Annotated in this window: 57 protein-coding genes and 2 riboswitches (1 of these 59 running past the window's edge); of the genes, 29 read left to right on the top strand and 28 right to left on the bottom strand. The window is 65.2% G+C overall.

Translation table 11 applies throughout. The features are described from left to right. Nucleotides 1-951, bottom strand: the 5' portion of a protein-coding gene (gene gcvT / locus QMF22_RS12845) for a glycine cleavage system aminomethyltransferase GcvT (protein ID WP_283454205.1). It extends 201 nt beyond the left edge of the window; 951 of the gene's 1,152 nt are visible here — the first part of the coding sequence; it begins with the start codon at nucleotides 949-951; its stop codon lies beyond the left edge, outside the window. Between the two features lie 71 nt (nucleotides 952-1,022). Then, a riboswitch (glycine riboswitch) is annotated at nucleotides 1,023-1,120 on the bottom strand. A 1-nt stretch (nucleotide 1,121) separates the two neighbouring features. Beyond that, nucleotides 1,122-1,217: riboswitch (glycine riboswitch) on the bottom strand. A 31-nt stretch (nucleotides 1,218-1,248) separates the two neighbouring features. Beyond that, nucleotides 1,249-1,875 carry a DNA-3-methyladenine glycosylase I gene (locus QMF22_RS12840; protein WP_283454203.1) on the bottom strand — a complete coding sequence of 209 codons (627 nt, stop codon included), beginning with the start codon at nucleotides 1,873-1,875 and terminating at the stop codon, nucleotides 1,249-1,251. A 68-nt stretch (nucleotides 1,876-1,943) separates the two neighbouring features. Between QMF22_RS12840 and QMF22_RS12835 the strand changes: the two genes are divergently transcribed. Beyond that, nucleotides 1,944-2,921, top strand: a complete 978-nt coding sequence (locus QMF22_RS12835) for an ABC transporter ATP-binding protein (protein ID WP_283454201.1) — start codon at nucleotides 1,944-1,946, stop codon at nucleotides 2,919-2,921. Next, nucleotides 2,918-3,751, top strand: a complete 834-nt coding sequence (locus QMF22_RS12830) for an efflux permease Rv1217c-related protein (protein WP_349357094.1) — start codon at nucleotides 2,918-2,920, stop codon at nucleotides 3,749-3,751. The genes QMF22_RS12835 and QMF22_RS12830 overlap by 4 nt, the downstream gene beginning before the upstream one ends. Nucleotide 3,752: 1 nt before the next feature. Here QMF22_RS12830 and QMF22_RS12825 read toward each other — a convergent pair whose 3' ends face one another. Next, the gene (locus tag QMF22_RS12825) at nucleotides 3,753-4,460 is read right to left on the bottom strand and encodes an LON peptidase substrate-binding domain-containing protein (RefSeq protein ID WP_283454198.1); all 708 of its coding nucleotides are present in this window, start codon (nucleotides 4,458-4,460) and stop codon (nucleotides 3,753-3,755) included. A 50-nt stretch (nucleotides 4,461-4,510) separates the two neighbouring features. On the opposite strand from QMF22_RS12825, the gene QMF22_RS12820 reads away from it, so the two are divergent. Continuing rightward, the gene (locus tag QMF22_RS12820; protein WP_283454196.1) at nucleotides 4,511-4,912 is read left to right on the top strand and encodes a LysR family transcriptional regulator; all 402 of its coding nucleotides are present in this window, start codon (nucleotides 4,511-4,513) and stop codon (nucleotides 4,910-4,912) included. A 128-nt stretch (nucleotides 4,913-5,040) separates the two neighbouring features. Here the strand turns inward: QMF22_RS12820 and QMF22_RS12815 are convergent, their stop codons facing one another. The 4 genes from QMF22_RS12815 to QMF22_RS12805 all read right to left on the bottom strand — a co-directional run bounded on the left by QMF22_RS12815 (nucleotide 5,041) and on the right by QMF22_RS12805 (nucleotide 8,293). Next, nucleotides 5,041-5,874, bottom strand: coding sequence for a bacteriorhodopsin-like (locus QMF22_RS12815; protein WP_283454194.1), 834 nt, complete (start codon nucleotides 5,872-5,874; stop codon nucleotides 5,041-5,043). Nucleotides 5,875-6,067: 193 nt separating this feature from the next. Then, on the bottom strand, nucleotides 6,068-7,732 hold the full coding sequence (locus QMF22_RS12810) for an ABC-F family ATP-binding cassette domain-containing protein (RefSeq protein WP_283454192.1): 1,665 nt from the start codon (nucleotides 7,730-7,732) through the stop codon (nucleotides 6,068-6,070). Nucleotides 7,733-7,781: 49 nt separating this feature from the next. After that, entirely contained in the window at nucleotides 7,782-7,898 is a 117-nt protein-coding gene (locus tag QMF22_RS17525; RefSeq protein ID WP_502846954.1) for a DUF8730 family Cys-rich protein, read from the bottom strand. 32 nt (nucleotides 7,899-7,930) lie between these two features. Beyond that, nucleotides 7,931-8,293, bottom strand: a complete 363-nt coding sequence (locus tag QMF22_RS12805) for a rhodanese-like domain-containing protein (RefSeq protein WP_283454190.1) — start codon at nucleotides 8,291-8,293, stop codon at nucleotides 7,931-7,933. Nucleotides 8,294-8,462: 169 nt separating this feature from the next. On the opposite strand from QMF22_RS12805, the gene QMF22_RS12800 reads away from it, so the two are divergent. Next, the gene (locus QMF22_RS12800) at nucleotides 8,463-9,740 is read left to right on the top strand and encodes an MFS transporter (RefSeq protein WP_283454188.1); all 1,278 of its coding nucleotides are present in this window, start codon (nucleotides 8,463-8,465) and stop codon (nucleotides 9,738-9,740) included. Here QMF22_RS12800 and QMF22_RS12795 read toward each other — a convergent pair. Then, complete coding sequence (locus QMF22_RS12795) at nucleotides 9,727-11,571, bottom strand: sigma-54-dependent Fis family transcriptional regulator (RefSeq protein ID WP_283454186.1); 1,845 nt, start codon at nucleotides 11,569-11,571, stop codon at nucleotides 9,727-9,729. The two genes, QMF22_RS12800 and QMF22_RS12795, sit on opposite strands and share 14 nt — an antisense overlap. A gap of 168 nt (nucleotides 11,572-11,739) precedes the next feature. Between QMF22_RS12795 and QMF22_RS12790 the strand changes: the two genes are divergently transcribed. The 5 genes from QMF22_RS12790 (at nucleotide 11,740) to QMF22_RS12770 (ending at nucleotide 19,482) form a co-directional block, all read left to right on the top strand. Then, on the top strand, nucleotides 11,740-13,596 hold the full coding sequence (locus tag QMF22_RS12790; protein ID WP_283454184.1) for a hydantoinase/oxoprolinase family protein: 1,857 nt from the start codon (nucleotides 11,740-11,742) through the stop codon (nucleotides 13,594-13,596). Nucleotides 13,597-13,642: 46 nt separating this feature from the next. Next, nucleotides 13,643-14,086 (top strand): acetone carboxylase subunit gamma, encoded by a 444-nt coding sequence (locus QMF22_RS12785; protein WP_283454182.1) that lies wholly within the window; start codon nucleotides 13,643-13,645, stop codon nucleotides 14,084-14,086. A gap of 2 nt (nucleotides 14,087-14,088) precedes the next feature. Further along, nucleotides 14,089-16,215 (top strand): hydantoinase/oxoprolinase family protein, encoded by a 2,127-nt coding sequence (locus tag QMF22_RS12780; protein WP_283454180.1) that lies wholly within the window; start codon nucleotides 14,089-14,091, stop codon nucleotides 16,213-16,215. A 43-nt stretch (nucleotides 16,216-16,258) separates the two neighbouring features. Further along, complete coding sequence (locus tag QMF22_RS12775; protein WP_283454178.1) at nucleotides 16,259-18,595, top strand: hydantoinase B/oxoprolinase family protein; 2,337 nt, start codon at nucleotides 16,259-16,261, stop codon at nucleotides 18,593-18,595. A gap of 89 nt (nucleotides 18,596-18,684) precedes the next feature. Next, a complete protein-coding gene (locus QMF22_RS12770) occupies nucleotides 18,685-19,482 on the top strand; it encodes a hypothetical protein (protein WP_283454176.1) in 798 nt (265 codons plus the stop codon). A gap of 54 nt (nucleotides 19,483-19,536) precedes the next feature. Here QMF22_RS12770 and QMF22_RS12765 read toward each other — a convergent pair whose 3' ends face one another. The 7 genes from QMF22_RS12765 to ychF form a co-directional block, all read right to left on the bottom strand. Further along, complete coding sequence (locus QMF22_RS12765) at nucleotides 19,537-20,256, bottom strand: DUF2461 domain-containing protein (protein ID WP_283454173.1); 720 nt, start codon at nucleotides 20,254-20,256, stop codon at nucleotides 19,537-19,539. 9 nt (nucleotides 20,257-20,265) lie between these two features. Continuing rightward, nucleotides 20,266-20,835, bottom strand: coding sequence for an HhH-GPD-type base excision DNA repair protein (locus tag QMF22_RS12760; RefSeq protein ID WP_283454171.1), 570 nt, complete (start codon nucleotides 20,833-20,835; stop codon nucleotides 20,266-20,268). Between the two features lie 65 nt (nucleotides 20,836-20,900). After that, nucleotides 20,901-21,377 (bottom strand): DoxX family protein, encoded by a 477-nt coding sequence (locus QMF22_RS12755; RefSeq protein WP_283454169.1) that lies wholly within the window; start codon nucleotides 21,375-21,377, stop codon nucleotides 20,901-20,903. 52 nt (nucleotides 21,378-21,429) lie between these two features. After that, nucleotides 21,430-22,104, bottom strand: a complete 675-nt coding sequence (locus QMF22_RS12750) for an SDR family NAD(P)-dependent oxidoreductase (RefSeq protein WP_283454167.1) — start codon at nucleotides 22,102-22,104, stop codon at nucleotides 21,430-21,432. A gap of 576 nt (nucleotides 22,105-22,680) precedes the next feature. Next, a complete protein-coding gene (locus QMF22_RS12745; protein WP_283454164.1) occupies nucleotides 22,681-23,001 on the bottom strand; it encodes a HigA family addiction module antitoxin in 321 nt (106 codons plus the stop codon). Continuing rightward, a complete protein-coding gene (locus tag QMF22_RS12740; protein ID WP_283454162.1) occupies nucleotides 22,976-23,257 on the bottom strand; it encodes a type II toxin-antitoxin system RelE/ParE family toxin in 282 nt (93 codons plus the stop codon). The genes QMF22_RS12745 and QMF22_RS12740 overlap by 26 nt, the downstream gene beginning before the upstream one ends. Nucleotides 23,258-23,290: 33 nt before the next feature. Further along, nucleotides 23,291-24,364: a redox-regulated ATPase YchF gene (ychF, locus tag QMF22_RS12735; RefSeq protein ID WP_283454158.1), complete on the bottom strand. Its 1,074-nt coding sequence runs from the start codon at nucleotides 24,362-24,364 to the stop codon at nucleotides 23,291-23,293. Nucleotides 24,365-24,427: 63 nt separating this feature from the next. On the opposite strand from ychF, the gene QMF22_RS12730 reads away from it, so the two are divergent. Together QMF22_RS12730 and QMF22_RS12725 are read left to right on the top strand one after the other, a co-directional pair. Then, the gene (locus QMF22_RS12730) at nucleotides 24,428-25,042 is read left to right on the top strand and encodes an exonuclease domain-containing protein (RefSeq protein WP_283454156.1); all 615 of its coding nucleotides are present in this window, start codon (nucleotides 24,428-24,430) and stop codon (nucleotides 25,040-25,042) included. 74 nt (nucleotides 25,043-25,116) lie between these two features. After that, the gene (locus QMF22_RS12725; RefSeq protein ID WP_283454154.1) at nucleotides 25,117-26,604 is read left to right on the top strand and encodes a DNA recombination protein RmuC; all 1,488 of its coding nucleotides are present in this window, start codon (nucleotides 25,117-25,119) and stop codon (nucleotides 26,602-26,604) included. Nucleotides 26,605-26,741: 137 nt separating this feature from the next. Here QMF22_RS12725 and glpX read toward each other — a convergent pair whose 3' ends face one another. After that, nucleotides 26,742-27,674 (bottom strand): class II fructose-bisphosphatase, encoded by a 933-nt coding sequence (glpX, locus tag QMF22_RS12720; protein ID WP_283454666.1) that lies wholly within the window; start codon nucleotides 27,672-27,674, stop codon nucleotides 26,742-26,744. A 209-nt stretch (nucleotides 27,675-27,883) separates the two neighbouring features. On the opposite strand from glpX, the gene fbaA reads away from it, so the two are divergent. Then, on the top strand, nucleotides 27,884-28,909 hold the full coding sequence (gene fbaA / locus QMF22_RS12715) for a class II fructose-bisphosphate aldolase (RefSeq protein WP_283454152.1): 1,026 nt from the start codon (nucleotides 27,884-27,886) through the stop codon (nucleotides 28,907-28,909). Nucleotides 28,910-28,913: 4 nt separating this feature from the next. Next, nucleotides 28,914-29,489, top strand: a complete 576-nt coding sequence (locus QMF22_RS12710) for a DUF6264 family protein (protein WP_283454150.1) — start codon at nucleotides 28,914-28,916, stop codon at nucleotides 29,487-29,489. 61 nt (nucleotides 29,490-29,550) lie between these two features. On the opposite strand, the gene QMF22_RS12705 is transcribed toward QMF22_RS12710, so the two are convergent. Further along, nucleotides 29,551-30,588 carry a 4-hydroxy-3-methylbut-2-enyl diphosphate reductase gene (locus tag QMF22_RS12705; protein ID WP_283454664.1) on the bottom strand — a complete coding sequence of 346 codons (1,038 nt, stop codon included), beginning with the start codon at nucleotides 30,586-30,588 and terminating at the stop codon, nucleotides 29,551-29,553. A 147-nt stretch (nucleotides 30,589-30,735) separates the two neighbouring features. On the opposite strand from QMF22_RS12705, the gene xseA reads away from it, so the two are divergent. The 5 genes from xseA to QMF22_RS12680 all read left to right on the top strand — a co-directional run bounded on the left by xseA (nucleotide 30,736) and on the right by QMF22_RS12680 (nucleotide 35,000). Beyond that, a complete protein-coding gene (gene xseA / locus QMF22_RS12700) occupies nucleotides 30,736-31,953 on the top strand; it encodes an exodeoxyribonuclease VII large subunit (RefSeq protein WP_283454148.1) in 1,218 nt (405 codons plus the stop codon). A gap of 5 nt (nucleotides 31,954-31,958) precedes the next feature. Then, nucleotides 31,959-32,213, top strand: coding sequence for an exodeoxyribonuclease VII small subunit (locus QMF22_RS12695; RefSeq protein WP_283454146.1), 255 nt, complete (start codon nucleotides 31,959-31,961; stop codon nucleotides 32,211-32,213). Next, the gene (locus QMF22_RS12690) at nucleotides 32,210-32,863 is read left to right on the top strand and encodes a DUF4245 domain-containing protein (RefSeq protein WP_283454144.1); all 654 of its coding nucleotides are present in this window, start codon (nucleotides 32,210-32,212) and stop codon (nucleotides 32,861-32,863) included. The genes QMF22_RS12695 and QMF22_RS12690 overlap by 4 nt, the downstream gene beginning before the upstream one ends. After that, nucleotides 32,860-33,510 carry a carbonic anhydrase gene (locus tag QMF22_RS12685; protein WP_283454142.1) on the top strand — a complete coding sequence of 217 codons (651 nt, stop codon included), beginning with the start codon at nucleotides 32,860-32,862 and terminating at the stop codon, nucleotides 33,508-33,510. Before QMF22_RS12690 ends, QMF22_RS12685 begins: the two co-directional genes overlap by 4 nt. A gap of 65 nt (nucleotides 33,511-33,575) precedes the next feature. Continuing rightward, entirely contained in the window at nucleotides 33,576-35,000 is a 1,425-nt protein-coding gene (locus QMF22_RS12680; protein WP_283454140.1) for a class II fumarate hydratase, read from the top strand. Nucleotides 35,001-35,054: 54 nt separating this feature from the next. Here QMF22_RS12680 and phoH2 read toward each other — a convergent pair whose 3' ends face one another. The 3 genes from phoH2 to QMF22_RS12665 form a co-directional block, all read right to left on the bottom strand. Next, nucleotides 35,055-36,365: an RNA 5'-3' helicase PhoH2 gene (gene phoH2 / locus QMF22_RS12675; RefSeq protein ID WP_283454662.1), complete on the bottom strand. Its 1,311-nt coding sequence runs from the start codon at nucleotides 36,363-36,365 to the stop codon at nucleotides 35,055-35,057. A 286-nt stretch (nucleotides 36,366-36,651) separates the two neighbouring features. After that, complete coding sequence (locus QMF22_RS12670; RefSeq protein WP_283454139.1) at nucleotides 36,652-37,773, bottom strand: aminotransferase class V-fold PLP-dependent enzyme; 1,122 nt, start codon at nucleotides 37,771-37,773, stop codon at nucleotides 36,652-36,654. A 61-nt stretch (nucleotides 37,774-37,834) separates the two neighbouring features. Then, nucleotides 37,835-38,620, bottom strand: coding sequence for an isoprenyl transferase (locus QMF22_RS12665; RefSeq protein WP_283454137.1), 786 nt, complete (start codon nucleotides 38,618-38,620; stop codon nucleotides 37,835-37,837). A gap of 69 nt (nucleotides 38,621-38,689) precedes the next feature. Between QMF22_RS12665 and trhA the strand changes: the two genes are divergently transcribed. Next, nucleotides 38,690-39,391 (top strand): PAQR family membrane homeostasis protein TrhA, encoded by a 702-nt coding sequence (gene trhA / locus QMF22_RS12660; protein WP_283454135.1) that lies wholly within the window; start codon nucleotides 38,690-38,692, stop codon nucleotides 39,389-39,391. Between the two features lie 13 nt (nucleotides 39,392-39,404). On the opposite strand, the gene QMF22_RS12655 is transcribed toward trhA, so the two are convergent. Beyond that, nucleotides 39,405-39,668, bottom strand: a complete 264-nt coding sequence (locus QMF22_RS12655) for a hypothetical protein (RefSeq protein ID WP_283454133.1) — start codon at nucleotides 39,666-39,668, stop codon at nucleotides 39,405-39,407. Further along, a complete protein-coding gene (gene mca / locus QMF22_RS12650) occupies nucleotides 39,665-40,513 on the bottom strand; it encodes a mycothiol conjugate amidase Mca (protein WP_283454131.1) in 849 nt (282 codons plus the stop codon). Before mca ends, QMF22_RS12655 begins: the two co-directional genes overlap by 4 nt. A gap of 88 nt (nucleotides 40,514-40,601) precedes the next feature. On the opposite strand from mca, the gene QMF22_RS12645 reads away from it, so the two are divergent. Continuing rightward, the gene (locus QMF22_RS12645; protein WP_283454129.1) at nucleotides 40,602-41,102 is read left to right on the top strand and encodes a DUF4307 domain-containing protein; all 501 of its coding nucleotides are present in this window, start codon (nucleotides 40,602-40,604) and stop codon (nucleotides 41,100-41,102) included. A gap of 105 nt (nucleotides 41,103-41,207) precedes the next feature. Continuing rightward, nucleotides 41,208-41,699 (top strand): transcription elongation factor GreA, encoded by a 492-nt coding sequence (gene greA, locus QMF22_RS12640; protein WP_283454127.1) that lies wholly within the window; start codon nucleotides 41,208-41,210, stop codon nucleotides 41,697-41,699. A 122-nt stretch (nucleotides 41,700-41,821) separates the two neighbouring features. Here the strand turns inward: greA and ilvA are convergent, their stop codons facing one another. Further along, nucleotides 41,822-43,057 (bottom strand): threonine ammonia-lyase, encoded by a 1,236-nt coding sequence (gene ilvA, locus QMF22_RS12635; RefSeq protein WP_283454125.1) that lies wholly within the window; start codon nucleotides 43,055-43,057, stop codon nucleotides 41,822-41,824. Nucleotides 43,058-43,060: 3 nt separating this feature from the next. Continuing rightward, nucleotides 43,061-44,485, bottom strand: coding sequence for an AI-2E family transporter (locus QMF22_RS12630; protein WP_283454123.1), 1,425 nt, complete (start codon nucleotides 44,483-44,485; stop codon nucleotides 43,061-43,063). Nucleotides 44,486-44,600: 115 nt separating this feature from the next. Between QMF22_RS12630 and QMF22_RS12625 the strand changes: the two genes are divergently transcribed. After that, the gene (locus QMF22_RS12625; protein WP_283454121.1) at nucleotides 44,601-45,821 is read left to right on the top strand and encodes a winged helix-turn-helix domain-containing protein; all 1,221 of its coding nucleotides are present in this window, start codon (nucleotides 44,601-44,603) and stop codon (nucleotides 45,819-45,821) included. A 236-nt stretch (nucleotides 45,822-46,057) separates the two neighbouring features. On the opposite strand, the gene QMF22_RS12620 is transcribed toward QMF22_RS12625, so the two are convergent. The 3 genes from QMF22_RS12620 to QMF22_RS12610 form a co-directional block, all read right to left on the bottom strand. Then, on the bottom strand, nucleotides 46,058-46,942 hold the full coding sequence (locus tag QMF22_RS12620; protein ID WP_283454119.1) for a M48 family metalloprotease: 885 nt from the start codon (nucleotides 46,940-46,942) through the stop codon (nucleotides 46,058-46,060). Between the two features lie 11 nt (nucleotides 46,943-46,953). Then, on the bottom strand, nucleotides 46,954-47,520 hold the full coding sequence (locus tag QMF22_RS12615; protein ID WP_092108227.1) for a LemA family protein: 567 nt from the start codon (nucleotides 47,518-47,520) through the stop codon (nucleotides 46,954-46,956). 187 nt (nucleotides 47,521-47,707) lie between these two features. Beyond that, entirely contained in the window at nucleotides 47,708-48,292 is a 585-nt protein-coding gene (locus QMF22_RS12610) for an SOUL family heme-binding protein (RefSeq protein ID WP_283454116.1), read from the bottom strand. Between the two features lie 119 nt (nucleotides 48,293-48,411). Between QMF22_RS12610 and QMF22_RS12605 the strand changes: the two genes are divergently transcribed. Then, entirely contained in the window at nucleotides 48,412-49,164 is a 753-nt protein-coding gene (locus QMF22_RS12605; RefSeq protein ID WP_283454114.1) for an ABC transporter ATP-binding protein, read from the top strand. After that, nucleotides 49,161-49,895, top strand: coding sequence for an ABC transporter permease (locus QMF22_RS12600; RefSeq protein WP_283454112.1), 735 nt, complete (start codon nucleotides 49,161-49,163; stop codon nucleotides 49,893-49,895). Before QMF22_RS12605 ends, QMF22_RS12600 begins: the two co-directional genes overlap by 4 nt. Nucleotides 49,896-50,051: 156 nt before the next feature. Here the strand turns inward: QMF22_RS12600 and QMF22_RS12595 are convergent, their stop codons facing one another. After that, nucleotides 50,052-51,518: a glycoside hydrolase family 1 protein gene (locus QMF22_RS12595; RefSeq protein ID WP_283454110.1), complete on the bottom strand. Its 1,467-nt coding sequence runs from the start codon at nucleotides 51,516-51,518 to the stop codon at nucleotides 50,052-50,054. 186 nt (nucleotides 51,519-51,704) lie between these two features. On the opposite strand from QMF22_RS12595, the gene QMF22_RS12590 reads away from it, so the two are divergent. The 5 genes from QMF22_RS12590 to QMF22_RS17400 all read left to right on the top strand — a co-directional run. Next, nucleotides 51,705-54,011 carry a hypothetical protein gene (locus QMF22_RS12590; RefSeq protein ID WP_283454108.1) on the top strand — a complete coding sequence of 769 codons (2,307 nt, stop codon included), beginning with the start codon at nucleotides 51,705-51,707 and terminating at the stop codon, nucleotides 54,009-54,011. 26 nt (nucleotides 54,012-54,037) lie between these two features. Then, entirely contained in the window at nucleotides 54,038-54,964 is a 927-nt protein-coding gene (locus QMF22_RS12585) for a Ppx/GppA phosphatase family protein (protein WP_283454107.1), read from the top strand. Between the two features lie 35 nt (nucleotides 54,965-54,999). Next, nucleotides 55,000-55,551, top strand: coding sequence for a dihydrofolate reductase family protein (locus QMF22_RS12580; RefSeq protein ID WP_283454106.1), 552 nt, complete (start codon nucleotides 55,000-55,002; stop codon nucleotides 55,549-55,551). A gap of 12 nt (nucleotides 55,552-55,563) precedes the next feature. After that, a complete protein-coding gene (locus tag QMF22_RS12575) occupies nucleotides 55,564-55,974 on the top strand; it encodes a RidA family protein (protein WP_283454105.1) in 411 nt (136 codons plus the stop codon). A gap of 418 nt (nucleotides 55,975-56,392) precedes the next feature. Continuing rightward, on the top strand, nucleotides 56,393-56,504 hold a 112-nt coding region (locus tag QMF22_RS17400), incomplete at its 3' end, for a hypothetical protein (protein ID WP_349357100.1).

Below are 56,504 nucleotides of genomic sequence, written 5' to 3'. Positions count from 1 at the left end.
CTCATAGTCGGCGCGTCCGGCGCGTTTGCCGGCGGCAATCAGACCGACCAAAACGGATGCCCCCGCCGCCGGCCCCGCAACGCTGGCGGCCCGGCCCACGAAGTCGCCTTCCTTGTTCACATTGACGACGCGGCCGAGGCCGGCCTGGGCCGGGAAAGTGGTGAGAGTCAGTTCATGGCCGTACAGCGGCATTCCGGCTTCGAGCCGGAGCGTGTCGCGGCTGGCCAGCCCGGCCGGAACGAGTCCCTTGTCGGCGCCGGCGACGACCAGCGCGTCCCACAATTCGCGGGCATGATCGGCCGCGAGGTAGAGCTCGAAGCCGTCCTCGCCGGTGTAACCGGTGCGGGCGACCAGCAGCGGGTGGCCGCGGAAGAAGGCATCCGTGATGCGGTAATACTTCATGAACAGCAGATCGGTGCCGAGATCGGTGACGCCCTCGGTCGCGTCCAGAATGGCGAGAGCGTTCGGGCCCTGCACTGCTATGAGCGCGTAGTCATCGCTCTGGTCGACCACGGTCACGTCGAAGTCGGCGGCGCGGGCCGCCAGCGCGTCGAAAGCGGCGAACCGGTTGCCGGCGTTGGCCACGACGAGAAACTTCGCATCATCCAGCCGGTAGACGACGAGGTCGTCGATGATGCCGCCGGTTTCATTGAGCAGCAGGCTGTATTTGGCCTGCCACAGTTCGATGACCGACAGCTTGCCGGCCAGCGCGTAGTCGAGGTAGGCGGCGGCATCCGGTCCGTCGACCAGGATTTCGGCCATGTGCGACAGGTCGAACAGTCCGGCCTGATTGCGCACGGCGTGGTGCTCGGCGAGATCACTCGAATAGCGCACCGGCATCTGCCAGCCGGCGAAGTCGGTGAAGCTGGCGCCGGCATCGACGTGCGCCTGGTGCAGGGGCGAGAACCGCTCGATATTGGAGTCGGGGGTGCTGGAATCGACCGAGGTCATGAGTTCTCCGGGTGACAGGGCCGAGAGCCGGCCGCAGCGGTGTTCGCGGCTCGATTGAACCGCATGGGAACTCCCCCTCTGTCGCTCGTGCCTGAGAGCTTCGCCAGCGCGGGCGCTGACTTTCACCGTGGGCGAGACCGGCAAGCGCCCGGTCTTCTTTTCAGAGTGGCCAGTTCGATGCGGTACGAGTACCTGAGAGATTGTCGGGGAGGATTGCTCCTTCGGTGTTCGTACGCGCTCGCGCCGAACTCTCCCGCATCGACCATTCGGCCCGATATTCAGTTGGTAGCGCCCAGCCTAGCCCCACACCCCGCTGCTGCCGCGACGGTGGCTGTCCAGCAGGTGGGTGTCGATCATGCCGATCGCTTCCATCAGCGCGTACATCGTGGTGGGGCCCACGAAGATGAAGCCGACCTTTTTGAGGGCCTTCGACAGGGCAGCGGATGCCTCGGAGCTGGTCGGCACGTCGGCCTGCGTTCGCGGCCGCGGAGTTTCTTTGGGCTGGAACCCCCAGACGAAGTCGACCAGTCCGCCCTGCTCGCGCAGCGCGACCGTGGCCTGCGCGTTGGTGATCGTGGCGCGAACCTTCAGGCGGTTGCGCACGATCTTCTCGTCGCTCAGCAGCCGGGCAACGTCATCTTCGCCGAACGCGGCAATGCGATCGGGGTCGAAGTCGGCGAAGGCCGCACGGAACCCGGGGCGCTTCCGCAGAATGATGGCCCAGGACAGCCCGGACTGAAATGCTTCCAGGCTGATCCGCTCAAAGAGTGCGTGCTCGGTGCGCACCGGAACGCCCCACTCGGTGTCGTAGTAGTCGCGCAGCATCGGGTCGACCGAGGCCCAGGCTGGCCGCTTGAGGCCGTCGGTGCCGATGATCGCGCCGGAAACGGGGCGTGGGGCGTCCGCTGGTGAAGTTTCGCTCATCTGAACCATTAGACACTGATCGGCTCCCGGTCGAGGACTAAAATCGCGTTCAGAGCCAAGGAGCCATGATGAGTCACGGTGCACTCGATCCATCCTCAGGTGTTCGCGGCGCAACTGCACCGGGCGCGGCCATCGACGTGGTCGATCTGGTGAAGCAATTCGGCCACAATCGGGCGCTGAACGGGGTGACCTTCCGGGTGCCGCGCGGCACGGTGTTCGGGGTGATCGGGCCCAACGGTGCGGGCAAGACCACGATCATGCGGGCGCTGCTCGACATCATCCGGCCGACATCTGGCCAGGCCACTGTGCTGGGAACGGACTCGCGCAACGCCGGGCCCGACCTTCGGCGACGCATCGGCTATCTGCCGGGCGAGCTGATCCTGGATGGGCGTACGAGCGGGCGCCGCCTGCTGCAGCACTACGCGGATATCTCGGGTCCGGTCGCTGCCGGCCACGTGCACGAACTCGCAGAACGGTTGAAACTCGACCTCGACCGGCCGGTGCGCAAACTGTCGAAGGGCAACAAACAGAAGCTCGGCATCGTGCAGGCGTTCATGCACCAGCCCGAACTACTCGTGCTCGACGAACCAACGAGCGGCCTCGACCCGCTCATGCAACAGGAATTCCTTCGACTCGTGCGCGAAGCTCATGACCGCGGCCAGACCGTCTTTCTCTCCTCGCACGTGATCAGCGAAATTCAGCAAGCGGCCGACCAGGTCGCCATTCTGCGCGACGGTCGCATCGTCACAATCAACAGTGTCGACGAGTTGCGGGCCACGGCCATCCGGCACCTGCGCCTGGTGGCCAGCGGCATTCGCCCCACCGATCTGGCCGCCCTGCTCGGCGGTTTGGACGGCGTCACCACTCTCGATTGCACCTTGACGCCAACCGGCGACACCGAAGCCGTCGCCACCTTGAGCGGCGATATCGCGCCGTTCGTGCAGGCGATATCGACCCTGCACCTGCGCGACCTCGTGCTCGAGGAACCCGATCTGGAGGAATCCGTGTTAAAGCTTTACTCGGCGCCTGCTGCGGTGACCCAGTGAGCATCGTGCAGGACCGCCCGATGAACGTGCGCCGGGCGCCGCTGCCACTGTTCGGCAAGGTACTCACCGACTCCTGGCGGGGCCTGCTGGGCTGGGGCGCCGGTCTGGCTGCGGCCGCCTTTCTCTACCTACCGCTCTTTCCCAGCATTAGCGGGGCGTCGGGCATGCGGGCGCTCATCGGCCAGTTGCCACCTGAACTGGTGAAGACGCTCAATTACGATCAGATCGGAACCGGCGCCGGGTACACCCAGGCGACCCTGTTCGGCCTGCTCGGATTTCTGCTGGTGAGCATCGCGGCGACCAGCTGGGGCGCTGGCGCTCTCGGCGGCGACGAGGAATCCGGGCGGCTCGAGCTCACCCTGGCACACGGCGTCACCCGGGTGCAGGTGGCCGTAGCCAGGTTCTGCGCCATCGCGGCGAAGATCCTCGCCCTGTCTGCGTTGTTGTTCGTGGTGGTGTTCCTGCTCAACGATTCGTCAAAGCTCGAGATCGAGGCGGGAAACCTGCTGGGTATGTGTCTCTTGTTCGGCGGGGTGACTCTGCTGACGGCATCCGCTGCCCTGCTCGGCGGAGCGCTGACCGGGCGGCGCATCGGCGGTATCGCCGCCGGTGCCGCAGTGGCGGTGCTCGGCTACGTCTTCAATGCGCTCGGCAACCAGAGCGCGAGCCTGGAGTGGCTGCATAACCTCAGTCCCTATTACTGGGCCTTCGGCACCAGCCCGCTGAGTTCCGGGGCGAACGTCACGACGATCGTCGTCTTCTATGCGATCTCGCTCGTGCTGGCGGCATTCGCCGCGGTCGTCCTGCGCCAACGCGACATCGGGGTGTGAATCACCAGGCCAGGGACTCGGCCGCCGCCTCGGTCAACTCGATAATGCTGTCGAGCAAGCCGGCCATGCTGTCGGAGCGCAGCAGCGCGATCTGGTCGAGCGGTCCGACCGGGGCGATCGCGGCGAGCTGCCAGGCGGCCGCGGTGGGGTCGTGCGAGAGTTCCACGTCGGGCGACCATTCCTGGTCGCTGAATTCGCTTGCCAGCGACAGAGTGCGGCGCACGAGTTGTTCGGCCTGTTCGCGCCGCGGTAACAGGGCATCGTCCCATTCCAGGTCGGGCAGCTCACGCACCGTGGCAAGCGGATGCGGGTCCTCCGGCATCCATTTGGTCACCTCGATCCTGCGCTCACCCTGCACGACCAGGCCGAGGTAGCCTTCCGGCGCCTCCAGCTGGGTGACGCGGGCGACGGTACCGATACTGAACCGGCGTTCGCCGCCGCCGACCTCCTGGCCGCGTTCGATCAGCACAACGCCGAACTCGGCTGGCGGGGCATCGAGTACGCGCGCGAGCATGACGAGGTAGCGTTCCTCGAACACCCGCAGTTGCAGCGGCATGTAGGGAAATAGCACGGATCCGAGCGGGAACATCGGCAGGGTCGTCATGTTTCCAGCGAACCACGTCGGCGGCGCCGCGCCAAGCCCCCGGGCCGTGTTCGCGGTGACGAATCGCCGGGTATTGGCATCCGTGATTCCGCGGGGTGCGGACATCAGTGGGGCAGCGGTGAGTTCGGCCGGTTTCGGCGCGTAGCCTTGAAGGGATGCGCGCAACCCGCGCAACCGACGAGAGGCTTCACGTGGACATCACCCTGCTGGCACATTTCGTGGCGGCCGCTGAGGCATCCGATTTCGCCCGTGCCGCGCAAGCGCTCGATGTCTCCCGCGATACCCTCAGCGCCTCGGTAAAACGGGTCGAGGCCGAACTCGGTTACGCGCTGTTTGATCGTACCGCCGAGAGCACGACCCTCACCGAGATCGGCCTCGCCTTTCTGGACGACGCGCGGCTCGAGCTGGCCAGGGCGGCCGGTCGCGGCGGGCAGTCCGGCGGCGGCTCAGGCGGTTCTGGTGGTGGCGGCGGCAAGGCCAAGGCCAACAAGGGCAGGGGCCGCGCCCCCGCGGTTAAGGGCCAGCCAAAGCTCGGCAAAAAGCGCCAGTCTCGCTGACCAGAGACCTCGCCTTTATGCCGAACAGCTCGGCACACCGGCCCACCACGTCAGCCAGCAGATTAGACGGAAAAAGGGGACCCGCACGAACGGAAGATCGATCGTGCGGGTCCCTAGACGGCGGCCGGCTACTTGCGGACCCCAGCAGGTTTGAGACTGTTTGCCTCTTCCAGAGATAGCTCGGTGTCAGCGAAGGTCTGGTCGTCCGCGAAGGACTTCATGCGCGCGATCCGGAAGATGATCAACGCATACAGACACTTCGCCATAATGTCGGCGACCGAATAACCGATTTGCAGCCCAACCCAGGCATCAGCGCCATCGATACCGAGGCCGGGCAGCAGATAAGCGATCGGGTAGACCCCCCAGGTGGCCAGCAAGAGCAGCCGTAGCAGCGAGATGGTCTTGCGCACGGAGGCGGGCTGTCTGTCGAGCGACCTGGTCAGTTCCACGAAGAGCACGTAGAGAATGTAGGCGAATGGAATCGAAGACAGCAGGCCGAAAATACCCCTGGTGAGGTTTTCCGAGGCCATCTCACCCGGGTAGCCCAGCGCGATCATCAGGGCGGCAGCCGGAATGAGACGGGTGAGCAGGCTGCTCTGCACCTTTCGAGCAAGGGCCAGCACAGCGACGAGCTCCAGCAGAAGCAGCGGCACCGTGAGCAACCAGTCGACGTAGCGGTAACCCTCATTGAACGATGCTCCGGCGACCTGAACATAGTCGCCACGGCCGCCGACAGCCTCAGTCACGAAAGCTTCAGTGAACGAGTTGAAGATGCGGAAATAGTGGTACGCCGCGATTCCACAGACGATGGCCGCGACGGTCAGCGCCTGACGATAACGCGGCAGTACGCGCGGCAGGCTGATAACGAGAAAAACTGATGTGAACAGCTGGGATGCGATGACGAGCGAGAACACGTTGTAGATGGTGTCGTACTGGATTTGGGTGAGGGAATCAGGAATCACAGGGGCCTTCGATGTTAGAGAGGATCGCTGGTCTTACGGGCACGAGCCGAGTTAGGTAACTTGGTTAGGTACATTCGTCAACATACTCCGAAACGGAGCCTTCGAACCGATTATTCGGTTCGGATTTGTTGCTAAAGTCACCCCTGTTCGGGGGATACAGGATGGGTGGCATCGCCTCGCGATGAGGTTCGACTCAGACCTCAGTGACCTGCCCGGCCTCGACCTGCCAGTGCCGGTCGGTGTGCACCTTGGCGAGCATGCGCCGATCATGGGTGACCAGCAGCAGAGTGCCCTCGTAAGAATCGAGCGCCTGTTCCAGTTGCTCGATGGCGGCGAGGTCGAGGTGGTTCGTCGGTTCGTCGAGCACCAGCAGGTTCACGCCGCGCGCCTGCAGCAGGGCGAGACCTGCCCGGGTGCGCTCCCCCGGCGACAGCTCGTCGACCGGGCGGTTCACGTGGTCGGCCTTCAGTCCGAATTTTGCCAACAGGGTGCGCACTTCGGCGGGCGAGAGCTCGGGCACGAGCAACTCGAAGCTCTCAGCGAGCGGCCGCGACCCGGCCAATAGCACCCGGGCTTGGTCGATTTCGCCGATTGAGACGCTGGGGCCAAGGTGAGCGCTGCCGGCATCCGCTTTTTGGCGGCCGAGCAGGGCCCGCAGCAGCGTCGATTTGCCGGCACCGTTCGGGCCGGTGATGCCGATTCGTTCGCCGCCGTTGATCTGCAGCGACAGCGGGCCGAGCACGAAGTCGCCTTGGTGAAACGCGGCGTTGCTCAGGGTGGCCACGACCGCGCTCGAACGTGGGGCTGAACCGATCGTGAACTCGAGCTGCCACTCCTTGCGGGGCTCCTCGACCTCATCGAGGCGCGCGATGCGGCTCTCCATCTGGCGCACCTTCTGCGCCTGCTTCTCGCTCGATTCGACCGAGGCCTTGCGGCGGATCTTGTCGTTGTCCGGTGCCTTCTTGATGGCGTTGCGCACGCCTTGGCTCGACCATTCCCGCTGGGTTCTGGCACGGCCCACGAGGTCGGCTTTCTTGGCGGCGAACTCGTCGTAGTTCTCCCTGTTGTGCCGTCGCGCAGTCTCGCGTTCCTCGAGGTAGGCGTCGTAGCCGCCGCCGAACACCCGGTTCGCGCCCTGGGCCAGGTCGAGTTCGAGCACCCGGGTGACACTGCGGGCGAGAAATTCGCGGTCGTGGCTGACCAGCACGACGCCGCCGCGCAGTCCCGTGACAAAGGCTTCGAGGCGTTCGAGGCCGTCGAGGTCGAGGTCGTTCGTGGGCTCGTCGAGCAGCACGATATCGAAACGCGAGAGCAGCAGCGCTGCCAGACCAACGCGGGCAGCCTGGCCGCCGGAGAGCGCTGTCATCATGCTGTCGGCGGTGACCGCCGTACCGAGCGCGAGACCGAGGTCGGCCAGCACGATCGGCAGTCGCTCGTCGAGATCGGCGGCGCCGCTGGCCAGCCAGCGGTCGAGCGCGGTTGAATAGACGTCGGCCGGGTCGAGTCCGTCGGCCCGCGGTTGGGTATCTCCGAGAGCGGATGCCGCGGCATCCATTTCGCGGGTCGCCTCGGCGCAGCCGGTGCGCCGATTGAGGTAGCCGGCGATCGTCTCGCCGGGAACGCGTTCGTGTTCCTGCGGGAGCGCGCCAACAAAGGCATCCGCCGGGCTCAGGGTGATGGTGCCGGCCTGCGGCCGACCGAGCCCGGCCAGCAGGTTCAGCAGGGTGGACTTGCCCGCGCCGTTGGCGCCGACCACGCCGATGACGTCGCCGGGGGCGACGGTGAGGTCGAGCGATTCAAAGAGGGTACGGTGCGCGTAGCCGCCAGCCAGGCCCTTGGCCACGAGTGTTCCGGTCATTACTCCATAGTCTCATTGACCGCAGGTGCTCAGCGCGTCGGGCACGTTGCTAGCGGCAGGTGCACTGCTCGCTGGCCGGAATTCCGGCCATGACCTCGTCGACGTGCTGGCCGCAGCGAGTCCAGCCGATTTTCGAACAGTTTTCGCAGCGAATAGGACTGCACATGGGGTCTCCTCGGGTGTTGATGGGTAGTGGGACTATTGGACGATGGCCAGACCAGTGGATGCTGCGGCGTCGGAGATTCCGTGGGCGTCGGTCAGGCCGGTGAAGCCGAGGACGGTCATGCGGGTGATGGCGGCGGCCGACCGGTTTCCGGAGGCGCAATAGACGACGTAGGCACCGTCCATCGGCAGTGCGGAGATGTCGGCGTCGAAGGTGGTCGACTGCACGTCGACGTTGATTGCGCCGTGGAGGTGACCGGCTGCGTATTCACTCGGGGTGCGCACGTCAACGATGACGGTGCCCGCGGCGAGAGCGATCGGTTCGGCCGATGCCGAACAGGCCGCCAGACCGAGCACGAGCGTTACGGCAACGGCCAGGGCGGCGAGAGTCTTCTTCATGAGCTGCTTTCGATGGGTGGTGCGACTTGAGCCGGACTTGTTTTTACCCTATGGGGTATACTGCACAGATACAAGCTAAGTGACGCGCGCTGCTCGATAGAGTGAACCGCACGTGCACCACACGAACGGCCCGCCGAGGCGCAACCAGGGGCACCAGGGGAACCAGACGATGACACACGACACGACACCCGTCGAACCGACGGCGCTACCGCACGCTCCGGCTGGGCACAGCGCACTTCAGAAGCGCGTCGTGCGGGTGCTCATCGCCGGCCAGATCCTCGGCGGAATCGGCATGGGTGCGACCCTGTCGCTGGGCGCACTGCTGGCCGCCCAACTGTCGGGATCAAGTGCCTGGTCCGGTATGGCCGCCACCATGAGCACCCTCGGCGCGGCGATCGTGGCCGTGCCGCTTGCCCGGCTCGCGCAGGCCCGCGGACGTCGCGTGTCGCTCGCCACCGGCTCCCTCATGGCGGGCGCCGGCGCGGTGCTCGCGATCACCTCGGTGTCCGTCGATGTCTTCCCGCTGTTGCTTCTCGCGCTCATGTTGCTCGGCGCCGGTTCGGCCACCAACCTGCAGGCGCGCTTCGCCGCCACCGACCTCGCCACGACACGTTTTCGGGCCCGCGACCTGTCGGTCGTGGTCTGGTCGACGATGATCGGTGCCGTGCTCGGCCCCAATCTGTTCGGACCGGGCGAAGCGCTCGGCGCCGCCGTCGGGCTTCCGGCCATGACCGGAGCGTTCGCGTTCTCCTTCGCCGCCACTGTCGCCGCCGCCGTCGTCTACGCCCTCGGCCTGCGACCCGACCCCCTGCTCACCGCGCTGGCGGCGCGCACGACGAGCGCGGGCGTCCGTCGGGCCGGTGGCGGCCTGGCCATTTTGCGCGGCAACGCGGCCGCCCGGTATGCGGTGGTGGTCATCGCCCTCAGCCACGCGACCATGGTGGCGCTGATGTCGATGGCGCCGGTGCACCTGCGCGACCACGGCGCGACCCTCACGATCGTGGGGCTGACCATCAGCCTGCACGTGGCCGGGATGTACGCTCTCTCCCCCGTTTTCGGCGCGCTCTCCGACCGGCTGGGGCGCATTCCGGTCATTCTCGGCGGGCAGGCCCTGTTGCTCGTCGCTCTCGTTGTGGCCTGGCTCAGCGACGGATCGCAGGGCACCATGACCGTGAGCCTGATCTTCCTGGGACTGGGCTGGTCGGCATCCGTTGTGGCGGGTTCGGCGCTCGTGTCGGAGGCCGTCGACATTGAGGATCGCTCGTCGCTGCAGGGATTCTCCGACCTGTCCATGAACGCCGCCGGCGCGCTCGGCGGTGCAATTGCCGGGCCGATCCTTGCGCTGGCCGGGTATTCCACCCTCGGCCTGTGCGCGATGGCGCTCGTCGCCGTCGTGGTGGTCTGGTCGATCAAGCGGATGCGGCCAGCCGCGACTACGAGTCGGTGACCGTGATGCCGAAGCTTTTGAGCTTGCGGTAGAGGGACGACCGGGCGATTCCCAGGGACTCGGCGGCGCGCATCCGGTTGCCATCGGCTTTGTGCAGGGCGCCGACGATCAGGTCGCGCTCCCCAGCTTCGATCGCCGACAACAGCCGGGGTGCGCCGCCGTGGCAGTAGGCGGGCAGGTCTTCGGCCTGGATAGCACCGACCGGGCGGGTGAGCAGGGCCGTGTCGAGGGCTTCTTCGAGCTGACGGATGTTGCCCGGCCAGGGATAGCGTGAAATCACCCGCATCGCTCCAGCACTCACGGTGGCGGGGCGCAATCCGGCCCGGCGCGCGAGCACCCGGGTGACGATCTCGGGCAAATCGTCGATGCGGTGCCGGAGCGGCGCCACCGTGACCGACGTTTCGAAATGGTGCAGCAGGGTCGTGTACGGGAGTGCAGCGGCGAGGTCGGCTTGCAGGTCGGGTTGGGACACGGTGACGGCGACGCCTCGGGAGTAGGCAGTCGCCTGCCGGGTGACCAGAAACGTGTCGAGTTCCGCAGCGACTGCCGCGTTCAATCGATCGAAATTGCGAAAGATGTAGAGCATCGGCCGGGTAACGGCCAGGTCGGTTTCGATGACCGGGTGCAGGCCGTGCTCGTTGAGCTCCTCAGCGCTGAACACGACACTTCGGCCCAGCGGGGCGATCTGGCCGTAGAGTTCGGCGAGCAGCGACACCTTGCCGCCGCCGGCCTCCCCCAACACGAGCAGGGGTGTCCCGGCGGTGAGCGCGGTCACGACACTGCTCGCGGCCCGTTTGCCGAGCAGTGATGACACATCGTGGAGAACCGCCGACGACTCGGCGTTGTCCCCCGACATCGGTTCCTGCACCCGCTGCCCGCGCAGCGGAGGCAGCGTGAGCCTGGGCGCGGGTGCCGGCTCGGAGACGATGTCGACGACCACGACGATGCCCGCGACGTCCGGGCCCACCACGACGCGCTTGCCCCGAATCTGCACGACCTTGCCCGACGACAATTCGATCTGATCGACCGGCTGCCCCGGGGCGATCATCAGGTAGCGGGCGTGTTCGTGGATGGTCCATTGTTCAGCGGGGGCGAACAAACTTTGCGCCACCGCGTTTCCCATCACCACGGTGCCGCCGATCGCCATGACGGCGCCGCGTGTGCGGGCATCCACTCGCACGTACGCCTCGAACAGCGCCTGCTGCCGCTGGCTGCGATCGACGAGCAGGTTGCGCTCGATTTCATGGGCAGCCGAGCGCACCAGTGAATGCATGAGCGGGCTGGCGTCTTCACTCAGGCAGCTGATATCGAGCACCCCCTCCACCCGACCGGTGAGCGGGTCACGAATGGGGCTGCCGGCGCACGCGAACGGCTGCAGGTGCTCCAGAAAATGTTCCGGGCCCACGATGTAGAGCGGCTGGCCCGACTCAAGTACGGTGCCGATGCCGTTGGTACCCACGCTGGCCTCGGCATAGTTGAACCCCGGCGCGAGCGACACCTCGTCGAGCAGGGTTCCGATGGTCTTGTCGGTTTCGGAGCGGCTCAGAATTCTCGCTTTGTAGTCGGTCAGCACGATCGACAGCGGCATCTGGGCCATCTCATCGCTCAGCCGGGCGATGACCGGCTCGGAGCAGCGCATCAGTCGACCCGTGAGGTCCAGATCGCTGTGAAACACCGCCTGCGACGACACGGCGTCGACGCCGGCCGAGAACGACCGCTGCCAGGAAGCCGCCACCAGACCGGGAACGGATTGGGTCTCGGCGTGGCCGAACCGCAGAAAATCGGCGCGAGCAGCGGCAATCTTGATTCGCCGCTCGGCGACTCTATGCATATCGACTCCCTTGTGGACTCTGCAAGCATGCCCTCTGCGACCCCGAGAGCGCTAGCCGTTCAGTGTCCCAATGTGGGACACGCCACGTTTCAGCTGCGGGGTCATTCTTGCTGGAGTGACTCCCCAGGGAGCATCGGTCACTCACAACTGCATCGCAAAGGAGCGCTCATGGAACGATTGATCAACATCGACAACGGTGGAACTCTCACCGACATTGTCGTCGCCAGTGGCACGGATTTCACGTTCACCAAGACCCTCACCACCCCGGTCGACCTGTCGCAGTGCCTGTTCGACGCGATGACCAAGGCGTCGGTTCAGCTGTTCGGCGAGGCCAATCTGGCCGACCTGCTGCACTCGACCCAGCACATCCGCTATTCGTCGACGCAGGGCACCAATGCGCTCGTGCAGCGCAGGGGCCCCAAGATCGGGTTGATCACCGATGATTCCGCTCTGCCGAACGCGCTCGGCACGTCGGAAGAGACGGCGGGGCTGTTTCGGGATCTGATCGGCGCCCGCGTCGGAATCGTCTCCGCCGCCGGCACTCCGGAGGAACTCGCCCAGCAGCTCGTCGCCGAGATCAACCGGCTGACCACCGCCGGGGCCGAGCGGCTCGTCGTCGCGGGCCTCAGTGCCGAACGGGAGCACCTGTTCAAGCGCACCATGCTCAAGAACTTTCCCCGGCACCTGCTCGGTTCGGTACCAATTCTGTTCTCCCGCGAATTCGCCACTGATACCTCCCGCCAGCGCCAGGTTTGGTCGGGCATTCTCAACTCGTTTCTGCACCCCACGGTGGAGCGTTTTCTGTACAGCGCCGAGCACCGACTGCGTGCCTTCAAGGTGAAGAATCCGCTGCTGATCTACCGCAACGACGGTGCCTCGTCTCGCGTAGCCAAGTCGGTCGCGCTCAAGACCTACTCTTCCGGACCGCGCGGCGGGCTCGAGGGTACGCGGGCCCTCGCCGAGGCCTACGGGCTAGACAACGTGCTTATGATCGATGTCGGCGGGACCACAACGGATGTCGGCGCCGTTGCGAATCGGGCGATCGCCGTCGACCGGCGCGGTTCTATCCAGGGCGTCGACATATCCTACGAGATGAGCGATGTACGCTCAACCGGCGTCGGCGGCAGCTCGATCATCGCCGTGCACGACGGGGAGATCACCGTCGGGCCGGAGAGCGTCGGCGCGGCCCCCGGACCGGCCTGCTTCGGCTTCGGCGGTACCACAGCCACGATCACCGACGTCAATCTGCTGCTCGGTGTGCTCGACCCGGCCACCTATCTGAACGGCGAGATGGCCCTCGACGCCGACCGGTCCCGTTCAGTCATCGCCAAGACCGTCGCCGACCCGCTCGGAATCACCCTCGAGCAGGCGCTGATTCGCATGGAGGCCAGCTACTCCAGCCACCTGGCACGAGCCTTCGCCGACTTGGTCAGCCCGACCGGCGAGACGACGGTCGCCGCGTTCGGCGGCGGCGGGCCGATGAACGCCTGCGCCGCAGCCCGCATCGCCGGCGTGCGCAAGGTGCTCGTGCCGCGGCTCGCCGCGGTGTTCTCCGCTTACGGCATCAGCTTCTCCGACATCGCACAGTCCTATGAGACCAGTGTCACCGGTTTCTCGCCCGCCGAGATCGCGTCTGTGCGCACGTCAATGCAAGCGGATGCGGGCAAAGACATGTTCCAGGAAGGGCATGACCTGAGCGAGTGCGAACTCGACTGGTCGACGATCGTCGAAGACAGCGAGGAGATCCTCTCGCTCAAGGCGACGTTCCGGCTGCCGCACCCGACTATCGCGAACGGGGTTCCCGCCGCGGCGAGCGCCGCGGTCGCTGCCGGAACCCGGCAGGTGCGCGGGACCCCCACGCAGATCGACACCGTGGCCGTCTACCAACTCGACGACCAGAAGCCGGGCGCCACCGCGGCCGGACCGGCCATCGTCGAGGGGCCGTTCTTCACCGCACGCGTGCCGCTCGGCTGGACGCTCACCGTCTCCACGGCCGGCGACCTGCAACTCACCGACACGCTCTAACCCACTCGTGTTTCCCAAGGAAGGTACAAACACAATGCGCGTTCCCATGACCGAATACCTGCTCATCGACCTGGATACGGAGCGCTGGATCTGCCGCGTCTGCGCCCACGACTTCGGCGACGCCCGCGGTAACTACAAGGAAGGCACCCTGGTCTACGACCGGGACCCCCGGGAGATTCACCCCCCGGTGATCGACCCGGAAAAGTACGAATTTACGTTCTCCCCCGACCCCACGTTCTGCCGCATCCTGGAGTTTTACTGCCCCACCTGCGGCACCCAGATCGAGGCGGAATACCTGCCGCCGGGGCATCCGCCCACCGTCGACATGCTCTGGGACATCGACTCCCTGCGCGAAAAGTGGGAGGCCCACGGCGGCAACCCCGAAGAAGTCGTCAACTATGGTCCCGGGGAAAACGCCGAGACCGACCTCAGCGCCCGGTTCGATTCAGTGTCCGCACATTCCCACTCCCACAACACCGAAGGGCACTGACCGTGAAACGCATATCTGTAGACATCGGCGGCACGTTCAGCGACTGCTTCTTCGTCTGGGACGACGTGTACATCGAGTCGAAGGCGCTGACCACCCACCACAACCTCGCCCTCGGCTTCAATGAAGCCCTCGACCGGGCCTGCGAACGTGCCGGCATCAGCCGCGAAACCGCGCTCAAAGAGGTCGACTCGGTACGTTACGCCACCACCCTCGGCACCAACGCCCTGATCGAGGGTAAGGGTCCGCGGGTTGCCGCCATCGTCACCCACGGTTTCGAGGACACCATCCCGCTCTCCCGTGGCCGTGGTTACGGCGAAGGACTCGACGGGGTCAAGCAGGGCGATATGCCCGATGCCCAACGGCCGGACCCGCTCGTGCCGCGCCGTCTCATCCGCTCGGTTAAAGAACGCATCGACTCGGTCGGCGAGGTGCTCGTGCCGCTGATGTACGACGACGTGCGCACCCAGGTACGCGAACTCGTCGACAACGGTGCGGAGGCCATCGTCATTGCGCTGACCAACGCCACCGAGAATTCAGCGCACGAGGATCGCATTCTCGAGATTATTCTCGACGAGTACCCCACACACGAGCTCGGGTCGATTCCGGTGCTGCTGAGCAGCCAGGTCTCCGGCCGCAAGGGCGAATACGTGCGGGCTATGGCCACCGTCGTCGACGCTTTTTTGCACCAGACCATGTTTCACGCGCTGAATCAGCTCTCCAACAACCTGCGTGAGTCGGGCTACGAGAAGCCGATGCTCGTCATCCACAACTCGGGCGGCATGGCGCAGCCCAATTCAACGGATGCCCTGCAAACGATTCACTCCGGACCGATCGCCGGTGTCGGCGCGGCCCAACACCTATCAGAGTCGACCGGGCTCGGCGACGTCGTGTCGATGGACATGGGTGGCACCTCGTTCGACATCGGACTGGTACCGGAGGGCGGGGTACGGCACTACGACTTCCAGCCCACCATCGGGCGCTGGATGGTCTCGGCGCCGATGATCCACCTCAACACCCTCGGTGCCGGCGGCGGCTCGATCGCGGCCTACAACCGCATCCACCACGCCATTCAGATCGGGCCGGAGTCGGCCGGAAGCGACCCGGGCCCGGCCTGCTACGACCGCGGCGGGCTTCGCCCCACGGTCACCGACGCCGACCTCGTGCTCGGTTACCTCGACCCGGACAATTACGCCAACGGGCACATCAAGCTCAACAAGAAGCGGTCGATCTACGTGATCGACGAGACGCTCAGCGACGAGCTCGACCTGGACGCGGTCGAAGTGGCCAAGGTCATCAAGAAGACCGTCGACGAGCAGATGGCGATCGGAATAGAAAAGGAGCTGCGTTCGCGTGGAGGCCTGATCGAGGACTACACGATGCTCGCCTATGGCGGCAACGGCCCGCTGCACGCCTGTGGCATCGCGGCGAGCGCCGGCATCAGCCGCATCCTGTTTCCGCCGTTCGCGTCGGTGTTCTCGGCGCTCGGCGCCGGCAATATGCGACCGCTGCACATTCACGAGCGCAGCGCCTACGTCGTACTCTACGAAGCGATCAAGCGCAGCCTGTACAACCAGTACGACGCGCTCAACGGCTACATCGAGGAGCTCGAAGTTAAGGGCGCCGAAGACCTCGTGCGCCAGGGCTACGACCGGGCCGACGTGCGCTACCGCCTCGAAATGGACATGCGCTACGGCAACCAGCTCGTCACCACCGCCGTCGCGTTCGATATCAACCGGGTCAACGGGGTCGCGGATGTGCTGCACCTGATCAAGACGTTCTCCGAGATCTTCGGTGAGCGTTATGGCGAGGGAACCCAAGCACCGGAGGCAGGCATCCGGGTGCAGACCATTCGGGTCGCATCGTTCATCGAGGGCGAGGTGATTCAGTTCGAGTCGATCAAGATCGGCGGCGAGAAGACCAGGCCGGCCCCGGTCTCGCACCGGTCGGTGCACTTCACGAGCATCGACGGTGCGGTGGACACCCCCGTCTACGACGCCGAGGCGCTCAGACACGAGTACGTGATTCACGGACCGGCGATCGTCACGACCGAGAACACCACGTACCTGGTCGAGCCCGGCTGGCGCCTGGAGCCGACCGTGCAGGGGGCGGTATGGCTGCTGAGCGACTGACCACTTATTTTGTAGCGAACGCAAGCAAAGGAGCTTGAACATCATGACACTGACAACCGACCAGTTTGTACCCACCAGCGGAAACGACGACGACGCAGCCCAGCTGCTGACCGACCAGGAACAGCAGTGGGTCGACAAATTCATGGACGAGACCACCCTCTTTCTCGGACCAGACCCGGCCATCATGCGCCACCACGAGATCATGCCCCGCACCGCGTACGAGGAGGAGTGCATCGCGAACGGGATCAACCCGCTCGAGATCGACCGCATCCGCAAGCGCCTGGCTGGCGCCCTCGATGAGGCATTCGAGATGTGCGAGAGCATGGGCGCAGCGCCCGGCGCCAAGTGGGCCGACCTGTCCTGCGCTGTCTACACCGCAGAAGGCGACGTGACGTACCTCTCCAACCGCGGTGTGATCGCGTTCTCGGCGGTGCTGCACCACCCCATCCGCTACATCATGAAGAACTGGAAGGACGAGCCCACCGTCGGCATCAACGAGGGTGACGGCTTCTTCCACAACGACTCCCGCTTCGGCATGGTGCATAACACCGACCAGTCGATGCTGGTGCCGGTGATTCGTGGCGGCATCATCATCGCCTGGGTGGGAGCCACCATTCACGAGGGCGAGAACGGTGCCTGCGAGCCGGGCGGCATGCCGTCGGGCTCCGAGACGCCGTTCGACGACGGTCTGCGGGCCTCGCCGATCAAGATCGTGGAGAAGGGCCACCTGCGCCGCGACCTTCTGACGTTCCTGCAGCACTCCACCCGCGACCCGAAGCTCATGCTCGCCGACATCAAGGTGAAGATGGGCGCCGTCAAGCGCATCATGGACACCGTCGACCGCCTGATCGACGAAGTCGGGCAGGAAACCTTCGTCGCCTCCCTGCGCGTCACCGTTGAGGACGTCGAGACCGAGGTGCGCCGCCGCATCGGCGAACTCCCTGACGGCACGGTCACGTTCAATCAGTTCGTCGACTCGACGCTGAAGGAAAACATCCTGATCAAGTTCGCCTGCAAGATCACTATCAAGGGCGAACGCATGATCGTGGACCTCACCGGCACCGGCCCGGAGATTCTCAACCGAGCCATCAACTCGCCGCTCGCCTCGACGAAGTCGTTCATGGCGCAGGCCATCCTGTCGTACTGGTGGCCCGACCTGCCCCGCTCGACCGGGGCGCTGTCACCGATCGAGGTCATCACCGAGGAACACAGCTGGGCGGATGCCGGTTACGACGCCCCGGTAGGCCAGTCACTGCAGGCATCCTTCCGCGGTTTCTCGGCCCTGCAAACCGCGTTTGCCAAGATGCAGTTCTCCTCACCGCAGAAGTACTCCAACGTGGTCGCCCCCTGGTTCAACCAGATCAACGACTTTCTCTGGGGTGGCACCACGCAAAACGGCGAGCAGGTCGGCAACCTGTGCGCTGACCTCAACGGCATGGGCGGCGGCGCGAAGGCCTTCCGCGATGGCGAAGATGCCGTGGCTCCGCTGTTCTGCGCGATGGCCGACATCGGCGAGCAGGAAGTCATGGAAGAGGAAGTTCCCTTCCTGCAGCTCGTGAGCAAGCGTCTGGTGCGCGACAACCAGGGCTTCGGCAAGTTTCGCGGTGGCATGGGCTACGAGATGATCGTCGCCTCCCGCGGCACACCGAGCTGGGGTTTCATGACCGTGACGAGCGGGTCGAAGTTCTCCTCCGTACCCGGCATGTTCGGGGGCTACGGCTGCCCGGTGTATCCGCTCGCGATGGTGAAGAACGTCAACATCTACGACATCATCCAGAAGGACCCCTCACAGTTCAACCTGTCGATAGAACGGGTGATGAACGAGCAGCCGTTCGAGGGCGGCGACTACCAGTCCGCTCACATGGGACTGCAGTTCGACGTGGCGAAGGAGGGCGAGCTCTACATGATCGCCCAGGGAGCAGGTGGCGGTTACGGCGATGTGCTCGAGCGCGATCCTGAGCTCGTGGTCACCGACCTCGAACTCGACCGGATCAGCGCCCAGACTGCATCGACGATGTACGGCGTGGTCTGGGAACCGGAAACCTATGTGGTGCACGAGCAGGCCACGGTCGAACTGCGGGCCAAGATGCGACAGGACCGCATCAACCGCGGCACCCCCTATAAGGAATTCATCCAGGACTTCGTGAAGGAGGAGCCGCCGGCCGACCTGCTGTACTTCGGCTCCTGGGGCCAGGACGACGACGAAAACCTCATCGCCACCCACTGGGGCGGACTCGAGCCGGAGCGCGTTAAGGGCAAGCTCGAGGAGCTGCCGCTCATCATGGTTCCGGACCGTCGGGTGCTGAAGATCAGCAAGCTCGAGGCACGCGTGCGCGAACTCGAGCAGAAATACGGTGAGGTCATCGAGCACAAGTCCTGATTCTCAACCCTTGACTGGTGCTGCGGGGCCGTCTCCTTACGACCCCGCAGCCCGGGTCGAACGTGAACGATTGATTGATGGGAGACACCGTGACACTTTCACTGACTGAGCTGCTCGCCGAGCCCGTGTCCGGCCGCCGCCGGGCGGTCGTCCTAGACAGCCATGACTACGCCCAATCCGTTTTTCTGCAGGGCAAACCCGTGCCGTGGCAGGAGCCAATGGCCTACGCGAACTTCTTCGGCCAGGTTCAGGGTGTGCTGGGGTCTGACCTCGCGCTGCTCAGCCTCGACCGGTTCTACGCGCAGCGCGTCGCCGTCGACCCGGCACTGCAGGCGGCGATGAGTGCTAAGTCCCGCACCGGCTACGCCCTGCGCACCCTGCTCGGTGACGCCGAGACGACACAGTTCGTCATCGAGTTGGCCACGATCTTCAGCCAGACCCAGCGGGTACCTGTGGTTCTGCAGATTCCATCGCCGATGCGGTGGCTGGCGCGCACGCATCCGCTTTCTGGATCGGCGGACGTGTCCGGGCTCGACGCCGACCATGCCGAAAACGCGTCAATGTATGTCGCTGACTGGCTGCGCGGATTCGCCGCCCTGCCGTTGATGGCGGTGCTGCTGGACGATCGTGGCCCCGCTCTCGAGCCGGTGCCGCTGTCGACCTATTCGCCGATTGCGAACGTGACCGACCACTATCGGTGGGCGCTCGGCCAGCGGCACGAAGACCGGGTCGAGCTGCACGGCAGCCCACTGAGCGGGGCGGTGATCGCCGCGGATTTCTGGGCGACCGACACTGCCGTACTGCCGGACGGCGATTTTCTGATCGGTGAGGTGCCGCGCCAGGCGGTTCCCGAGCGGGTCTTGAGCCGCATCTCGGCACTGGTCTGAAACGGATGCCGCCGGTCGCGAATGACGCGGCCGGCGGCGTCCGTCGTGCTGGATTCAGGCGGAACGCCGCCGGCCCGCGGCCGCTTCCCGCTCCAGCGGGGTGGCCATCGCCAGCGGAATGTTCAGAAAGTCGACGACCGGTTGGAACGCCCGAAACCGTTCAATGACGAGGTCGGTGAAATTCTCATGGAGCGCGACGTCGCCGGGTAGGTGGCCGACCAGGGCCCAGCTGCGATTGAGCAGCAGGTCGCCTGCCGGATGCTCCACCGGAAAGCCCCGCGGCGGGCGGATAAGCTTGTTGCCACCAAACGGTTGCGCCAGTGCTTCGAGCGCTGGCGCAGCGAGCAGCGAGCGCAGCTCGACGTGATGATCGAGCACGTAGTCGCGAATCGCCCGAAGTTGCGGCGGCTGCGGACTATAGGCACCGCCGGCCATCATGACGCCGTGCACGCCGACCTGCAGAAAGTATCCCGCTCCCCCTGCCTTCTCAAGTCCACGGGGTGGCCAGTGGGCGGCCAGGTGCGTCTTGTACGGCGACTTGTCATTCGAGAATCGCACGTCACGATAGATGCGCATCATGGCCTTGTTCGGCGGGCGCACGCACTCAGCGGCGAAGTCGCCCAATGATACGTTGATTCGCTCGATGACCGCGAGCATCCGCTCTTTCAACTCCTGCTCGTAGATCGGCTTGTGCTCCTGGAACCACTCGCGCTCGTTGCGATGCTCGAGTTCGTCGAGAAAGTCGAATGTCTGTTCGCTGAAGTGAGGGCCCACCACGCGAGACTACGCCTTTGCGGCTGCCTTGGCTGCGCGCTTGGTCTCGCGTACGCGGGTGAGCGATTCTGGGTCGACGATGTCGGCCACCGATCGGAACGATCCGTCCTCGCCATAGGGAGCGGATGCCTCGCGCCAGCCGGCCGCGTCGATCCCGAGTCGCTTGCCGAGAAGCGCGAGGAAGATTTTCGCCTTCTGCTCGCCAAACCCGGGCAGCGCCTTCAGCCGGCGCAGGATCGCCTTTCCGTCGGGGTTGTCCTCGGTCCAGATTGAGGCCGTATCGCCGTTCCAGGTGCTGACGATGGCCCCGGCCACCGACTGGGTGCGTGCCGCCATCGAGCCCGGGTAGCGGTGCACGGCCGGCGAGGTACGGAACACTTCGGCGAAGGCATCGGTATCGAAGTCGGCGATCGCCTTGGGTTCGATGCTGCCGATCCGCTCGCGGATCTTGGCCGGACCGGCAAAGGCCGTTTCCATGGAAACCTGCTGGTCGAGCAGCATTCCGATCAGCAGGGCGAACGGATTCTCGCTGAGGAGGGCGTCGGCGGAGTCATCGCCGGTGATGTGCAACGTCGTCATGGGCACCAGTCTGCCACCGACCCCGGGTTGCGGCTGACCCCTAGTCGACTCAGTACGGAACAGAGCTAATAGCGCCGACGCCGACTCAATGCCCGCCGGAGCACCGTGCTCGCGCCCGTCGCCCACAAGGCCCACAACACCAGGAGCGGCTGGAAGAGCAGGCGGAGGAAGCGGCTTTGGTCGGTATCGAGGCCGAACGCGTCAGTTTTCGTCACGTACTGCGAAATGTTTCCGGGAAAGATGGCAATGAAAAAGGCCGCGACGACAAATCCCACCAGCACGCGCTGCTTCGACGCGACCAAGAGCGCCACGCCGAGGGTGATCTCCACCACGCCGGAGCCGAGCACGACCAAGTCGTCGTTGAGTGGTACCCAGTCCGGAACCTGCGCCTGGAATTCCTCCCGAGCGACCGTGAGGTGGGTCGTGCCGGCACCGGCGAGTGCCAACCCCAACGCAATCCGGGCCACCGCGCGTGGGGCCGAGCGAGTGACGGACGTGCGAGTACCGGACGTGCGGGGTCTCGGCGTGGCATTCTCAGTCATCCCAGAACGCTAGCACTCGGCTCGATCGGCTGGCACAATGCAGTCGGCCGTGCTACTCCCTGCCGTCCTCAAGAGGGATGAGCATGGTTCGGAACGGACCGGCACCAGCGTGGAGATCCCAGATGCGATCGGCGACACCGTCGATGCCGTTATCAAGCTGAAGCTGTGGAATGCCGCCGGGAATCACAAGCTGATTGACCCGGATACCCTCACCCTCGAGGGCGTCGTGGAGCATCTCGCCGTAGGCACTCTCGGACGGAAATGCGACCGACGTGCCGGCGAAACCGGCCCGGGCCTTGACGGAGGTTCCGCCGTTGATCATGATGATGCTGCCGCTTCCGGCCTGCCGCATCGTGGGGAGCACCGCACGCACCGCGTGGATGAGTCCCAGGGCAGAAAACTGCAGAGCCTCCAGCGCCAACTCCGGAGTCAGATCGAGCACCGGCTTCAGATATGCACGTGACGGAAGCGGGCTGTACTGCAAGGCCGTAATTGGCCCAAGTTCGTCGGCGGCCCGCGTCAGAGCAGCTTCGAGCGAAACCGGCGTGAGCACATCCGCAGCGTAAGCACCCGCGGTGAAGCCGGCAGCGGTGAGCTCGGCTGCCATACCGTCCAACTTCGCCTGGTTTCTGGATATCAGGGCAATGGCGAAGCCTTCGCGCCCGAATTTTCGCGCAACTGCCGCGCCGAGTCCTGGTCCGGCTCCAATGATGGCGATGACGGGCACGGTGCTCTCCTTCGATTTATGCTGCGATGACTTTCGCGAGAAGGCTCGAGCCTAAACGTTGAACCTGAACTCCACCACGTTCCGAAGTCGAATCACCGGTTCCGCGAGCGTGAAATGCGTTCCAGCTCGCACACGGTTTGGTCGAGCCCCGTCGTGTTGTCTCGCACGGGGGCATCCTGTCGGGTGGCTCGGGGTCCACCCACTCGTCAAAATCATCGGAGGCAACGGATTCATGCGCCCGCGACCAGAGCCGCGTGGCGGGCTCATAGGTGTTCATGATCATTTCGCAATCGCAACAACACGCTCCCATCGCTGAGAGCCGCGCAAGAAGTTCCCTGGCGCGACATTCGCCGGCCGCGGGAGTCATGAGCGTCGAGGCGGCATCGTGAAGGATCAGCTCTGCCCGTTCGGTGATCGATATGCGTTCCATGTGGACACCCTGTCACGCACCTCAGACATCGGAATTCGACCACGTTCCGACGGTGAAAAATACTCGTCGTTGAACAGCCGCCCCAGCTGGTCGAAGTCTCGCGCCCCCCAACGCATCGTGCGCGACTACCTCGATCGAGGGATCTGTCACGCGACCTTCAGCGGTGTGATCGATGCAACTTTGTCCCGCAGCGCCCGGCGCTCGCGACGCAGCTCATAGTTGGACTGCAGGTTCATCCAGAACTCTTCCGAAGTTCCGAAGTACCGCGCCAGGCGGATCGCCGTGTCGGCCGTGATGCCCCGCTTGCCGTGAACGATCTCATTGATCCGGCGCGGCGGCACCCCAATGCTGACCGCGAGCTTGTTCTGCGTGATCCCGAATCCAGCGATGAAGTCCTCCATCAGGATCTCTCCCGGATGGATCGGCTCGATCAGGTCATCCTCAGTGGTAGTCGACGAGTTCGACATTGTCCGCTCCTCCTTCTCTCCAGACGAAGCAGATGCGCCACTGGGCGTTCACCCGGATGCTGTACTGACCTCGACGGTCACCGACCAGCCGCTCCAAACGATTCCCCGGAGGGATCCGAAGATCCTCGATATCCTTGGCCGCATTGACTAACTCGAGTTTCCGCAGGGTCGCGCGCTGGACGGTCCGGTCGACACCCTTGACGTACTGCTCGTGCCAGATCTTTCCAGTGTCCTTGTTGCCGAACGACCTGATCACACGACAAGTGTATGACGCAGCGCGTTAATAACGCTAGACGTTGAACCGGAACTCCACGACGTCGCCGTCCTGCATGACGTATTCCTTGCCCTCGATACGGGCCTTGCCCTTGGAACGGGCCTCGGCGATCGAACCGGCAGCCATGAGGTCTTCGAAGGAGAAGATCTCGGCCTTGATGAAGCCCTTCTGGAAGTCGGTGTGGATGACTCCGGCGGCCTGCGGCGCAGTCCAGCCCTTGTGAATGGTCCAGGCGCGGCATTCTTTCGGACCGGCCGTGAGGTAGGTCTGCAAGCCGAGGGTGTCGAAGCCGATGCGGGCGAGCTGGTCGAGACCGCTCTCGGCCTGGCCGGTCGAGGCGAGCATTTCAGCGGCATCCTCGGCGTCGAGTTCGCTCAGTTCACTCTCGAGCTTGGCGTCGAGGAACACGGCGTTAGCCGGAGCAACGAGCGCGGCTAAGGCGCCGAGTTTGGCCTGGTCCTGCAGAACGGCCTCGTCCACGTTGAAGACGTAGATGAACGGCTTCGCGGTCAGCAGACCGAGTTCGCGAATCGGCTCGATGTCGAGCGTCGCCGCGGACAGCGGCTGGCCACCGTCGAGAATGGCCTGCGCCTTGATCGCGGTCTCAAGCACGAGCGGCGGCAGCTTCCGCCCCTTGACCTCTTTCTCGAAACGCAGCACGGCCTTCTCCAGGGTCTGCAGGTCAGCGAGGATCAGCTCGGTGTTGATCGTCTCCATGTCGCCGGCCGGGTTGACCTTGCCGTCGACGTGCACCACGTCGGGGTCGGCGAATCCGCGAATGACCTGGGCGATGGCGTCCGCTTCGCGAATGTTGGCGAGGAACTTGTTGCCGAGCCCCTCCCCCTCGCTCGCGCCACGCACGATGCCGGCGATGTCGACGAACGACACCGGCGCCGGCAGCAGGGTTTTGCTGCCATAGATGGTCGCCAGGTCGGCCAGGCGCGAATCGGGAAGGTTCACGATTCCAACGTTGGGCTCGATCGTGGCGAACGGGTAGTTCGCGGCGAGCACGTTGTTCTTGGTCAGGGCGTTGAACAGGGTGGACTTGCCCACATTGGGGAGTCCGACGATTGCAATTGTAAGAGCCACGAGAGACCAGTCTACCGGCCACGTCTGCGCGGGCTCTGTCGGTGGCCCGTGAGACCATAAGGCGTGCTGAATTTCACCGCGATCGATTTCGAAACCGCCAACTCCTCAGGCGCCTCCGCGTGCTCAGTAGGGATGGTGAAAGTGCGTGACGGCGTGGTCGTCGATTCGGCCTACTGGCTCATTGCACCGCCGCCCGGCCACGACGAGTTCTCCGAGTGGAACACGCGCATCCACGGCATCACCACAGCGGACGTCGTGGGTGCTGCCAGCTGGCCCGACCAGCTTCCGCAGTTGGTCGCCTTCGTCGGCGACGACTATCTCGTGGCCCACAACGCCGGTTTCGACTTGGGCGTGGTCAAGACGGCATCGCTCGTGACCGGCCAGCCGGTTCCCGATTTTCGCTATGTCTGCAGCCTGCAGGTAGCCCGGCGCACCTATCACCTGGAGTCGTACCGTCTGCCGGTCGCGGCCATGGCGGCCGGCTTCGAGGACTTCTCGCACCACAACGCGCTGGCCGACGCCGAGGCGTGTGCGGCCATCATGATCCACGCGGCGGGGCGTCACGAGGTCGACACGATCGAGCAACTGGCCCACGTGACCCGGGTGAAGGTCGGCGTGATCGGGCCGGTGGCCACGCAGGAGCACGCCTCGACGCACGGTCCGATGGCGCTCAGCTAAGTAGATTCTGCGCAGCGTTTCTCCCGGTCCGAGTGTCATCCGGCGATGTCGGTGGTCGCTGGCAGACTTAAAGCATGGATCCACTGCTGAGTTTGATCGTCGGTCTCGTCGTCGGTGCCGCGCTGGGCGCCCTGTTGGCCATGGTGCTGCTGCAACGCAAACGCTCGGGTATCCCCGGCGTTGAAACCGCCGACCCCGCCGTGCTCGAAGCCCATCATCAGGTAGACCTCGCCGAAGCACGAGCGAGCGAGGCCACGGTTCGCGCGGCCCTGCAGAGTGAGCTGTCGGCCGCTCTCGCCACCGTCGACGGACTCTCGGCGCAGATCGAGCACGACCGGGCCAGTGCGCGCGAAACCGTCGAACGGCAGCGCTCCGACCAACTGCTGCAGTCCGAGCGGGAGAAGCGCGAACACCTCGTGTTGGAGGCCCTCAGCCCCGTGCGTGAGACGCTGCGCACGATGCAGGAGAAAGTCACCGAACTCGAGACGCAGCGCAGCGAACAGTACGGCTCCCTCTCTGAACAGCTCAAGCAGGCGCAAATCTCGGATCAGCAATTGCGGGTGACCACCGAGTCGCTTGCGAGCGCCCTGCGTTCCAACAGCACCCGCGGTGTCTGGGGCGAGACCCAGCTGCGGCGCGTCGTGGAGGCCGCCGGTCTGGCCCAGTACGTCGACTTCAATACGCAGACCAACATCACAACGGATGCCGGCCTTGGCCGACCCGACATGGTCGTGCGGCTGCCCGGCAATAAGTCGATCGCGATCGATGCCAAGGTTCCGCTCGAGCACTACATCGAGGCCAGCACCATTCCCTATACGGCCACCGGCGAAGAGGGTGCCCGACGCAAGCTACTGATCGACAAGCACGTGAAGGCCGTGCGCGCTCACATTGACGCGTTGGCCAAGAAGACCTACTGGGAAGGCTTCGATGCCAGCCCCGAGTTCGTGATCGCCTTCATTCCGAGCGAATCCCTGCTCTCCGCTGCGCTCGAAGCCGACCCGTCGATTCTCGACTATTCGTTCAGCAAACGGGTAGCCCTGGCGTCACCGGTGAACCTGTGGGCGGTGCTGAAGACGGTAGCTTTCACCTGGCAGCAGCAGGCCGTCACCGATGAGGCGCAGAAACTCTTCGATCTCGGCAACGCCCTGTACCAACGGCTCGGTGCGCTCAGCGGCCACGCGGAGTCGTTGCGAAAGGCGCTGGAGCGCACGGTGGACAGCTACAACAAATTCGCCAACTCACTCGAATCCCGGGTTCTTGTCACCGCGCGGCAGTTTCCGGGAATCGACCAGACCAAGATCGGGCTGCTCACCGAACCGGCAATCATTCACGATTCGCCGCGCAAGCTGACCGCACCCGAGCTGGAGGCGCCGGCGTCCGAATCCGACGAACTTGACCTGCCCGTTCAACTGGACGGCGTTCAACTGGACGGCGTTCAACTGGACGGCGTTCAACTGGACGGCGTTCAACTGGACGGCGCTGAATTGAATGAGGCCAGACACAGCGTGATCGACCGGCGTCTCGCTGATGCCGACGAATCGGATTCCGAGGTACACGTTTAAGTCAGCGACAGAGGATGCGAACGAAGAAACTGCACGCCTCGAGTCTGAACGAACAGACCCGAGGCATGCAGTTTGGGTTACGAGCCCGTTTTGCTTGCGAGCCCGTTTCGTTTACAGGCCCGAGCCGGTCGACGTGACTATAGCCACTTCTCGGCGAGGTGCTCGGCGATGACTCGACGGGCCGTGCCCGAACGCGAGCGCAGCACGATGCTTTCGGTGCGGATCATCGGGCCCTTGCGACGCACGCCGTCGACGAGTCCGCCGTCGGTCACGCCGGTCGCCACGAAGAACGTGTTGTCGCCGCTGACCATGTCGTCGATCTCGAGCAGCTTGTCGATGTCGAGACCGGCCGCAACGCCACGGGCACGCTCAGCGTCGTCCTTCGGAGCCAGGCGTCCCTGCATGTAGCCGCCGAGCGCCTTGAGCGCGCAGGCCGTGGTGATGCCTTCCGGGCTTCCGCCGATGCCGACGCACATGTCGATGCGGGTCTCGTAGCGGGCAGCGTTGATACCGCCGGCCACGTCGCCGTCGAGCATAAGGCGGGTTCCGGCACCGGCGCTGCGAATCGCGTCGATCAGGCCGGCGTGGCGGGGGCGGTCGAGAACGGCAACCGTCAGCTCCCCGACTGGCTTCTTCAATGCCTTGGCAAGCTCACGCAGGTTGTCGGCGATCGACTGGTCGAGGCTGACGACGCCGCGACCGGCTGCACCGGTGACGATCTTGTCCATGTAAAAGATCGACGAGGCGTCCAGCATGGTGCCGCGGTCCGACACGGCGATGACCGAGACGGCGTTCTGGCGGCCCGCTGCGGTCAGGCTCGTTCCGTCGATGGGGTCCACGGCGATGTCGCAAGCGGGGCCACGGCCGTTGCCGACGTGCTCACCGTTGAAAAGCATGGGGGCTTCGTCTTTTTCGCCCTCACCGATGACGATGAGTCCGTCGAAGTTGACGGTGCCGAGGAAGGCGCGCATGGCGTCGACGGCGGCCTTGTCGGCGGCGTTCTTGTCGCCGCGGCCGATGAAGGGCACGGCACGGATAGCGGCGGCCTCGGTGGCGCGCACGAGCTCCATCGCGAGGTTACGGTCGGGGTGTTGAAACAGAGTGGCGGTCTCGGTGCTGTTCAAAAGGTCCTCCCGGACGTAAGTTCGACTTCGAATACGACGGATGCGCGGCGGGTCGCGCGGATTGTCCGCCCGAGTCACCTTATCGCGCACGGACCACGCCGAGGCAGGCGTGGCTAGACTCGGGTCACACCCCCGCACACTTTCGAGGAGAAGCAATGCCCATCGCAACCCCCGACCAGTACGCCGCCATGCTCGACAAAGCGAAGACGGGCGGGTTCGCCTACCCCGCGTTCAACGTGTCATCGTCGCAGAGCATCAACGCCGTTCTCCAGGGCCTGACCGAAGCCGGATCCGACGGCATCATCCAGGTCACCACCGGTGGCGCCGACTACTTCGCCGGCCACACCGTGAAAAACCGGGCCTCCGGCGCGCTCGCCTTCGCCCGTTTCGCGCACTCGGTCGCCGACAACTACCCGATCACCGTCGCCCTGCACACCGACCACTGCCCCGAGGGCGCCCTCGGTGACTTCGTCATTCCGCTCATCGAAGCCTCGGAGTCTGCGGTAGCCGACGGCGGCAACCCCATTTTTCAGTCGCACATGTGGGACGGCTCGGCCATCGCGCTGGACAAGAACCTGGATATCGCCACTGACATCCTCAAGCGCACCCGCGCGATCAACGCCATCCTCGAGGTCGAGATCGGCGCCGTCGGCGGCGAAGAAGACGGCGTTCAGGCCGACGTCAATGAGAATCTGTACACGACGCTCGACGACGCCATCAAGATGGTCGAGGCCCTCGGCCTCGGCGAGCAGGGCCGCTACATGGCCGCCCTCACCTTCGGCAACGTGCACGGCGTCTACAAGCCCGGCAACGTGAAGCTGCGCCCGGAACTCCTCAAGCAGATCCAGACCGGACTGTCCTCCAAGTTCGCACTCGCAGCGCTGCCTCTCGACTTGGTATTCCACGGCGGCTCCGGCTCAACCGATGCTGAGATCGCCGAAGCCGTCGCTAACGGCGTCGTCAAGATGAACATCGACACCGACACCCAGTACGCTTTCACTCGCTCGATCGCCGACTACATGCTCAAGAACTACGACAGCGTGATCAAGGTTGACGGCGAAGTCGGCAACAAGAAGGTTTACGACCCGCGCGCCTGGGGCAAGGTGGCCGAGTCGGCCATGGCCGCTCGCGTCGTTGATTCCACCCGCCAGCTCGGCTCCGCCGGGCACTCAAACAGTTAGAGCAATGACAGACAGCCCGGACTCCGTTCCACCACCCGCGAAAGACCCACGCCCGCGCCCCCAGTACGGCGAACTCGCCCCTGAAGGCTGGACCTGGCAGCCGCCGCAGGACACGAACCGGGTTGACCCCGCTCCCTCCCCCACTGCCGGGGCGGGAGCGGGAACACCGTCCCCCAACTATCAGCAGGCTCCCCCGGTGGTGGCCGGACCGCGAACCGTTCCCGGCTGGGACCGCCCGTGGACCATCGGTCTACTTGCCTTCGGGCTCCTGGCAAATGTCTACGGCGTGTTCTCGCTCGGCGGTTTCCCGGTTGCCATGCAAATGTTCTACACGCGGGAGGGCCTGGGAACGTACGATCCCGCTGCATCCGTCGGTGCGATCACGACGTCCGGCGCAATCGTGCTGATATTCGTCTGGCTCGCCGCGGCAGCCATATCCGTTCGGATGCTGCTGCGTCATCGACGGACTTTCTACGTGCCGATCGCCGGTGGAGCTGTGTCCCTCGTCGTGCTGTTCGCCTTCACCGTGGCTGCGCTCTCCATCGACACGACCCTAATTGAGTTTCTCAGCCGCCAGTAGCGCAGGTGCAGCCCCCGAGGAACGAAGCGAGATCCTTCCGTTCCCCGGGTCACTCGGCCGTTTACTCGGCGGCGGCGCGGCCGCCGAAGGCACGGGCATCCGTTTCGCCCGAAAGGTCCTTGCGCAGTTCCTTGGGCAGCGAGAAGATCAGGTCTTCTTCGGCGGTCTTGACCGGCACGACGTCGGCGTAGCCGGCGTCGGCGAGGGCGGCGAGCAGTTCGTCGACGAGTTCTTCGGGAACGGATGCCCCGCTCGTCACGCCCACGGTGGCCGCGTTGTCGAGCCACTCCTGCTTGACCTCGCTCGCGAAGTCAACGCGGTAGGCCGCTTTCGCACCGTATTCCAGAGCCACTTCGACCAGGCGCACGGAGTTCGACGAGTTGGCGGAGCCGACCACGATCACGAGGTCGGAGTCGCGCGCGACCTTTTTAATGGCCACTTGGCGGTTCTGGGTGGCGTAGCAGATGTCGTCGCTGGGCGGATCCTGCAGGTTAGGAAAGCGCGCCCGCAGCCGACGCACGGTCTCCATGGTCTCGTCAACGCTGAGCGTGGTCTGGGACAGCCAGACCACCTTGTCGGGGTCGCGCACGACAACGGTATCGGCTTCCTCGGGACTGCCGACGAGCGTGGTGTGCTCTGGGGCTTCACCGGCGGTGCCCTCGACCTCCTCGTGGCCTTCGTGGCCGATCAGCAGAATCTGAAAATCATCGCGGGCGAAACGCACGGCTTCGCGGTGCACCTTGGTCACGAGCGGGCAGGTGGCGTCGATGGCTTGCAGCCCGCGCTCGGCGGCGGCGTTGACGACGGCCGGTGAGACCCCGTGGGCGCTGAACACGATGTGCGCGCCGCGCGGAACTTCGTCGACCTCGTCGACGAAGATGGCACCCAGATTCTCGAGCTCCGAGACCACGTGAATGTTGTGCACGATCTGCTTGCGCACGTACACGGGGGCGCCGTAGTGCTCGAGCGCCTTCTCCACGGCGATGACCGCGCGGTCGACTCCGGCGCAGTAACCACGCGGGGCAGCGAGCAGCACCCGCTTATGTCCGACCACGGGGGTATCCTTAAGCCTGTTGCGAGCGCTGGGAATGCGTGGCATGCCCAGGCCAATAGAGGTCGGCTTGTCAGTAGTGTGCGCGCTGGTGTTCACCGCCTCAGTCTACGCACGACCGATCGAAGAACTCTGGGAGGACCCGCCTGTGCCCAACGTCAGCGCCACGATCAGCACCACCGACAGGATCACCGTATGACGGATGCCCCCGCCACCGTCGAAACGCCGTGGCCGGTCGCTCTGCTTTCGGGTAAGATCCGCGGCTACATCGAGCGGCTCGGCATGGTCTGGGTCGAGGGCGAGATCACCCAGTGGGGTGCCAGCGGCGGCAACGTCTACGGCAAGCTCAAAGATCTTTCTGAAGATGCCACGGTAAGTTTCACGATCTGGTCGTCGGTGCGCGCCAAACTGACCGCCGATTTCAAGGCCGGTGACCGCGTTGTTGCCCTGGTCAAGCCCAACTTCTGGGTCAAGGGCGGCACGCTGACCATGCAGGCCTTCGAGATGCGGCACGTCGGGCTCGGCGACCTGCTCGAACGACTGGAACGCCTGCGAAAACAGCTCGCGAGCGAGGGCCTGTTCGATGCCTCGCGCAAGAAGCACCTGCCGTTCTTGCCGCACTGCATCGGCCTTGTGACCGGAAAAGATTCCGACGCCGAGAAGGATGTCATTCGCAACGCGCAGCTGCGCTGGCCGGCCGTGAATTTTCGGGTCGCGCACGCCGCTGTACAGGGTAACCGTGCCGTCGGCGAGGTGACCAGCGCGATCCAGCGGCTCGACGCCGACCCAGAGGTCGACGTCATCATCGTCGCTCGCGGCGGCGGCGACTTTCAGAACCTGCTCACCTTCAGCGATGAGAGTCTCGTGCGCGCCGCTGCTGCCTGCAGAACCCCGCTGGTGAGCGCGATCGGGCACGAGGCCGACCGTCCGCTGCTCGACGACGTCGCCGATCTGCGGGCGTCCACCCCCACGGATGCCGCCAAGCGCGTCGTTCCCGATGTCAGCGACGAATTGAACCGGGTGCAGCAGGCCCGGGCGCGCCTCAGCAGCCGACTGACCGGCATCCTCTCGTCGGAAATCGACCGCATTTCACAGCTGCGCAGCCGACCGGTGCTGAGCGACCCGCGCTGGATCATCGACTCTCGCAGCGAAGATCTCACCCGCTACGTGGCGCGCGGCGCCGAACTCACCGTACGCATTCTCGAACGCGCTGGCGCCACCGTGGTGGAACTGCGTTCGCAGCTGCGCGCCCTGTCGCCCCAGGGCACCCTCGACCGCGGCTACGCGATCGCCCAGCTTCCCAGCGGTCATGTGTTGCGCAGCGCCGACGACGCCCCCGCTGGCACCGAACTTCTGCTCACCCTGGCCAGCGGCACCGTGCCCGCCACCACCAACGCCGCCGCGTCGAAATAATTAGAATGGATGCCATGACCTCGCCCGCCGCAGACACCAGTGAACTCAGCTACGAACAGGCCCGCGATGAGCTCATCCGCGTGGTGAACGAGCTCGAGCAGGGCTCCAGCACCCTGGAGCAGTCGCTCGCGCTGTGGGAACGCGGCGAAGCCCTCGCCCGCCGCTGCGAAGAATGGCTGATCGGCGCGAAAGCCAGACTGGATGCCGCCCGTCTGGCCCAGACGGCGCCCGCCAGCGAAGACACCGCGACCGCCAGATGAGCCGCGCCCCCAAACCATTGCGCGTCGTCGCCGAACTCGGCCGGCCGGAGACTCCGCAGGAGACCGCCGACCGACTCGCCGAGAATTCGCGCAAGTACCGCTCGCACAAGACGGTCAACAATCTGGTACTGTCCCTGCTCGTGACGGTGGGCGCCGTGCTCGTGCTCGTGCTGCTGGTGCCGCGCAATGACAACCCGATCACTCGCGACATCGACTACGCGAGTATCGCTGCCCAGACGCAGCCCGTCGTGGGCCACGCCCTCGCGAGTCCCGTGTTGCCGGTCGATTGGAGCGCCAATGACGCCGAGTGGCGGGCCGGCACTAACGGCCAAGTACCCTCCTGGTACATTGGGCTGCTCACACCCGACAACCAGTACATCGGCTTCAACCAGGCCTTCGACGCTAACCCCACCTGGCTCGCCCAGAAACTGCCCGACTCCCCCGTCGTCGACACCGTGAGTATCGCCGGAGTCACCTGGGACGTCTACCGCAACAGCGCGGCCGCCGCCGATCGAGGCAACTTCGACTACGCCCTCGTCACGACCGCTGGCACGAGCACCTACGTGCTCATCGGCACGGCATCCACCGGAGACTTCGAGACCCTCGCTACCGCGCTGGCGCCCAACGTGGCAGAGAACGCCGCCGAATGAACCGCGCGTGGACGACTCCCCCATCGCCGGCTGAGGCCTGGAACGAACTACGCGAAGGCAACGTGCGCTTCGTCGCCGGCACCCCCCGGCACCGCGAAGATGTCGACCGACGGGCAGAACTCGTCGGCCAGCAGACCCCGCACGCTGCCCTGTTCGGCTGCAGCGACTCCCGCCTCGCCGCCGAGATCATCTTCGACCAGGGCCTCGGTGACCTGTTCGTCGTGCGCAACGCCGGTCAGATCATCTCCGAATCTGTGCTCGGCTCGCTCGAATATGCCGTCGCGGTACTGCACGTGCCACTCATTCTCGTGCTCGGCCACGACGAGTGCGGTGCGGTGCGCGCCGCCATCGACTCTCAAGCAGCGGATGCCCCGCCCCTCCCCGTTCATATCGCCCACGTGATCGAAAAGATCGTTCCGGCGGTGCGTCGGGTGAGCGGGGCGTCAGCATCCGCTTTTCTCGAACCTCAGCTGGTCGATGCCGGCCACGTGGGCCGGGAACACCTCAAAGACACGGTTACCGAACTGCTCGAGCAGTCCGAGGTGATCAGCGCGGCCATCGCAGAAGGTACATTGGCTATCGTCGGCGCGAATTACGTTCTTCGCGAAGGGCAGGCCGACCCCAACATCGTGGTGGGCGTCATTTAGACCCGCCGCCGTTTAATCGCGCACCCGTTGCGCACAGCACGACTCTCATACAGCACCGAAAGGGAATGCACATAGTGGTGGACACCTCCGCAAACGCCGGCTACCGGATCGAACACGACACGATGGGTGAGGTCCGGGTTCCGACTGACGCACTCTACGGTGCCCAGACACAGCGAGCCGTGGAGAACTTCCCGATCTCGGGTTCCACACTCGAGTCCGCGCAAATCGCGGCTCTCGCCCGCATCAAGAAGTCCGCAGCCCTCGCCAACGCTCAGCTCGGCGTGCTGGAGCAGGACATCGCTGACGCGATCGCCGCGGCCGCCGACGAGGTCATCACCGGCCAGTACGACAACGAGTTTCCGATCGACGTCTACCAGACCGGCAGCGGTACCTCGTCGAACATGAACATGAACGAGGTCATCGCCACCCTCGCGACCCGCGCCCTCGGCCGCCCGGTGCACCCGAACGACCACGTCAACGCGAGCCAGTCCTCCAACGACGTGTTCCCCACCTCAGTGCACATCGCCGTGACGAGCGCCCTGATCGACGAGCTCATCCCCTCGCTCGACCACCTCGCGGTCGCGTTCGAGTCCAAGGCTGAACTGTGGAAAGAGGCCGTCAAGGCGGGGCGCACCCACCTGATGGACGCGACCCCGGTCACCCTCGGCCAGGAATTTGGCGGCTACGCCCGCCAGATGCGCCTCGGTATCGAGCGAATTCGAACGGCTCTTCCCCGCGTCGCCGAGGTTCCGCTCGGCGGAACCGCGGTCGGCACCGGCATCAACACGCCCTACGGTTTTCCGCAGCTGGTCATCGAACTGCTCGTTCAGGAGACCGAACTGCCGATCACCGAAGCGAGCGACCACTTCGAGGCCCAGGCCAACCGCGACGGCCTCGTCGACGCTTCCGGAGCCCTGCGCACCATCGCCGTCTCGCTGACCAAGATCAACAACGACCTGCGCTGGATGGGGTCAGGCCCGAACACCGGGTTCGGCGAACTCAACATTCCCGACCTGCAGCCCGGCTCGTCAATCATGCCCGGCAAAGTCAACCCGGTCATTCCGGAAGCCGTGCTCATGGTGTGCTCGCGCGTCATCGGCAACGATGCCACCATCGCCTGGTCCGGCGCTTCGGGCTCGTTCGAGCTAAACGTCGGTATCCCGGTCATGGGAACCGCCCTGCTCGAGTCGATCCGTCTGCTCACCAACGCGACCCGCGTTCTCGCCGACAAGACCGTTGACGGCCTCGTCGCCAACCTCGAGCACGCGCGTGCGCTGGCGGAGAAATCACCGTCCATCGTCACCCCGCTCAACCGCGTCATCGGCTACGAAGCCGCCGCCAAGGTGGCCAAGAAGGCCGTCGCCGAGGGACTCACCGTGCGTGAGGCAGTCATTGCGCTCGGCCACGTCGAACGCGGCGACCTCACGCTCGCCGAGCTTGACACGGCCCTCGACGTGCTCAGCATGACACGTCCCCCGCAGAAGAAGTAACAGCACGGCAAACCGCCCGGCCCCCGCGAGGGACCGGGCGGTTTGCCGTACCGACTACATAACCTCGTTGCCCTCCAGCATCTCCGTCACGAGAGCCGCGATCGCGCTGCGCTCCGAACGGGTCAGGGTCATGTGCGCAAACAGCGGATGCCCCTTCAACGTCTCAATCACGCTGGCCACGCCGTCGAAACGGCCGACCCGCAGATTGTCGCGCTGGGCGACGTCATGGGTGAGCACTACTCGCGAGTTCTGACCGATGCGGCTCAGCACGGTCAGGAGCACGTTGCGTTCAAGCGACTGCGCCTCGTCCACGATCACGAAGGCGTCGTGCAGGGACCGACCTCGAATGTGAGTGAGCGGCAGCACCTCCAAGATGCCACGCTCCATCACCTCCTCGACCACGTTCTCCGAGACGATCGCGCCGAGCGTGTCGAAGACCGCCTGCGCCCACGGCCCCATCTTCTCACCCTGGTCACCGGGCAGAAAACCGAGATCCTGGCCACCGACCGCATACAGCGGCCGGAACACCATGATCTTGCGGTACTGCTGGCGCTCGAGCACGGCCTCCAGGCCCGCGCAGAGAGCGAGCGCCGACTTACCGGTTCCGGCTCGTCCGCCCAGCGACAGAATGCCGATCTCCGGGTCGAGCAGCAGGTCGATGGCCAGTCGTTGCTCGGCCGACCGGCCGTGCAGCCCAAAGACGTCACGGTCGCCGCGCACGAGCTTGAGCGTTCCACGGCTGGTCACTCGGCCGAGAGCCGACCCGCGATCCGAGTGGATGACCAGGCCGGTATTGATCGGCATGTCCTGCACCGCGCGCGAGTCAAGCGTCTCTTTGTCGTAGAGCACGCTCATCTGCTCGGCGCTGAGGGTGATCTCGTCCATGCCGGTCCAGCCGGAGTCGACGGCGAGTTCGTGCCGGTATTCATCGGCAGCGAGGCCGAGGGACGCGGCCTTCACCCGCAGCGGCAGGTCCTTCGAGACGACGGTCACGGTCATTCCGTCATTGGCCAGGTTCAGGGCCACGGCGAGAATGCGCGAATCGTTGTCGTTCAGCTGCAGGCCCGACGGCAGCACCGACATGTTCGAGTGGTTCAGTTCCACTCGCAGGCTGCCGCCCTCACCGACCGGAATCGGAAAGTCGAGGCGTTCGTACTTGAGCCTCAGCTCGTCGAGGTTACGCAGCGCCTGCCGAGCGAAATACCCGATCTCCGGGTCATTTCGTTTCGACTCCAGTTCGCTGATCACCACCACGGGCAACACAACGGCGTGCTCGGCAAAGCGGAAAATCGCTTTCGGATCAGACAGAAGCACCGAGGTGTCCAACACAAAGGTGCGCTCGGTTTGCGAAACGGATGTTTCCACCCGGTCAGTCGCCTTGCGTTCAGTTTGCTCAGTGTCGGTTCTCGCGCCGTCATTTCGAACGTCGGTCACAGCCACTCCCACCCTGCGCCACGAGGACGCGGATCACTTTGGCGAGCTGGCCATCAAGCAATTCTCGAGCCGTACTTATATGGCCGTCTCGATCAGGTGCCGTACCTGATGAAAGCGACGCTACGACTTACCGGCGCTAAATGGAACCCGACACGCCCACCGAAATCTGACGTTCACCTGACGTTGGGGCAGACGCCGAGTCTGGACCGCAGCGATGCTAGTAGGTAGCGGCGAGCGTGTAGGCGGTGAGCGCACCCCTCAGCATGGTCACCGTGTCAGGGTCGAGGGCCGCGTGCACGCTAAGCCTCACGGTGGTGCCACGGGTGGTCGCCGTGATGCCGTGGTTGTGCAGGCTGGCCACGAGGGTGGTCAGCAACTCAGCCGGAGGCTCGAGTACGACGATGCCCGCCCGTTCGCGAACATCGCGGGGCGAGACGATGTCGGTGACGAATTCGTCGACGAGTTCGATGATCTGCGAGACGTTGTCGTTCATGGCGGTTTGGATGACGTCGACACCCACGTCGGCGATCTGCTCGAGGGCTGCGGCGAACCGCGCCTGCGCTATGGAGTCGCCGTTGGTCACCCGGAAGGCACTGGCTGCACGGCTCGGCGGGGTCACTTCGTCCCACGGCTCGTCGGTATCGGTGCCGACGTAGCCGGAATACACCGGCACGAGCCGTTCCAGCGCCCGCTCGCTGAGGGCCAGAAAACCGGTTCCCCAGCCGGCCCGCGTCCATTTCTGACCACCGGAGGCCACAACATCCGCTGCCTCGTAGGCGGCATCGACGACGCCGAAGCCCTGGATGGCGTCGACGATGAGTAAGCGATCGCCGATGACCTGACGGATTCCCTCGAGGTCGGCCCGATAGCCGGTGCGGGAATCGACCAGACACACAGCAACGGCCGCGACGGCCGGCGTGAGCTGGTCGCGGATCTGCCCCGGAGTTACGCGGCCATGCTCGGTCTGCAACCAGAGCGGGGCGACCACATGCAGGGCCTCAGCGGCCCGAACTGCGGCGAACGGCACGCTGGGAAAGTCCCCCGCAGACAACAGCACCGAACCGGTCAGACCGAACATAGCCTGCATCAGTCCCGAGCTGGTGTTGGGCTGCAGCACGACCTGTTCGGGCGTGAAACCGGTGAGAGCGGATACCGCGGTGCGCGCACGCAGATCCTGCTCGGCGAGGTGGTCGAGGCTGCCGTAGCGGGCACGCGAGAGCACCTCGGTCTGACCCAGGGTCTCGGCGACGACGGCTTCGGAGAGCGGACCGACCCGGCCATAGTTGAGGTAGCCGGGTTCATGTCGAAAGCCATCGGTGAAGCTCAGGAGCGAATTCATGCTTGGGTCCAATCAATTGGAAATCGAATACTCCCCCGCTGGTCTCACCCCACCAACGGGTCTAGCCGCCGAACCGGCGCTGCCGGCGGGAAAAGTCGCGCAGTGCCCGAAGAAAATCAATCTGACGCAGGTCCGGGCCGAGCGCCTCGACGAAGTAGAACTCGCTGTGCGCGCTCTGCCACAGCATGAAGTCGCTCAGCCGCTGCTCACCCGAGGTGCGAATCACGAGGTCGGGGTCGGGCTGACCGCCGGTGTACAGGTGCTGGCCGATCAGCTCGGGCGTGAGCGTCTCCGCGAGGTCTTCCAGCGTGCCGCCGTGCGCGTGGTGGGTGGCGACGATGCTGCGCATCGCGTCTGTGATCTCGGTGCGCCCGCCGTAGCCGACCGCGAGATTCACGTGCAGGCCCGTACGGTCGCTGGTGCGGGCATCCGCTGCGTCAAGGGCGGCGACCAGCGGAAGCGGCAGGCCAGCCTTGGACCCCACCTGCTGCACCCGCCAATCGCGATAGTGCGAGAGCTCTTCGGCCAGATCGGCGATGATCTCGATCAGATCGGCAAGTTCGTCAGCGGGCCGCTGGGTGAGGTTGTCGGAGGAGAGCAGGTACAGGGTGACGACCGAGACTCCGAGGTCGTCGCACCATTCCAGAAATTCGCGCATCTTCGCGGCTCCGGCACGGTGACCGTGTGCGGCCGTCTGAAACCCCAGTTGTCTGGCCCAGCGGCGGTTGCCGTCGATGATCATGGCTACGTGACGGGGCAGGTGCTCCGGCGTCAGTCCGCGCCTCAGGCGGCGCTGATACAGCCTGTAGAGGAGGCCGCGCGCTGAGGGAACTTGGGGTTTCTGCACACAGTTACGCTAGTCCACTCCGACGAGCGTTCGGGGCACCCGGGGCTCGCCCTGTCGTATCCTTGCAGCATGGCCACCGAGCACGATATCCCCAATCTGCCGCTGATCGAGGCGGCTGACGCCCATCCGGAGGACGTGAAACCCACCTGGCGCGGCTGGATTCACGCCGGAACTTTTCCCGTCACGATCGTCGCCGGCATCGTACTGCTGGTGCTGGCTGAGGGGTCGGCGGCCAAAATCAGCTCGGCCGTATTCGTGCTGAGCTCGATGCTGCTGTTTGGCAATTCGGCGCTGTACCACCGCTTCAACTGGCAGCCGCGCACCCGCATCATTCTCAAACGCATCGACCACGCCAACATCTTTCTGCTGATCGCCGGGTCGTACACGCCGATCACCGTGCTCGCACTGCCGCCGGAGAAGGCCACTCTGCTGCTCTGGCTGGTCTGGGGCGGCGCCGGGCTCGGCATCATCTTTCGGGTGTTCTGGATCCACGCGCCGCGCTGGCTCTATGTTCCGCTCTACCTGGTGCTCGGTTACGGCGCACTGTTATTCATCGTGGACTTCTTTCAGGCCAACGCCACCATGATGACGCTCATTCTGATCGGCGGGCTCTGCTATACCGTCGGCGCGGTCGTTTACGGGCTCAAGAAGCCCAACCCGGTTCCGGGCGTGTTCGGCTTCCATGAGATCTTCCACACCCTCACGGTCGTGGCGTTCCTGTGTCATTTCGCGGCGATTCTGCTGATCGCCACGCATCCGCTCTACCCGTAACGGGCGGGCGCGACTATTCGGGCTTGTCGCCCGATGTGCTGGGTGAGGTCGAGTCGGCGTCACGCTCGGCGATTTCCGCTTCGAGCCGTTCCTTGATTTGCGCACGATACGTGGTGCGACGGATGCGACGCACCACGTCGAGACAGAGCAGTACGGTCGCTGCCGCCACGAAGAAGAAGGCGACAAAGCCGATGACACCCGGGGTGACGGTGGTCGGGTCGAAGTCGGGGTCCGGGGTCGGAGTGACGGCGAGTACGACGTTGATCAGAAGGATCATTCGTCGTCCTGAATTCCGGCGAAGAGATCAGATTCGGGCATTGCTGTGTCTACTTTCGATTCGACGAGTTGAAAGTCTTCATAGGGCCAGGCCTCACGAACGAGGTCATTGGGCCAAAAGAAGAAGCTACTTTCGGGGGAAACCTGGCTGGCGTGCGATCGGAGGGCGGCATCGCGCGCCTCCAGGAATTCACCGGCCGGAACATGGGTGGTGGCCAGCGGGGGGTAGTTCTTCATCCATTCGCGGGCTTCGCCGAGCGGTTCCAAGAGCGGGGAGTCTGGCTCCTTGACGCTGAGGGCGAGGTACATCGCGTCGATACGTTCGAGGTTGAAGATGCGATCGTAGTAGAGCTTGTCGATCTGCCACGGCCTGCCCGAATTCGGGTACCGCTCGGGGTCAGCGGCAGCACGAAACGCTTCGAGGGAGACCTCGTGGCAGCGGATGTGATCGGGGTGCGGGTAGCCGCCATTTTCGTCGTAGGTAATCAGCACCTGGGGACGAAATTCCCGCACCAGCGTGACCAGGGGTTCGGCCGAATGCTCCAGCGGAATATCAGCGAACGAGTTCGGCGGCACCGATTTGTCCTCGTTCATGCCGGAATCCTCGAAGCCGAGCCAGCGGTGCTGCACCCCGAGTGCACGCTGCGCGCCCAGCATCTCAAGACGGCGAAGGCCGGAGATATCGCGCTCAGCCATTGCATGACCGCTCAGGGCCGGGTTCAGGATGCTGCCCCGCTCGCCGCCCGTACAGCTCACGATCATCACCTCGGCGCCGAGGCTGCGGTAGTAGGCATACGTTGCCGCGCCCTTACTCGACTCGTCGTCGGGATGGGCATGCACAGCCATCAGTCGCAGCGTCACCATACTCCTCAGGAATGCCGGATAACCTTAGGCCAGATAACCTAGATACCAGCCTAATCGCTCCCGTGAAAGTGTGAAATCACCAGTGCCCCAAAACAGCACGCCTGCCGGAGTTCAGCCGAGCCGCGAGCCCTACCACCTGGACGAATCCGACGAGACGTCGGCCCCCGCGCCGATCGAGAGCGCCGTGATCCAATCGCGCTACGGGCGCACACCCAGCCGTAAGAAACGCGACCGCCGGGTCCTCTGGGGCCTGGGCGGCATTTTTGTGTTGGTGCTGGGAGCGTGGGTGCTGTGGACCGGCCTGGATGGAGCATCCACTCAAATCGAGGCACGCGATATTGGGCACACCATCATTGATGAGCACTCGGTCAGCGTGACGTTCGAGGTGTCCCTCCCGGTCAACCGCACGGCGAGTTGCGCAGTACAGGCCCTCAACGAAAGCTATTCTGTGGTTGGCTGGAAGATCATCGATCTGCCGCCGTCAACGCTGTACAACCGGTCATTCACCGAGATTTTACGCACCACCGACCTGAGCAACACGGGTTTGATTTACCAGTGCTGGCTGACCTAAACTGACGTATTCGCCTCGGCAATCGCCGGGGCGTCGACTGTATCCGCGACCCTCGGGCTTTCTGCGCTCGAGCGTCACATTCGACCGTAATAAAGGAGATCACTCGTGACAACCGACACAACGGTCACCTGGCTAACTCAGGAAGCCCACGACCGACTCGCAGCGGAACTGGCGACACTGAGCAACTTCGGCCGGGGCGACATCGCGAAGAAGATCGAATCTGCGCGCGAAGAGGGCGACCTCAAGGAGAACGCCGGCTACCACGCGGCCAAAGAAGAGCAGGGCAAGATGGAGGCGCGTATTCGCACCCTCACCGTGCTGCTGCGCACCGCTGAAGTCGGCCACGCTCCCGAAAGCAACGGCATCGTCGTTCCCGGCACCGTCATCACCGCCACGATCGCCGGCGACGAGAGCCGCTTTCTGATCGGCAGCCGCGAGATCGGCGCCAACAGCGACCTCGACGTGTTCAGCGAGCAGAGCCCGCTCGGCGCAGCCATCATCGGCTTGAAGGTGGGCGCGAAGACGAGCTACACCACGCCGAACGGCAAGGAAATCAGCGTGCATGTCACCAACGTGGAGACCTTCACCGGAGCCTGACCCGTCCGGTCGGTTTTCCACCACGACTCCTGCATTTTGCGGCCGAGTTAGAACGAGAGTGGTCCCAAATTGCAGGAGTTATGCGGGGTGGCCGGGACCACACCGCCGGCCGGCGAGCACGGCTAGTCGATCTGCGGGTCGTAGCCGGCCGCGCGCAGGGTGTCTACGACGTGCTGGCGGTGCTCAGGGCCCCTGGTCTCGACGCTGACGTCGAGTTCGACCTCGCTGATCTGCAGGCCGACGCCGTGCCGGGTGTGCAGCACCTCGATGACGTTCGCGGTCGCCTCGGCGAGCAGCTCGGAGATGCGCGCCAGCTGGCCAGGGCGGTCTGGCAGCATGATGCGCAGCGTGAGGTAGCGCCCCGACGCGGCGAGGCCGTGGCTGATCACCCGCTGCATCAGCAGCGGGTCGATGTTGCCGCCGGAGAGGATGGCCACGGTCGGCCCGGTCGGAGTGACCTTGCCAGCCAGGATGGCCGCAACGGCAACGGCTCCGGCCGGCTCGACGACGAGTTTGGCGCGCTCGAGCAGCACGAGCAGCGCCCGGGCGGTGTCGTCCTCGCTGACGGTGACGATCTCGTCGACGGCGTCGCGCACGATCTCGAAGTTGAGCAGTCCCGGCTTGGCTACGGCGATGCCGTCGGCAATGGTCGGCAGGATGCTGATCATCGTGGCTTCACCGGCCTCGAGGGAGGGCGGGTAGGCGGCGGCGTTCTCGGCCTGAACCCCGATGACGCGGATGCGGCGCCCGTCGCGCGCGGCGCGCTGCTTGAGCGCACTGGCCACTCCGGAGATCAGCCCGCCGCCGCCGATGGGAACGATGACCGTTTCGAGGTCGGGAACCTGGTCAAGGATCTCGAGGCCGAGTGTGCCCTGCCCGGTGACGACATCCACGTGGTCGAACGGTGGGATGAGGATCGCCCCGGTCTCGCGGGCGTGTTCCGCCGCGGCGAGCAGCGGTTCGGTCACGGTCGTGCCGCGCAGGATGACCTCGGCGCCGTAGTCCCGCGTGGCCGACAGCTTGGGCAGCGCGACGCCGACGGGCATGAAGATGGTGGCCTTGATGCCCAGCTCGCGGGCGGCGAACGCCACTCCCTGAGCGTGGTTGCCAGCCGAGGCCGCGACGACGCCGCGGGCTCTCTCTTCGTCGGTAAGCTTGGACAGCCGATTGTAGGCGCCGCGAATCTTGTACGAACCGGTGCGTTGCAGGTTCTCACACTTCAGGTACACCGGCGCTCCCAGCACGTCGGCGAGGTACCGCGAGCTCTCCATGGGGGTCACATCGGCGACCTGGGCGACAACCGTGCGCGCGGCCTCGAACTCAGCGAGGGTGGGTGCGAGGAGGGTGGTCTCTGGCATGTCTTAGTTCTCCGAACTGTCCTGCGGGGCGCGAGGTGCGCTCAAATCTGAGGGGGTGCTGCGGGCTGAGCCGTCACGAGCGGTGCGAATGCTCCGCGGGCGCACCCGTGCGGTGCGTTCCGGCGCACCGGTCGGTCGGTAGCCCGGCCTGCTCTGCGGCACGGTCTGCCACAGCACCGAACCGGTCGCCGGAGCCGCTGTCGGCGGACTCGACCGCCAGGTGCCGCCCGCTATGTAACTGGTCATGGCATTGAGCACCGCAGCAACGGGAACGGCGAACAAGGCGCCCGGAATTCCGGCGAGCAACGCTCCGGCGGCAACCACGAGCACGACGGCAAGCGGATGCACCTTCACGGCCGTTCCCATGATGAGCGGCTGCAGAACGTGGCCTTCAACCTGCTGCACGAGCAGCACCACACCGAGCATGCCGAGGGCGACGGCCCAGTTGTTGAAGATCAGGGCGATGATAATGGCGACAGAGCCGGTCGCCACGGCACCGACGATGGGAATAAAGGAGCCGAGGAACACCAGAATACCAATCGGGATGGCCATCGGCACTCCGAGCAGGGCGGCACCGACACCAATGCCCACGGCGTCGATGGAGGCCACCAGAATTTGCACCTTGGCGAAATTACCGAGGGTGGTCCAGCCGGCGATACCGGCACCGTCGACGGCGGCGCGGGCACGCAGGGGAAAGAATCGCACGATCCAGGCCCAGATGGCTTTGCCGTCGATGAGAATGAACAGCAGGCTGAACAGCGCCAGGAGCAGACCGGTGAGCAGATGCCCGAGGGTGGTACCGACCGAGAGGGCACCGCTGATGAACACGGCGCTGTCGTTTTGAATCGCTTGCCACCCTTGATCCAGATAGCTGCTGATCTCCTGTTCGGACAACTGCAGGGGTGAGGCTGCGAGCACTGACTTGAGGCTGTCGAAGCTCGCCGTGAGGCGAGCGCTCAAGCCGACCGTGCCCTCGGCGATCTGGGTGGAAGCCAAAGTGACCAAGCCGGCGACGAGCACAAGTGTGCCCAACATCGCAACGGCTACGGCAAGCCCCTTGGGCCACCGATGTCGCACCAGGAAGGCCACGAGGGGAACCAACAGCGCGGACACCAGCACCGCGACCAGCAGCGGAATGATGATGAGCCGCAGCTGTATGATGAGAAAAATCAGCACGGCGATGGCTGCTGCGATCACAATCAGGCGCCAGGACCACGCTCCAGCCAAGCGGATGCCGGCCGGCAGATTCTCGTCGACCCCGTTGGGCACCGGGGCCGGGGCCACCACCTCAACCGGGGTGAGAACGAGTTCGGAACCGCCCTGATCGACGCTCGCGCGTGCACGCTCAGCACGGGCTCGCTGAAGACCCTGCCGGCGGCGCAGACGTAGCAGGGCGCGCGCGCCCGGATTGCCCGTAGATTCACTCACTCGCCCAGTCTAGGACTGCCGCGTGGCCTCACAACGCGATCCTCCCGTGCGGCGTAACAGATGATTGTGCCGCCCGAATGGCTGGCATACCCGTTCGCCGGATAGAGTCGAAAAGATGGTTCACACAGTCTCCCCCACAACGATTTCACCCGCGCTCGCGCGGCGAATCGCACTGGCCGCACAGGGGTTCGGAGCCCGCCCGACCACGACGGTCGGTATTCGCCAGCTGACCGCTCTGGTGAACCGGCTCGAGCTGCTGCAGATCGACTCCGTCAACGTGTTTGAACGCAGTCATTACATGCCGGCTTTCAGCCGCCTTGGCCCCTACGACAAGGCTCAGCTCGACCGCCTCACAACCGGACGCGAGGCCCGTTTCACCGAATACTGGGCGCACGAGGCATCTTTTTTGCCGATTGACGTTTGGCCGTTGTTTCGCTGGCGCATGCAGCAAAATCGGGACCGGTCGGCGCGCACCGTTGATAACTGGTCGGGTGCCAACCAGCCGATGCTGGAATGGCTCCTGGCCGAACTCGCCGCCAACGGCCCGATGCGTGCGAGCGAGATCGAGCACGACGCCAACAAGCGCAGCGGACCGTGGTGGGGCTGGTCCGACGTGAAGACCGGGCTCGAAGTGCTGTTCCGCTGGGGCGACGTCGTGAGCGCTGGGCGCATCCGCTTTGAACGGGTGTATGCCCTGCCCGAGCAGGTCTTCTCTGCTGTGCTGCTCGACCGGGATATTACCGAAGCGGATGCCCACCGCGAGTTGGTGCGCCGCTCGGCTCGTGCGCACGGGATCGGCACAGTGAAGGACTTCGCGGACTACTTTCGGCTGAAGTCAGCGCCGACGCTGGTGGCTGTTCGGGAGCTGGCCGAGACCGGCGAGCTTATTCCGGTGGAGGTGCCGAGCTGGGGGCCGCGGGGTACCCCCGGGGCCGCCTGGCTGCATCGGGACGCCAGACTCCCCCGAACCATGGACGCCCAGGCGGTGCTGTCACCGTTCGACCCGGTGGTCTGGGAACGTGCCCGGACGCTACGCCTGTACGACTTTCACTATCGCATCGAGATCTACACTCCGGAACCAAAGCGGATCTTCGGGTACTACTCGCTTCCGATTCTGCTCGGCGACACGGTCGTTGGCCGGGTCGACCTCAAGAACGACCGACAGGCCGGGGCGCTGCGCGTGCAGGCGGCCTGGGCCGAGCTTTCAGCGCCGGCGGATGCCGCGGGCCGGCTCGCGCACGTGCTGCGGGAGGCCGCGGCGTGGCAGGGGCTCGGCGAGATCGTCGTCGCTCCGCGCGGCAACCTGGCGTCGGCCCTGGCGTTCGAGCTGCGATAGGCCTGTCGTCGCGTCGAAGGGTCACCTGCTTGGCCGCGGAGTCGAACTTCGGTCGGTCGTCGCGCCGAAGGGTCACCTGCTCCTCGCTCAAACATTGAGGGTTTCCGGGGACCACGAAAAGCGTGCGGCGGCCCCCGGAAACCCTCAAAACTCGCAAAAACCGCTGGTCGAGCCTGTCGAGACCGCAATCGACCGACGCGAGCCGATCTGCAGAAAGCTGGGTCAGCGGTATGGGGTTAGAACTTGCTGCCCATTGCGGTGAGGCGCGCGATGCGGTCTTCGAGCGGCGGGTGCGTCGCGAAGAGCTTCGCCATGGCGCCCTTCTTAAGTGGGTCGGCGATCCACAGGTGCGCCATCGACGTGTTCTGCTTCTTCATCGGGCGGCCGTATTCGCCGAGCTTGGCCAGGGCTGAAGCGAGCGCGTCGGGATGGCGCGTCGTCAACGCGCCGGTGGCATCCGCCAGGTATTCGCGCTGGCGGCTCACTGCGAGCTGAACGACAGTCGCAATCAGCGGAGCCACGATCATGGCGACAAGGCCGAAGACCATTACCACGGGGTTGCCGTTACTGTTGTTGTTGCGACCGAAGAACGCCATGCGCAAGAAGATGTCGGACACGAAGCCGATCGCGACGACGAGCCCGAAGACGATCATCGAAAGCCGAATGTCGTAGTTGCGCACGTGACCCATTTCGTGGGCCATGACGCCCTCGAGTTCAGCGTCGTCCATGATGTCGAGCAGTCCGGTGGTGGCTGCGACAATCGCGTGTTGCGGATCACGCCCGGTGGCGAACGCATTCGGCGCCGGGTCGTTGATGATGTACACCTCGGGCATCGGCGTACCGGTGGTGATCGACAGATTCTCGACCGTGCGCCACAGCCGAGGGTGATCAGACTGACTGTTGACCCTGATTCCGCCACTCATTGAAATGGCCTGGCGACCCGCCGCGAAGTACTGGATGAGTACGTACGCCGAGGCGATCACGATCGTCATGATGAGCGCTGTGTAACCGTTGATACCGTAGGCCACACCCGCGAGCCAGCCGAGGCCGGTGATCAAGGCGATGAAAAAAAAGATGATGAAGACGGTGTTGCGTTTGTTCTTGGCTATCGCGCTGTACATCTAGCGCTCCGTTAGAACTGCACGCGAGGCGGCTCCGCAATCGCTGCGGAATCGGCCACCTCGAAGAATTCGCGTTCGGTGAAACCAAGGTTGACGGCGAACAGGTGGTTGGGGAACACCTTGATCTTGGTGTTCATCTCGCGCACGCCACCGTTGTAGAACCGACGCGCGGCTTGGATCTTGTCTTCGGTGTCAACGATCGCGCCCTGCAATTGCAGGTAATTCTGGCTGGCCTGCAACTGCGGGTACGCCTCAGCGACGGCAAAGATGCTCTTCAGCGCGGTCTGCATGTGATTCTCAGCAGCGGATGCGTCGGCCGGGCCTTGGGCAGACAGCGTCTCGGCCCGAGCCTTGGTCACGTTCTCAAACACGCTCTTCTCGTGCGCCGCATAGCCCTTGACCGTTTCGATCAGGTTGGGAAGCAGGTCCGCACGACGCTTAAGCATCACCGTGATGTCGCTCCACGCTTCGTCGACGCGCACGTTGAGCGTCACGAGAGAGTTGTACGTCGACCACAGGTAGATACCCACGATGGCGACGAGTGCGACGACGATCAAAACCGGGATGAGCCATTCCATGGCAGCGTCTCCTTGCAAATTGGCGAGATGTGTACGTTGGCACGGAGACAGGAACTGGCCAAAAACGACCCCCCGTGCGTACCTGCCTATACTAACGGCGACCCCGGAGGCTCCCACCCGCTTCCCATGACACTCCAAGCAAGCTCAAGGCGCGCAGGGATTCCCCCGGCGGACAGGCCAGCGCAGGTCAGCCGGGCTCTTCGACGTCGAGCAGCACCTCGTTGCGGCGCAGAAACCAGGGCTTGAACGGCGGGTCGAATCGGGCAAATCTCGGTGCCCCCACGACGCTGAGCCCGGCCGCGGCGAGCGCCGCGCCTAACTCCTCGAGATGCTGTTCGTAACGCGTCTGACTCCAGCGTCCGCTGAAGCGGAGCGCACCGGCGAGGCTGGCGGGCACGGTGCGCAGGTGCACTGTGGGGTCCGTGGGTTGCGGCGCTGTCTCGGCCGTCATCCCTGTGGGCAGCACGAAAGCGACCCGGAATTGTTCCCCGGCCGCAGCGCCAGAGACATCGTTCACGCTCTGCTGCAGTACTGGCGCGGTCATCGCGATCTTTTCGGCGACATCCGTTTGCACCACCGGCGCCGTCATGGCGACTTTCTGGAGTGACTGGTTGGCCCCGGTGATATACGCGAACAGATGGCGGAAGGCCCGATTCCCGGCGTCTTCGAACGGGCCGTCGGTGGTGACCTCGGCCACCAGATGCGCGGGGTATCGGCGCAACTCGAAATCCTCGTAGTGCGTCACGACTTGATAGGGCTGTTGCTCGGTCACGCACCGAAGCTACTGCAGATGGCTGGGTTCTCGCTCCGCGTCTCGACATTCGCGTCAGACGCACCAAAACCGCCCATTGTGGGCTTGACACGGCGGGTGCAGCGGCGGAGAGTTCGAGCATGGTGAACAAATCCGCCCTCGCGATCGACGTGACCGATCTGCACGTGCGGCGGGGAAAGCATCCGGTGCTGCACGGTTTGTCGGTCAGTGTTCCCCGCGGCGTCGTCGTGGGCCTGCTCGGCCCCAGCGGATGCGGCAAAACCACGCTGCTGCGAACGATCGTCGGCGTGCAGGTGGTGCAGTCCGGTACCGTGACGGTGCTCGGCCGGGAGGCCGGCTCGGCGGCGCTGCGCCACCGGGTGGGCTACGTGACGCAGGATGCCAGCGTCTACGACGACCTCACCGTGCGCCAGAACCTGCAATATTTCCGTGCCGTGTTGGGGGCCCCGCGCAGCGACGTCGACCGGGTACTGGCCCTGACCGACCTCACGACTCAGGCAGGTCAGCTGGTCGGGTCGCTCTCCGGCGGGCAGCGCAGCCGGGTATCGCTCGCCGGGGCCCTGCTCGGCTCCCCCGACCTGCTCGTGCTCGACGAACCGACAGTGGGCCTCGATCCGCTGCTGCGGGTCGAACTGTGGACGCTCTTTCACCAGCTCTCCGCCTCGGGAACGAGCCTGCTCGTCTCCAGCCACGTGATGGACGAAGCCAGCCGCTGCGACCGGCTGCTGCTCATGCGCGACGGCGAGATTCTGGCCGATGACACCCCGGCGGGGTTGCTGGCTTCGACCGGCACACTTGATACCGAGGGGGCGTTCCTGGCGCTGATAGCGCGGAATCCGCTTGCCGGCCCGGGCGACGGGGGCGACTCGTGAACCCGCAACGCACCCTCGCGACCGCCGGTCGGGTGCTCAGCCAGGTGCGACACGACCCGCGCACGATCGTGCTGCTGCTCGTCGTGCCGAGCCTACTGATCGGCCTGCTGGCCTGGATCTTCTCGGACACCCCGGTATTCGCCATGATCGGGCCGGGCATGATCGCGCTGTTTCCCTTCATCGTGATGTTTCTTGTGACAAGCATCACCACCCTGCGGGAACGCCGCACCGGCACGCTCGAGCGCCTGCTGTCGATGCCGCTCGGCAAGGGCGATCTCATCCTCGGCTACACGCTCGCGTTCGGGCTGCTCGCGGTGGCGCAATCGGCCGTCGCGGTGGGGTTCGCGGTGTGGGTGTGTGGGCTGGAGATCAGCGGATCCGTTTGGCTGCTGCTCGCCGTCGCAGTGGCGGATGCTGTGCTCGGCACGACCCTCGGCCTGCTCGCGAGTGCGTTCGCCCGCACCGAGTTCCAAGTGGTGCAGTTCATGCCGGCGCTGGTGTTTCCGCAGATTCTGCTCGGCGGCATATTTCTGCCCCGCGACCAGCTGCCCGATGTGCTGCGAGCCATCAGCGACTGGTTGCCGTTGTCCCACGCGATCGACGCCCTGCAGGCGGTTGCGACCGACTCGCAGGATGCCGCCTATGTCGGTGGGGAGTTGCTGATCATCGGGGCGTGGATTGTGGGAGCGGTGGTGCTCGGGTCGGTGACGCTGAGGCGGCGCACGCCGTAGTCCTCGATGGGGACGCGCGGAGTCGGGTCATCCGCTCCCCGCTCAAACATCGAGGGTAAGTGGGGAAGCTCCGAAAAGTGCACTCGGAGCTTCCCCACTTACCCTCGAAACTCGCAACTCCGCGGAAAACCCGACTCCGCGCTGAGCCGGCGCCGGTTAACGGTTGGCCAGTGCGTGCTGCAGCCAGCGGTAGCTCAGCTTGGGGGTGCGGGTTCGACGGTCATCAGCGAAGTCGACGTGCGCGAGGCCGGTCGGCTGGGTGTAGCCGGCGTTCCACTCGAACGCGTCGAGCAGGGACCAGAACGTCACGCCGCGGAGATCCATGGCGCCGGCTGGCGCTCCGGGGGCAGTCGCCTCGAGGGCTGCCACGAGGTGTTCGGCCAGATAGTCGACCCGGGCGGGATCGTGCACCTGATGGCGGGCATCCGCTTGGTCGGCGAAGGCACCGCCGGCCAGCGACAGATACACCGGGGGCAGATCGGGGTAGCGTGCGACGAGTTCGGCGAGCGCCACGGCGACGTTTTCGGGGGCGTTGACTGTGCCGGCCGACGTGGTCGAGTGTTCGCGGAAGGCCTCGAGGTGGAACGGCCACGACGTGACCGGAATCGGCCGACCATCGGGGGCCTTCAGCACGGTCGGGCCGGCCGCGACCCGGGCGGGCTCGGTATAGCTCAGGCCGTAGAAGTCGAGCGGCTGCTGGATCGTGCGAAGGTCGGCGGGGTCGGCCTCGAGCAGGGTGCGCAGTTCGACCGCGAACGGTTCGAGCGGGTCAGGGTAGTGCCCGAGCAGCACGGGGTCGGCGAACAGGCGGTTCTGCAGCAGGTCGTAGAGGGCGGCGTAGGAGCGGTCCTGGTCGCGGTCGGTGGCGGACTGCACGGGGGTGTGGGCGTTGACGAGACCGATGCGTCCAGGAACATCGGCGGCGCGCAGGGCCTGCACGGCTAGTCCGTGTGCGAGCAGCTGGTGGTGCGCGGTCGGTAAGGCATCGAACAGCAGGGTACGGCCGGGCGCGTGCGTGCCGAGCGCATACCCCTTCGTGGTGACCGTGGCCGGCTCGAACAGGGTGACCCAGGCGTCGATCCGGTCGCCGAAAATCTCCCCAACGGCGTGGGCGTAGTCGGCGAAGCGGCCCGCGGTGTCGCGGTTCAGCCAGCCGCCGCGTAGGGCAGCTGGCAGGTCCCAGTGCGAGAGTGTCGCGGTCGAACGGATGCCGTCGGCCAGCAACGCGTCAAGCAACCGGTCGTAGAACGCGAGTCCATTACGGTTCAGGGCGCCACGGCCCTCCGGCTGCAGCCGGGTCCAGCCAAAGGAGAACGCGTAGGAATCGACACCGAGGTCACGCAGCAGGGCGGTGTCTTCGCCGTAGTTCTTCACGTGATCTGCTGAGACGGAGGCGTTCGAGCCATCGCGAATGCGACCGGGCACCTGGCTGAAGGTGTCCCAGACGCTGTCACCGCGGCCGCCATCGCGCGCGGCGCCCTCGACCTGAAAGGCGGAGGTGGCCACGGCCACCTCGAACCCGGTCGGCAGTCGGTCGCCGAACTCGACGGCACGATGTTCCCAGTCCCGGGCGGCGATGGCGCGATTCGCTGGTGCTGCCGGGGTACGGGGCGTGGGATTCATCTGGGTGCGGCTCTTTTCGGCGGGCGGCGCGGGGCATCCGCTTCTCTTGAGGGTGTCACGTTTACGACCGACTGACGGTAGGTTTTGTGGTCCGCGAAGAATTCCTCTGGTTTGTTACTCTATTTGCAGGTGCGGGAGGTTGACTTTGCCACCGTCTACCCCTCAACTTGGGACAGGGGGTGAATTGTGTCCGCATCGGCTCGTACCGCAGTCTTGATCACGTCGGCGCGCCCGCGGCACTCCCGCAGCGTTGCGGCTCTAGCAGCCGTGTTGCTCGGCTGCGCCATTGCGCTTGCGGCTCCCGCGCTATCGACCGCACAGGCCGACGAGGCTCCGGCGAATTCGGCGCCGCAGACTGCAGCAGACGAGACAGCGACAGAGCCGACGCCGGCCGAGGCGACGCCGACCGCGACCGAGGAGCCGATTCCCAACGCGACGACCGGCCCAGCGCCGGCTCCACAGATCAGCCGCCCGGACAACGGGCAATTCGTCGGAAGCAACCGCACCGCAGTGTCGGGGACGAAGGCTGCTGGCCAGCAAATTCAGCTGCTGTCGCCGCGAGGTGGGGACCCCCTTTGTATCTTCCCGAGTGACGCAGCGGTGGAGACCGACACGTCGACGACGTGGAGCTGCGACAACGTCTACCTGCAAAACGGACCCAACATCATGCTGCGGGTGGTGGTGACCGGCAGTCCGACTCTGAGCTCCGAGATCTCCGTTGCCGTACTCGGCGCCCCGACGGTGCTCGGCGGGTTGACCGGGTCGGAGTCCAACGGCTGGGTGCGAGGAACCGGGCACCCGCAGGCCGTCGTGACGGCGACCCTGCCCAACGGGGATACCTGCAACAGCACCGCCGACAGTTCCGGCGCCTGGGCCTGCCTGTTCTCGGGCCTCGGCAACGGCAGCCTGGACGTGACGGCGAGCCAGACATCCTCCTTCAGCAGCCCGACATCGTCGAACCCGAGCACAGCGGTCGCGATCACATTCGACGTCACCGCGCCGAAGGCTCCGGTCCTGACCTCTCCGAGCGCTGGCGCGCAGGTGTCCGTGGCCGGCGCCCAGTACACCGGTACCGGTGAAACCGGCGCCACGGTGACGGTGTTCGCCGGCGCCTACTCGGTCTGCTCCGCCCCGGTGATCGGCGGAACCTGGACCTGCTCGGCCGGTGGAGTGGCCGCCGGGTCGTACTCGGTCATCGCCGTACAGAAGGACAACGCCGGCAATGTCGGAGCGGGCTCGACGCCCGCATCGGTCAGTTATGTGGCTGAGAGCACGCCGACGCCGTCTGAGTCCGCCTCGGAGACGCCACCGGTCACGCCGACTCCGAGCGCATCGGCCTCGCCGTCGCCGGATGGCGCGGTTGCCGCACCCGGACCTCCGGTTGAGCCGTCGCCGACCCCGGAGCCGGGGACCACCGCGCCAGCCCCGGAAGCGGCGGAGTCGGAGAACGAAGGGGCTGCGGCATCCGCTTTCCCCGGCCAGTGGAATGACCCGACTCGGTTTGCGGCGGCCATCGGCCCGACGGGCACCGGCTCGCCGTTTCCGTGGTTTCAGGCCGGTCTGCTCGCCCTGGGGGCGCTCCTGCTGATTGCCGTGCCGTTGCGCCTGCTCGCGGGCACCATATCCCGCTCTCGCGGCGGCCGACCGCTTCGGGCACTCCCCTCTCTGGCGGGACGCAACCGGGTGCGCGAGGAATTCGAGGTTGCACCAACCGTGCGGCTCAACCGCTGGTTGCGCGGCGGAGCGGCGCTCCTGGCTGCGGCGACGTTCGTCATGCTGTCCGGTCCGATCGTCGACCAGCCGGCTTACCTGCGTCTGCTCGTCGCCGTGATCATCGGGCTGGTGCTGGTCAATGCGGTGGCCATTCTGGTTCCGCTGTGGTGGAGTTCCCGCGTACTGCGGCTGCGCGGAACAGTCACCTTTCTGCCGCGCTACCTGCTGCTCATCGCGGCGGCGGCGATCGCGTCCCGCCTGTTCGACATTCACCCCGCCCTGCTGTTCGGGCTGCTCGGCAGCGTCACCCTCACCGCCACGACGGATGCCGTCGGCCCGCACGGCGCGCACCCCTCGCCCGCAAACCCCACGACGGCGCAGCGCGGTCAGCTCGCCGCCGTGCGGGTAGGCGCTCTGGCAGCCTTCGCCGTTCTGGCCTGGTCGTTCGGCTCGCTGATGCCCGCAGCCAGTGATTTCGTGACGTCGCTGGCCGCGGAGACGGGCAACACGATCGTGCTCGCCGCCATCGGATCAGCGGTGCTGATTCTGGTGCCCGTCGGCCACACCAGCGGGCGTCGCATTCTGTCCTGGTCGCCGCTGCTCTGGACCGGTCTGACCGTCGTCACGTACGGAATTCTGTTCGCAGCACTGTCACCGATGGTCGAACAGCTGCAGAGTGCGGGCACGGGCATGACGCTGTGGATCACGGCGGCAACCTTCGCCGCTGTGTGCGCCAGCGCGTGGGCCTGGCAGCGGTTCATCGCACCCGCTCAGCGCTAACGCCCGGCAAGCGGTATCGTACACATGTGCGCCTAGGAGTTCTCGACGTCGGTTCGAACACCGTCCACCTGTTGGTTGTCGACGCGCACGAAGGCGCTCCCCCGGTGCCGATGGCCGCCGACAAGAGCGTGCTGCGTCTCATGCGTTACATCACGCCCGAGGGCGCAATCAATGACGAAGGTGTCGCGGCGGTTCTGAGCTCTGTACAACACGCAGCGGATGTTGCCCAGCAGCACAACATCGACGAGTTGCTGCCGTTCGCGACCTCGGCGCTGCGCGACGCGACCAACGGTCCCGAACTGCTCGACCGGGTCGAACGGGAAACCGGTGTCACTCTGCAGGTGTTATCCGGCGAGGACGAAGCCCGGCTGACCTTTCTGGCGGTGCGTCGCTGGTACGGCTGGTCGGCCGGCAATATTCTCCTCTTCGACATTGGCGGCGGGTCCCTGGAGATCGCTGCCGGCGGAGCTGAGTTTCCCGAGGTCGCGCTGTCGCTTCCGCTCGGGGCCGGACGCAGCACGATCGGCTTTCTGCACCACGATCCCCCGTTGCCGGAGGAGGTGTCTAAGTTGCGTAAGCACGCGGCATCCGTTTTGCGCGATGCGGTTGACGCGTTCGCGCACCTACCGGCCCCACACCACATTGTCGGGTCCTCGAAGGCGATTCGTTCGCTGGCCCGTCTGGCCGGCACAACCTCTGATGGCGTCGGCGCCGCCGACCGGCTCCGTCTGGGACGCGCCGAACTCGATGACTGGGTCCCGCGGCTGGCGCGCATCCCCGCCGACGCCCGCCCGGCGCTGCCCGGAATCACCGCCGACCGCACCTTTCAGATCGTGGCCGGAGGCATCGTGCTGGGCGCAGCGATGGCCGCATTCGGGGCTGCCGAACTCGAGGTGTCGCCGTGGGCGCTGCGCGAAGGCGTCATTCTGCGCTACCTCGACCGGCTGCGTTAGTATGCCCTTTCACACCGACTCATAGGAGAGCCCTGATGCGAAGACTGACCGCCGGCCTGTTCATGTCCCTCGACGGCGTCGTCGAATCGCCCAACCTCTGGCAATTCGACAGTTTCGATGAAGAGCTCGGTGTGGAAATGACCTCGATGATGGACCGCGTCGACACCGTGCTGCTCGGCCGGGTTGGCTACGAACAGTGGGCAAGCTACTGGCCGAGCGCCGAGCATGACGACCCGTTCGGCGCTTTCATCAATCCCGTGCCGAAGTTCGTCGCCTCGCGCACGCTGACCGGCGAGCTGGCCTGGCAGAATTCCACGCTGATCACCGGCGACCTCGACGAGTTCGTGACCGACCTGAAGAACACGGAGGGCGGCGAGATTTCGCTGGTCGGCGGAATTTCGCTCGTACGCCAACTGCTCTTCGCCGGCCTGCTCGACTCGCTCACCGTGATGACGCACCCCGTCGTGGCGGGCGTTGGCCGCCACCTGTTCGAGCCGACCGATCCACTGACGCGGCTGACGATGCAGAAGTCGTTGACGACGAGCAAGGGCAACGCCCTGCTCACCTACGGCCTGCGCGCCGACTGACGGGACAGCACCATGACGATCTATCCCACACCGATCGACCCGTCCGAGCTTTTTCAGAGCCCCACCTTCGCGCAGGGCATGATCGCGCCCGCTGGGCCCATTCTCTACGTTGGCGGGCAGAACGGCGCTGATCGCAGCGGCGCGCTGCTCGATGGGCTCGGAGCGCAAACCGAGCAGGCTTTGCGCAATGTGCTCGCGGTGCTCGCTGAAGCTGGAACCGGCCCCGAATATGTGGTCAAGCTGACCATCTATCTCGCGAACGGAATCGACCCCGGTGAGGCGTACGCGGCCACTGCCACGGTCTGGGGAAACCGTCGCACCGCGGTCACGGTACTAGCGGTCACCCCAGCCCGCGCGGGCGCTCTCGTCGAAATCGAAGCCGTCGCTGCGTTCCCCCAACAAGGACTCGGCGCGGGGTCGTAGCCACCAAGCGGGCATACCGCCCACCGCCCCGCATCCGTTTTGGTCGCAGCTCTCGACTTGTCTCGTCGCCGTCTCCCCGGTTGGCGCTCTGAACAATACATCGTCTCCTACCAAAACTGACCCGGTCGATCCCGTGTCAAGCGGTCCCAGCACGAGGCGCGCAGTCGTAATAGGTAAAGCTCTTGGAAAATACAGTCATTGACACTGGCACAGCACTGGCGCACGGCGGCAAGAAGTGCCACAAGTGGCATCAGCACGATTACAGCAATTTGTCCGTAGTGCGGCGTCGACTATCGACGCCGAACTATTCATGATCCTCAACCCAAACCTGTTGCCACGGTTGTTAACGCCGACCGAAAATAGGGCCAGTATCGCCGATTGAAAACAGGGCCACCAGCCACTTTGGAGGGTGATCAATATGGATGATTGGGCGAAGATACGCCAGCTGTTTTCAACGGGCCAGCACTCGAAGCGGGAGATCGGCCGGTTGGTCGGAGTCTCTCGAGGGACGGTCGATCGGGCGTTGGAAG

It is taken from the genome of Cryobacterium sp. PH31-L1, assembly GCF_030063145.1.
In the GTDB taxonomy this organism is placed as follows: domain Bacteria; phylum Actinomycetota; class Actinomycetes; order Actinomycetales; family Microbacteriaceae; genus Cryobacterium.
This window is presented reverse-complemented; position numbering and strand designations above follow the sequence as displayed.

Coding starts and splice junctions, on each gene's coding strand:
- QMF22_RS12840 (WP_283454203.1), bottom strand. CDS start 1,875: ATGAGCGAAACTTCACCAGCGGACGCCCCACGCCCCGTTTCCGGCGCG.
- QMF22_RS12835 (WP_283454201.1), top strand. CDS start 1,944: ATGAGTCACGGTGCACTCGATCCATCCTCAGGTGTTCGCGGCGCAACT.
- QMF22_RS12825 (WP_283454198.1), bottom strand. CDS start 4,460: ATGTCCGCACCCCGCGGAATCACGGATGCCAATACCCGGCGATTCGTC.
- QMF22_RS12820 (WP_283454196.1), top strand. CDS start 4,511: ATGCGCGCAACCCGCGCAACCGACGAGAGGCTTCACGTGGACATCACC.
- QMF22_RS12810 (WP_283454192.1), bottom strand. CDS start 7,732: ATGACCGGAACACTCGTGGCCAAGGGCCTGGCTGGCGGCTACGCGCAC.
- QMF22_RS17525 (WP_502846954.1), bottom strand. CDS start 7,898: ATGTGCAGTCCTATTCGCTGCGAAAACTGTTCGAAAATCGGCTGGACT.
- QMF22_RS12805 (WP_283454190.1), bottom strand. CDS start 8,293: ATGAAGAAGACTCTCGCCGCCCTGGCCGTTGCCGTAACGCTCGTGCTC.
- QMF22_RS12800 (WP_283454188.1), top strand. CDS start 8,463: ATGACACACGACACGACACCCGTCGAACCGACGGCGCTACCGCACGCT.
- QMF22_RS12795 (WP_283454186.1), bottom strand. CDS start 11,571: ATGCATAGAGTCGCCGAGCGGCGAATCAAGATTGCCGCTGCTCGCGCC.
- QMF22_RS12790 (WP_283454184.1), top strand. CDS start 11,740: ATGGAACGATTGATCAACATCGACAACGGTGGAACTCTCACCGACATT.
- QMF22_RS12785 (WP_283454182.1), top strand. CDS start 13,643: ATGACCGAATACCTGCTCATCGACCTGGATACGGAGCGCTGGATCTGC.
- QMF22_RS12775 (WP_283454178.1), top strand. CDS start 16,259: ATGACACTGACAACCGACCAGTTTGTACCCACCAGCGGAAACGACGAC.
- QMF22_RS12760 (WP_283454171.1), bottom strand. CDS start 20,835: ATGACGACGTTGCACATCACCGGCGATGACTCCGCCGACGCCCTCCTC.
- QMF22_RS12755 (WP_283454169.1), bottom strand. CDS start 21,377: ATGACTGAGAATGCCACGCCGAGACCCCGCACGTCCGGTACTCGCACG.
- QMF22_RS12745 (WP_283454164.1), bottom strand. CDS start 23,001: ATGTCGAACTCGTCGACTACCACTGAGGATGACCTGATCGAGCCGATC.
- QMF22_RS12725 (WP_283454154.1), top strand. CDS start 25,117: ATGGATCCACTGCTGAGTTTGATCGTCGGTCTCGTCGTCGGTGCCGCG.
- glpX (WP_283454666.1), bottom strand. CDS start 27,674: ATGGAGCTCGTGCGCGCCACCGAGGCCGCCGCTATCCGTGCCGTGCCC.
- fbaA (WP_283454152.1), top strand. CDS start 27,884: ATGCCCATCGCAACCCCCGACCAGTACGCCGCCATGCTCGACAAAGCG.
- QMF22_RS12710 (WP_283454150.1), top strand. CDS start 28,914: ATGACAGACAGCCCGGACTCCGTTCCACCACCCGCGAAAGACCCACGC.
- QMF22_RS12705 (WP_283454664.1), bottom strand. CDS start 30,588: ATGCCACGCATTCCCAGCGCTCGCAACAGGCTTAAGGATACCCCCGTG.
- xseA (WP_283454148.1), top strand. CDS start 30,736: ATGACGGATGCCCCCGCCACCGTCGAAACGCCGTGGCCGGTCGCTCTG.
- QMF22_RS12695 (WP_283454146.1), top strand. CDS start 31,959: ATGGATGCCATGACCTCGCCCGCCGCAGACACCAGTGAACTCAGCTAC.
- QMF22_RS12690 (WP_283454144.1), top strand. CDS start 32,210: ATGAGCCGCGCCCCCAAACCATTGCGCGTCGTCGCCGAACTCGGCCGG.
- QMF22_RS12685 (WP_283454142.1), top strand. CDS start 32,860: ATGAACCGCGCGTGGACGACTCCCCCATCGCCGGCTGAGGCCTGGAAC.
- QMF22_RS12680 (WP_283454140.1), top strand. CDS start 33,576: ATGCACATAGTGGTGGACACCTCCGCAAACGCCGGCTACCGGATCGAA.
- QMF22_RS12670 (WP_283454139.1), bottom strand. CDS start 37,773: ATGAATTCGCTCCTGAGCTTCACCGATGGCTTTCGACATGAACCCGGC.
- trhA (WP_283454135.1), top strand. CDS start 38,690: ATGGCCACCGAGCACGATATCCCCAATCTGCCGCTGATCGAGGCGGCT.
- QMF22_RS12655 (WP_283454133.1), bottom strand. CDS start 39,668: ATGATCCTTCTGATCAACGTCGTACTCGCCGTCACTCCGACCCCGGAC.
- mca (WP_283454131.1), bottom strand. CDS start 40,513: ATGGCTGTGCATGCCCATCCCGACGACGAGTCGAGTAAGGGCGCGGCA.
- ilvA (WP_283454125.1), bottom strand. CDS start 43,057: ATGCCAGAGACCACCCTCCTCGCACCCACCCTCGCTGAGTTCGAGGCC.
- QMF22_RS12625 (WP_283454121.1), top strand. CDS start 44,601: ATGGTTCACACAGTCTCCCCCACAACGATTTCACCCGCGCTCGCGCGG.
- QMF22_RS12620 (WP_283454119.1), bottom strand. CDS start 46,942: ATGTACAGCGCGATAGCCAAGAACAAACGCAACACCGTCTTCATCATC.
- QMF22_RS12615 (WP_092108227.1), bottom strand. CDS start 47,520: ATGGAATGGCTCATCCCGGTTTTGATCGTCGTCGCACTCGTCGCCATC.
- QMF22_RS12605 (WP_283454114.1), top strand. CDS start 48,412: ATGGTGAACAAATCCGCCCTCGCGATCGACGTGACCGATCTGCACGTG.
- QMF22_RS12595 (WP_283454110.1), bottom strand. CDS start 51,518: ATGAATCCCACGCCCCGTACCCCGGCAGCACCAGCGAATCGCGCCATC.
- QMF22_RS12580 (WP_283454106.1), top strand. CDS start 55,000: ATGCGAAGACTGACCGCCGGCCTGTTCATGTCCCTCGACGGCGTCGTC.
- QMF22_RS12575 (WP_283454105.1), top strand. CDS start 55,564: ATGACGATCTATCCCACACCGATCGACCCGTCCGAGCTTTTTCAGAGC.